This is a genomic window from Bacillus sp. FSL W8-0770, from assembly GCF_038008705.1.
GTDB classification, from domain to species: domain Bacteria; phylum Bacillota; class Bacilli; order Bacillales; family Bacillaceae_G; genus Bacillus_A; species Bacillus_A cereus.
Genome location: NZ_JBBOZR010000002.1, coordinates 288357 through 346027, shown reverse-complemented (window position 1 = coordinate 346027; position 57671 = coordinate 288357). Strand labels below are relative to the sequence as shown.

The following is a 57671-nucleotide window of genomic DNA, read 5'->3' as shown; positions in this document are numbered from 1 at the left end:
TCTAGAATTAGAAGATAATGATCCTGGTAAACCTATTATGGAAAAAGAAGAGATAGATAATTGCTTTAATACAATGAAACAGGCATATAATTTAGTTACAATTTCTGATATAAAGAAATATGGCATAAAAGCATTTGAAAATATAAACAATTCAATGTTGTAACTATATCATTTTTAATATGATTGATATATGAATTTTTTACTGTTAATCAGGCCTCTATAAAGGTATTAAAAGATAGTACTAATTACAAAAGGTTAGGATTGCAGAATATAAACATTATTAACACGATGTAAATATGCATATTAAATAAAAAGTAAAGTGGATTGATACATTATATGGTAAAATGATATATATGAAAACGTCTTATGAAGTAAATTTTACGCTTTGGACCTTTAGCTCAGCTGGTTAGAGCAAACGGCTCATAACCGTTCGGTCGTAGGTTCGAGTCCTACAAGGTCCACTTATAAACAAGGAGAAAGCACTCAAATGAGTGCTTTCTCCTTGTTTATAATAAATAAAGGGGATTGTGACATGAAAATAATTGATTTAGAGACAGAAAGAAAAAAGAAGGGAAAATTAATGGTAACTATTCCAATTATAGAACTAATATATGGAGAAAAAGGGGAAATTGAATTTAAAGTAGTGGGAAAAAAAGTTGTTCCGCAATCCATGTTAGAGATGTATAAAATCTAGAAATTTAGACGAGTTATGTTTTAAGCTGAGTAAAAATAAAGGGATGCCCTAGATATAGTACTAGGACATCTCTTTTTGTTTTAACGACATTTAATTTATTATGATTTATAGGGTACTTATTGCATGTATATACTTATTACTTAATCCTAACCTACATCGTTTTAAAATTAGGTTATCGTATTAATTTGTAAGAAAGGATGAACGTGGTCCAGCAAGACATGCATCTATACGATCTACTTGACCTTTTGTAAACATAACCATAGTATCATCATCAACATAATCCATATAGTTCATAAACATATCGCCATCAGGTCCATTGTTACAAGAAGTATGTGGAAATGTTATTACAGGACGACCAGGTGCACCTTGTGAACTACCAACATTATCTCCTCCTTGATTAGGCGTATCATCAACTCGATCAGAGCCATTGCATGCATTTGCATCATCACCCCAAATATGGAATAAATTGAACCAATGGCCAATTTCATGAGTAGCTGTACGTCCTAGATGGAAAGGTTTTGCAGCAGTACCTGTAGTACCAAATGCAGTGTATGTGATAACAACGCCATCTGTTTTAGGTGGTCCACCAGGGAATTGCGCGTATCCTAAAAGGCCGTCCTCTAATTGACATACCCATAAATTTAAATATTTGTCAGATGGCCATGCATCTGCTCCATCTGTACTTTGTGATTTGACAGAATTATCATCTGCTGAAAAAGCTTGTTTAGTTGTATGGGTACGAGTAATACCATTTGTTTGATTTCCGTCAGGGTCTTTTGTAGCAAGAAAGAATTCAACTCTAGCATCACTTACAGAATCTTTAAATGCAGAAGGTACATTTGCTACATCAGAGTTCGTTGCTCGAAAATCGCGATTTAAAACATCAATTTGACTATTAACTTGTTTCTCAGAGATGTTTTGTTCCTCAGTATTCCATACAACATGAACTACTACAGGAATTTTGACAACTGGTCTTTCTGATGATGCTAAGCGTGCATTATTCAGAAATTCATTCGTTATACTTTCAATTTTAACACGTGCATTTTTATATTCTTCAGATTCATTTAGTAATTTATGATGAAGCTCAATAGTTGCGCATCTACGCACAGTAGGTGTATTTGTTCTTTCTGATGAGTTAGTTTGATTTGGCATTTTAATTTCTCCTTTTTAGTTGATATTGTGTAAGTTTCAGTCATTGTTCCAGGAAATGTTTGATTCGAAAATTATTGTATAAGCGTTTATTGTTTTTTATTTTTAATAAATTCTTCAGTCATTTTCTCAATTTTTTCTCGTTCTTTTCGATATTCTTCAGATTCCTTCAATAATTTTTCATGCATACTCATAGTTCCACAATTACGTCTGGTAGGGGGAGTTTGTTTAGAATCGTTTGTTGAGTTATTGAAACTTTCTTGATGGGTAAAGTTGTTCATGAGAATTCTCTCTTTCATTCTAAATTTGTAACTTGAGAAGCAATAAAAGCTACATTCATTCGTAAAATATCGAGAGCAAGCGGATAATGGATATGTTCAAGAGTATCGTTTGCGGTATGGTCATTAGGATTCAAAGAGTCTTCGCCCTCTATTGTTAAAACAGCAGGGATCCCCTTATTAAGAAAAGATACATGGTCGCTATCAAATGGATTTAGAGATACCTTAACATCGAGATTTGTATATAAAGATGCTACATTTTTTAATCCATTAATGAGCTCTTCAGATAAAGGTGAACCTTCAATTAATACTGCTGGTGTCGAAGTATTTAATTTTCCTATCATGTCCATATTAATAACTGCTCGAATGCGATTTTTATCTGGAGTAATTAGGTTCTCAACATATTGTTTACTACCTAATAATCCTTGTTCTTCTCCTCCAAAAAGGATAAAACGCAGATCATGTTGTACGGGAATATCTTTGAATACACGAGCAATTTCCAAAACTCCTGCACTACCACTGCCATTATCATCGGCTCCAGGAGCATTAGATGAAGGCCCTCCACTATGGTTAACAGAATCAAGATGTGCAGTAATAATAATTAAGTGTTTCTCTTCATCAGGATTTGTGCCCATTTTATTTGCGATAACATTTTGGCTATTTTCATTGTTTACGCGTATTGTTTCGCTACTAGTTGTATATCCCATTTCATTTAATATCTCACGAGTCCATGTTGCGGCTTCTTCATAAAAAGAGCTAGTAGAAAACCTTGTTGGATATGAAACTAAATGGGTTAAATATGATTGGAACTGATTTTCGCTTACTTGATTGACTAGTGATTGTATAGAATTTACAGTTGTAGAATGATTATGAAAACTGCCGGAAACAAGTAATTCATTTTTAAGATCATTAGTACCACCAGGGAAAATAGGTGTTTTCATTCTTATAGTTTCACCACCTTAATTATATTTTTGCTTAGAAAGCAGTATTTCAAATATAACTTGTGAACGAACTCATTTGTTTATACAAGTATTAACTGGAAAATTTGCATTTATAATGGTTAATTATTTTTTGATATATATGAAATTACATGAAGTTATTGGATATAAATACCATTTGGAAGTATTGTTTAAATCTTAGATAATCCTCAAAATTTTCAGGGTTAGAGAAATATAAATATTTTATTTTAAAAGTGTAGATGAAATACCTAGTGAAGTAAAACTGATACATGCTCGGTTAGTATGGGAGAAAAAGAAGAAAGGAAAGGACATAGCTATTGCGGTTTTAGATACGGGTTGCAATATTAATATACAGACGTTATTCTTTCCTATGATTTCTCAGAAAGAATAACGCCTTTTTCATTTTAGAGAGTATTTTGTCTTGTTAGCTTGATAGCGATAGGGTAGCGCCATCAAAACGCAAATTTCGTACACTAAGAGAATTTGGGAAGAGCTAAGGCTCTGATTCCCTTAAAGGACAAAACGAAGGAGAATTCCTAACAATAAAGTTGTATTCACCTAGGAAAATTAATATGCTTTGAACTAAGAGGTAAGATATTTGCCAACCTTCTTCATATTTTTTGTAGCTGGAGTTAAATACAAAATATTACAGAAGTGGAGACAACATTGATAATTAGATTTGGCCCACTGGTGCGTTGTAACTAGTCTAATAGTAATCTTTCTCGAAACTCACTGTATTATCGAAAAGAATTGCGCATGCTAATGCATTCATTGCTTATTCTTTAGTTTATTGATTATAATGATCCTATTTCTAAAATAGAAGGATGATAGGATCAATTACTAGTCATTATAAATTTAATTAAAAAACAATTGTACTAACAGCATGTAGATAATTGTTCCACCTGCTATGGAGAGAAGCATTTGTCTCTTCCATATGTGAAGGATTATTACTACTCCTACTGAAATTAATTCTGGAGCACCATGATTGCCGGATAATAAGTTCAGATCCTTAAAACAGTAAATAACTAAAAGACCTATGACAGCTGAAGGTAGTACCTTACCTAGATACTGGACATATTGCGGAGTAGGTTTATCTGATGGGAACACTAAGAAGGGAAGGAACCTTGTAATCATTGTGCCTAAAACCACTATACCAACTGTTATAACTTGTTGCAGTAAACTCATTGTCACACGGAAACCTCCTCTATGTTCTCTATTGGTTTTTTTAGGATAGTAAGTACTAATAAAATCATAATCATTGCAGGAATTATGAAATTGTTTCCACCAAAAATAATTAGGCTAAATATCGATAATCCCAGTCCTACAAGAGCGCTATAATGCTTTTTCTCCCTCATCCACTGTTCAACAAAAATCACAACGAAAAGTGCTGTCATAACGAAATCTAGTCCTTTTGTATTGAAGTGTACAAGGGAACCAAAAATACCACCAATTGCGGCTCCTATACCCCAATACAAATGATTAAGCAGTGTCACGAAGAACATAAACCAACCCTTATCAACACCTTTTGGAATATCAACAGTAGAATTAATAGAAAAAGATTCATCACATAGTCCAAAAATAAGATAAAACTTTTTCTTACCAGTTCCTTTATACTTATCTAGCATAGAAATACCATAAAATAAATGCCGTGCATTCACCATTAAAGTAAGAAAAAGTGCATGAATTGGATTAAAAGCAACCAGTAATAAATTAGCTGCAATAAATTCCATTGATCCTGCGAATATGATTAAACTCATTAGAATTGGATATATTGCACTGAAACCCAGAGAGTTCATGTAGATTCCATAAGCAATTCCTAAAAATACAAAACCAGCAAAAATAGGTATTGTATAAGGAAAAGCTGCACGGAATGCGATTCTTATTTGATTTCTATTTTTCATATTATTCACATCCTTAATCAAGAGCTTTATTGCATACAAATTTAACACATAAAATCCATACAATGAATAAGAAAATTGTATGGATTACAATTTTCTTTAGAGGAATGTGTTATTCTAACTTTAAAATAATGCTGAGTTTATATCCTTGTAATAATTTTCAAAGTTTATAAATCTTAATTTTAACTTTTAAAATTTATACTATAAAAATTTAATCGTAGAGGTGAAGCATGCCAGTAAATTCATTTGAAAATTACTCTATGTCTTGGAAACCTAATAAGGAACTATTAAAGCGTCCATTTTATTCCTCTATTGCAGCACTACTTGAACATGATATTGTAAATGGTTTTTTAGCTCCAGGAACAAAATTGCCTCCACAACGAGAATTAGCGGATTTTTTAGATTTAAACTTTACAACAATTACCCGAGCTTACAAACTATGTGAAGTTAAAGGCCTAATTTACGCAATCACAGGGAGTGGAACTTTTGTAGCTCCTAATGCAACTCGTTCCATTACTATTTCTACAGAGGAAATCAGAAACTGCATTGATCTTGGATTAGTAGCATCATTTGAGCAAACTAATAGTATTGTCGCAGAGACTATTCAAAAGGTCGTAGATAAAAAGTATTTAGAGCAACTATTAAATTACAATGATCCAACTGGTCTTCCGCATCAAAAAACGGCAGGTCTCAATTGGATGAAGTCTTTTGGCATTAATGTGGATCAAGACCATATAGCAATAGTTTCGGGGTCACAAAATGCTTTAGCGATTACATTGACAGCGTTGTTTAAACCTGGAAACCGAATTGCAACTGATGTATACACCTATTCAAATTTTATCGAATTGGCAAAAATGCTACATATTCAATTAGTACCCATTCAAGGGGATGAATTTGGAATGCTCCCAAGTGAACTCGATAAGCAATGTAGTCAATTAGATATTCATGGTATTTTTTTAATGCCTTCTTGCTCTAATCCTACTACGATTATGATTGCAAATTTTCGAAAGAAAGAGTTAGCAGCAATCATTCGAAAGCATCAAATAATTTTGATTGAGGATGATATTCATGCATTTTTGACAGCAGGGGTTATTTCTGATTATGAGCAACCAATGTTTAATTTACTTCCAGAACAAAGTGTTTATATTAGTGGAACTTCTAAGTGCATTTGTTCAGGATTAAGGGTTGCTTATATGGTATTCGGAGATGCCTTACGTAAGGATATTTTAAAGGCTATATTTAATGTCAATGTTAAAACATCTTCTTTAGACGTAGAGGTGATAACAGAGCTAGTGTTATCAGGAAAAGCTCATGAAATTGTTAAGCAGAAGAAATTTTTAGCAGAGTCTGCAAACGAAATTTATTCAGGATATTTTTCTTCCAACAAGCCTGTAGGGCATCCTTTTAGTTTTTACCGTTGGCTACCTATTCAAAATCATTATGATGCATTTCAATTAGAAACAGATTTGGAGAGGCACGGCATTCGGGTTTTTCATTCCGAGCGCTTTATTACAGCACAAACCATGCCTAATCAGTATTTACGAGTCGCTCTATCCTCTACAAACTCATTAGAAGAGTTGAAAATAGGGCTAGAAATACTAAAACAATATCTCGGCTAGTGTGAACTACCCGCCACTTAACGTCCTAACGGACTGTTTGAAGTGGGGGCTTCTCGGTTAGTCGTTACTTTTGGTAGCTAACGAATTCGTCCTAAGACAGCCGAGCTAACTCCCTTGTTCCAAGGGTTATTTTATTGCTATCTATACTAACGCCAATAGGCGTATTGCTTCATTTTTGATATTGATAGCTGCGTTATAATCTCTATCGAGATTTACACCGCATATACAAGAATAGACTCGCTCAGACAATGACATATTTTTCACATTTCCACAACTGCTACATGTTTTTGTGGAAGGAAACCATTTGTCTATTTTCACAAGTTGTTTGCCTTGTTCATGTAGTTTATAAGCTAAAAAAGAAGTGAACATACCCCAACCATTGTCAGCGACACTTTTTCCAAAATGAAGTGCTTGCGACATTCCTTTCATATTTAGATCTTCAATAGCTACAACATCAAAATGAGTAGCTAACTCTTTAGACTTATGATGAAGGAAGTTCTTACGTTGGTTTGCTACTTTTTCATGCAGCTTAGCTACACGGATACGTTGTTTATTCCAACGCCCTGAACCTTTTGTACGTCTTGATAATACTCGTTGAGCCTTTGCTAATCGGTCTAACATTTCACGATAGAACTTAGGATAATTGGCTCTCTCATCCTCAGAACTGACGTATAATTGATCCATCGCAAAGTCTAATCCAACAACTGTTTCTACTTCTTTTTGTACGATCTCTTTTTCGTATTCAGTCAAAATGGACACATAGTATTTACCAGTAGGTGTCATAGAAATCGTACATGACTTGATTATATGGCCTTGTGGTATTTCTCTATGCTGTTTGATACGTACCATTTTCAGTTTTGGCAATTTGATATGACCGTTAAGCAATATAATATTTCCGTTCACTACATTCGTTGTATAAGACTTTCTGTCTTTTTTGCTTTTGAATGTTGGGAAGTCATTTTGACCACGAAAGAAATTTTTATAGGCAGTTTGCAAGTTTAGTTGAGCATTTGCCAAAGCTAATGAATCCACTTCTTTTAACCACTCAAATTCTGCTTTGTATTTTGCAGGAGTGGGAAGCTTTTGTTTCTTTAGTTGATCCTTATCATCTTTATGTTTTTCATACGCTTCTTTCCGTTCAGCTAACATTCTGTTATACACGAAACGTACACAACCGAAGGTTTTACGCATAAGATGTGCTTGGTCTTTTGTTGGATACAAACGGAATTTATATGCTTTATTCTGCTTTGTCATATCATTTCACCTCACTTTTCACTTTGATTTTCAATATATGTTTTTACTACGTCTATTGGCGAACCACCAATAGTTAGCAAGCAAAAACTTCTTGACCAAAACATCTCTTTCCAAAGTTTCTTTTTCACTTGTGGAAAGTCTCTTTTAATAAGTCGAGAATTTGCACTTTTATAAGCATTGATGAATTTTGTCATTTCTGTATTAGGGTGTGCCTTGAACAAAATATGAACGTGGTCTACATCATGATTCCATTCAACTAACGTGATGTTATAGTTTTCAGATAGTCGAACAAACATCTCTTTTGCATAGTCTGACATATCATCATCAAACACATTTCTTCTGTATTTCACGACCAACACAAGGTGATAATATAACAAGAATACTGAATGGTTATTACTATCTAATTTCATTTATATACCAGCCCTTATAATTTATAAGACTGATTATATCAGAGGTGAAATAAAAAGGAAAACCTTTTGGCTACGCCAAACCGAAATTCATCTCCCACCTATCGTTGGGCTACGCCCTTCACACGCTTGAGGAAGGAGAATTCTTTCGGGAAGTTCGTTAAAATAAAGGAAAATGCTATTTAACAGTAAAAATGTAGTAAAAACTCTTCTATAGGCAAGAAGAGTTTTTTTAGTCTATAGTGTTCTGTAGGGATTAGTATTTTTATCATTAAAAACAATAAATAAATATATATAAATATAATGTATATGTGTTATTATGATTACGTTGGAAAATAAAGTATATTTTGATTCGTAAAAATAATTAGGAGAAGAAGGGGAAATAGCATGAAAATGAAAAAAATGATTTTAACAGGTGTAGTACTTGCAGCAACAACTTTAACATCTTTATCAAATGTACAGGCAGATACAACATTTAAAGATGTTCCAGCAAATCACTGGTCTACAAAAGCAATTTATGATTTAACAAATCGTAAAGTAGTGCAAGGGTACGGAAATAATATCTTTGGCTTTGGTGACAATGTAACTCGTGGGCAAGTTGCTCGAATGATTTATATGTACCTAAAACCAGCAGATGCAGATGCTAGCTTCAAAAATCCGTTTACTGATATTAAAGGACATTTGTTTGAAAAAGAAATCTTAGCACTTGCTAAAGCAGGATTTGTAAATGGATTTGGTGATGGAAAGTATGGTCCAGATGATATTTTAACTCGTGAACAAATGGCACAAGCACTTACAAATGCTTTTAAATTTAAGGCAACGAAAACAACAAAATTTGCAGATGTTGATAAAAATTCTTGGTCTTACGGTGCAATTAGTGCATTAGAGGAAAATGGGGTTACAATTGGTACTGGAGGTAATATGTATTCTCCAAAAATGTTTGTAACACGTGAAGCGTATAGTCAGTTCTTATATAACTCTATTAATGCAGTTGAAAAAGAAACAAAACCAGAGCCAAAGCCAGAGACAAAACCAGGGGTAACGCCAATAGGTATTCCCAATGCGTTAGTGACAGATGATTTTTTCTTTGATAGATATTCAATTGAAATTTCATCTGTAAGAGAGCGATCTATTTCTAAACAAGGTCAAAATCTTGTTACTGAAGTAAATAAGAAGTATAATGCGAATTTCAGATATAGATATGTAGCATCAGAAATTGATCTATATACTCCTAATTTACCAAGAATGATTGACTCTCATGGTTCATTTTCGTTTGTTGGGAAGGATGAAGATAACTTCTATTTCATGTTTGTCGTTGACAAATCAACTGTTGAGCTAGCGAAAAACTGGATGCATATGATAAATCCGAATTTCACTCTTGATAAAGAGATTGATAGATTAGTAAATCCAAATCCAGAATTAAAAAAAGAAATTGATAGTTTTGTAAAAAATGATAAGGATTATATCAATCGTTTTGAAAAAGATAATCATAGCGTAGAATTAAATGTAAGTCCTCTACAGTGGGTAAAACCTGGGGAGTCTGTAGTTACTCTACATCCAGATTACTATGTATTAGGAATTTCTGTACAAGGAAAGTAATATTTAAGTAGTGTATTGATTTTCGTACAGTGAAGGATAGACAATATTAGGGCTTATTGATTTTTTGAAAAAGACCTACTGTTATTGAAGTGCACCCCAATTGTTAGACACATAATTAACAATTAGAGGTGCATTTTTTTTATATGCTTTAACTGTATAGATTTTTTAAACAATAGATACTATTTCATTTCTTTTGCTTTAAAGATGGAGCACTCTCTTTTTCTCGTCAGCGTTTGAACCAACAATTAAAACCTCTTAATTCCTTTCGCAAGGCTTGTAAAATTCCAAAAGCTCAATAGGAATATTATTTTTGTATGCTATACATGCTTTTGTATCACCACGCTGAATGGTCTTTTGGTCAATTAACAAAAGCGCAGCAAACGTATTTGCTTCTATCTCTAATTTATCAACGGAAAAGAATGTATTCTTACGCAGAAAAGGTGTATTTGCATGAGTATGTAGAACCGCGTGTCCTAATTCATGGGCACAAACAGTTCTCTGCATAGATGGAGATAAATTAGTATTAATAACAATAAAACGATTTCTTTTTTCATATTTATAAAAACCATTTATTTCTTCATGTAAATCCCATGTTAGTACATGTATTTTTAAGTAATCTGCAAGCTCATAGGGGTTTTTCGTGTTGTATTTGGTGCAAAGTTGTTGGACTAGATCTCTAATGACGAATTTCAATGTTTTCCCTCCTAAGCTTGCATCAGTTATCGTCTGGATTACGATATTTCTTAGGCACGTATTTTTTATTGATTACTTTTGTTTGTTTTACAATGTACTCCATCGCATCTAATAATGACTCTACCGCTTCTTGACTCATAGGTTCACCAGAGAACATTAAACCATCTTCCCCTTGTAGATCTTTCTTTATTTCTTCCATTCTTTTTGCTATATCTTTCTCATCTTTTGGCGCTACTTGTTCGTTTGGTTCGCCTGTAACAGATCGACCAAGTAAATAGTCAGCTGAAACTGAAAAGCAATCAGCTAATTTAGTTAAAACATCATGTGGAGGGAACCTCTCTTCTGATTCGTAGTAACCTATCATTCTTTGGGATACGCCGATTTTTTCTGCCAGTTGTTTTTGAGTTAAATTCTCTTTTTTTCGTAAGGATTTTATTCTAAGTCCTATCACATCGTTCACCTCTCTAATTGAACTAATTGTTCTCTTCGAATTCATTTTAGCACAAAAAGTTCTTTTATGCATTGACAAAGAACAATTAGTTCTTTAATCTGTATTTAGAACTAATTGTTCTTATGGAGGTGTGATAATGGGAAATAAAATGTACGATCCGAAAAAAAACTTATATAAAGAAATGGCTAGCTATTGCGGAGTAACTGAACGCTATATTCGAATGATTGATCAAAAAGAAAGAACGCCATCAATGGAGACAGCTAGGAAGGTTGCACAGTTTTTTGATAAGAGTGTAGATGATATTTTTTTTAGTAATAAATCGAACTTTAAGTTCTTTTTGGTCTCGCTTTGGTTTAATAAGTCTGGAAAGTAGATTTTTTCATGAGGAAGTTAAAGGTTGCAATAAGTAAGTAAAAAAGGTTTGAAAATATGAGAGGTAGATAATATGGGGATTTTTCGAGTAAAAAAAGATAATAATTATTCCGTTATTAATAATACCGGTCTAAAGGATAAGAGGCTTTCTTGGAAGGCAAAAGGAATATTAGCTTACATACTCACACTTCCAGATGATTGGGTGTTTTATAGAGAAGAGTTATCGCAACATGCAAAAGACGGTATTAATAGCTTAAGAGCTGGAATGCAGGAATTAAAAGAGTACGGATATATTAGAAGATTTCCTGTTAGAGATGAAAAAAACAAAATTGTTAGGTGGGAGACAATTATTTACGAAATCCCAGTGGATGATTATCCACCAGTGGAAAATCCACCTGCTGGAAAACCTGTTGCTGGTAACCTACCGGTGGAAAATCACAAGCTACTAAATACTAATATACAAAGTACGAAAGAACTAAATACTGATATACAAAATATAAATCATCGTCATGATAATAAACAAAAATTAATCTCACAAAGGTTAATAAATGATGATTTTAAAATAAGTCATCAATTTTTAATGAAGAATAGAATTTCATTAAGTGAAATAGCGATTAGGGAGCTTGGTGTATTTTGTGAATCATTAGGTAGTGAACTAATTGGGGAAGCAGTAAATAGATCAATTGATGAAAATGTACCAAAGTGGAGATATGTACGTGGGATTCTTAAAAAATGGGAAACCAAAAAGGTAAAAACACTCAAGGATGTAGCTATGCTAGATGCACAGTTTGATCTTGGTAAGAATAAAAAACAATTTGGATCAGGGAATACTAATCGAAGTGAAATGGTACCAGAATGGTTACATGAAAAAGAAGATGTTCCAGAAGATCAGCCTATAAAAAATAATGAGTTAACTATTGAAGAAGAGCGTGAGAGATTAAAAACTTTATTAAAAAAATATAAATCATAATTAATATTTATAAATTTTATTAAATTGATAATAAAGGTTAGTTTATCTTTGGTGATCAAAATAAAAGCAGGATTTAAATAAAGAAAAGTAGGGGGATTATTATATGTTTGACTGGCTCAAAGATTATCAGAAACTAGAAGAAGAAATTGTATATTTAGAATATAACTTAGACAAATCAAAAGCAGAATTAAAGCGCTGGACTAGTGGGGACTTACAAAATGTACGATTAACTGCTGAATCCGAAGGGGCTAAAGTAGAAGATCGGATTGAAGCGATTGAATATGAATTAGGACATAAGATCAATGAAGTATTTGATTTAAAGATTTTAATTAATAAGTTTACAGGATTAGATCATCAAATTCTCAAAATGAAGTATGTTGATGGAATGACTTTAGAACAAATAGCGTTTGAATTACATTATAGTACAGGCTATATTCGCCGAAAACATGCTGAAATAAGAAAGATTGTCAAGTTTGTAGATGGGTTTTAATGTTACCTTTTTGTAGGATACATGCAGTGTACAGAAAGTATTGAAAAAGTGATTTATAGTAGTAATATAAGATTTCGACGAAAGGGCAACTATTTTTATGGTTGCTCTTTTTGTTGTGAAAGAAGGTGGGCAACATGAAGTAATTTTAAAAAATTTTTTCATTTAAGTGTTAGATGTACTTAGTAGATTAAGAGTTTTATAGAAAAAAATAATAGGAAAATAAGGAGAGATTTAGTAATGAGTATATTAGCTGCTTCAGTTAAAACAAAAAATTTGCCACAGCAAGTGTTACGTTGGCAATCAATGGTAGAAAGCGAATGTTCTGCACAAGGTGTACCTGAGTTAGTTCCTTACGTGCTTGGAATTATTATGGTGGAGAGTGGAGGAAACTCTGAGACAACACCTGATATTATGCAGTCTAGTGAATCACAAGGTTGGGCGATGAATACAATTAAAAATCCTAAAGATTCAATTTATTATGGAGTAAAGCATCTAAAAGGAGCTTTTGATGATGCAAAGAAAAATGGTATTACAGATTTAAGTGCCATTGTTCAATCGTATAATTTTGGACGAGCTTACCTTCGCTGGTTAGCTTCTAACAATAAACAGCATTCATTACCGGTGGCAGATCTGTATTCTAAAACAGTTGTTGCTCCATCACTTGGAAATACGACTGGTGTTATGGTGAAATATAGTCAACCTATTGCTGTTGCATATAATGGTGGCTATCGATATAAAAATGGAGGGAATTTCTTCTACTCTGAAATTGTTAAACAATATGTAGATTTTGATGAAGCTGGTAATAACAATAAACCAATACAACCGGTGGGCTTGGGGATTGCTGTAAATAAATATCCGAATAACGGTGGTATTAATCTATATAGCCAACCACAAGGTGGACATTTTACGAGAGTAATTTATGATAAAACACCGTACCTTATTATAGATGCAGCATGGTTTGAAAATCCTATGATTTGTCTCGGAAACGAGGCATGGGCTGCTCTGGAACATTTCGATGTGCAATGGTTCAGTGCTTATTCAAAATATCCACCAGGTGGCGGTATTAACACGTATGATGGTCCTAACGGAAATTATACAGGTTTTGTAGATGGGTCTGTTCCATATAGACTTTTAGGACGAAAAGATGGTTATTTGGCGATTGGAAATAATGCATGGGTAAAAGAAGAACATTTTGATGTTAGATAATAACGGGGAGCTTTTCGTTCGGTTAATCTTAAGATTTGAAAAGCTAAAATACATCCAAAAAATAATAAATATAGACAGTGAACGAAGGTGCTCATTCAAGCACCTTTTTTATATTGTGTAAAAATAGAAAGGAAGACTAATATGGCAAAATTTATTTATCCTACAGATACAACAAGAGTAACAAGTGGTTTTAGAGGAAGTAGACCAGATCATCATGGGGTAGACCTTGCTGAAGCGGGCTATCATCCGATTTATGCAGCAGCTAGCGGGCAGGTTAGCCGTTCTTATCTTTCATCTAGTTATGGTGAATGTATTATGATTGTGCATACTATTGATGGAGTTACATGGGAAACTGTATACGCTCATATGCGTAGTGGTTCTCGAACAGTAAAAGTAGGCGATTATGTTACACAAGGACAAACTATTGGGGTTATGGGGAACACAGGGGAGTCTAGTGGCCAACACTTACATTTTGAATTGCATAAAGGGCGCTGGGATGCTAGTAAGAGTAATGCTGTGAATCCACTAGATTATTTGGGGAAAGGTGACAGTGGCAACAATACTGATAAACCGATACAACCAGTAGGTCTTGGAATTGCTGTAAATAAATATCCAAATAATGGGGGTGTTAATCTATATAGCCAACCACAAGGTGGACATTTTACGAGAGTAATTTATGATAAAACACCGTACCTTATCATAGATGCAGCATGGTTTGAAAATCCTATGATTTGTCTCGGAAACGAGGCATGGGCTGCTCTGGAACATTTCGATGTGCAATGGTTCAGTGCTTATTCAAAATATCCACCAGGTGGCGGTATTAATACGTATGATGGTCCTAACGGAAATTATACAGGTTTTGTAGATGGGTCTGTTCCGTATAGACTTTTAGGACGAAAAGATGGTTACCTGGGTATTGGAAATAATGCATGGGTAAAAGAAGAACATTTTAATGTGAGATAGTATTTTGAAATCTATAAATATCAAATTAAATGGAAGAAGCAGTGTGATACTTTTCTATGAATTCGTTTAAAACGATTATGTAGGAGTGTAGAGAGGAATTAAAGGAAGAGCAACTGATAAACAGTTGCTCTTTTTCTTTTTTAGCAGGTGAAGACAAGGAATTTATTAGAGAAAATGCTGGCCGTATGGAGATTAGGTTACTAGATGTACTAAATAATGCAGTGAGAATTTTAAGTAATAAAAACGAGAGAATAAAAAGGAGATGTTCAGTAATGGAGATTAGAAAAAAATTAGTGGATTCAAGTAAATATGCTATAAAATGTCCTAATGCAATGAAGCCAGAATTCATCACAGTACATAATACGTACAATGATGCATCAGCTGAAAATGAAATTTCTTATATGATTGGAAATAATAATGCAGTTTCGTTCCATGTTGCAGTAGATGACAAAGAAGCAGTACAAGGTATTCCGTTTGATCGTAATGCTTGGCATGCTGGTGATGGTAACGGAAATGGTAATCGTAAATCCATCGGAGTGGAAATTTGCTATTCTTTAAGTGGTGGGGATAGATATTATAAGGCGGAAGATAATGCAGCAATTGTTATAGCTCAGTTAATGAAACAATTCAACATTCCAATTAGTAATGTACGTACACATAAATCTTGGAGTGGGAAACATTGTCCACACCGTATGCTTGACGAGGGAAGATTGGATCAATTCATTGAGAAGGTAAATAAAGCATTTAACAACAATAATAATAAACCAATACAGCCAGTAGGTCTGGGGATTGCTGTAAATAAATATCCGAATAATGGAGGGATTAATCTATATAGCCAACCGCAAGGAGGATATTTTACGAGGGTAATTTATGATAAAACACCGTATCTTATTATAGATGCAGCGTGGTATGAAAATCCTATGATTTGTCTAGGAAACGAGGCATGGGCTGCTCTGGAACATTTCGAAGTACAATGGTTCAGTGCTTATTCAAAATATCCACCAGGCGGTGGTATTAACACATATGATGGTCCTAACGGGAATTATACAGGTTTTGTAGATGGATCTATTCCATATAGAGTTTTTGGACGACACAATGGTTATATTGATATTGGAAATAATACATGGGTAAAAGAAGAACATTTTGATGTGAGATAAGATTAAAGAATTAGAGTCACCAAAGAAATGATCATTCAAGATTTTAGATTAGTAATTTATATATTGGTTTGCCAAAGGTGATATGATTTAAATAAAAATCAGCAATGGTGAGCTTGTCTTATTAACGCCATGGAATGGTACATGTAAGTAGCTTTTTATTCCTGAAGTATAAGCAGTAAATAAACGATTGATCAAGTTAATAAAGACATTGTATTAACAAAAAAGAATAAAATTATAGAGTAGAAGGTATAAAAAGACGATTTCTAAAGTGCAATTAACAACTGAAGAATTAACAAAAATAACAACTGAGAAGAAAGAGAAAACATAGGCTGGTTTATTTTCGGTTGTTTACAAGGAGAAATAACAAAATAACAAATCAAACTCCAATCCAAACACAGAATACAAATTCAGGAAACAATCAATTACAGAACCAAATTATTAATTAAATTAAACCATACCAGCCCTAGAGAAGTTAGTTATGCAATTCATTCAAAATCCGGCTCCAAATAAAGATATGACACCAGGTAATGATATATAATTTATGAAAGTTAATAACTTTGTAAATATTTTATTGAATGCAGGAAATTTTATTGAAGTATATGTATACAGCTGATAAACAAAAAATAATGAGATGTAAAGCAAAGCGTATGTAATGTAGGCTTTTTTATGTTGAATTAAATAAGAAGTGGGAAAGAGGTGGCAAAATGGATAGTTTACAAGAGGTGAAAGGTGATATTCAGGAAATAAGGCAAGATATTAAGGATATACGATTAGAGATTAGAAGTTTAGAAATGCGGACGACAGGTAATGAAAAGGACATTATTAATATTAATAAGCAATTAGACAAAATCAGTGCTAATACAACTTGGATCCTACGCCTTATTATTGGTGGACTAATTGGAGCTGCTCTTACCTTCTTTTTGAAAGGAGGAGGTATGTAATGATTGAAATTACGGCAATGATTGGAGTTGTTGTAGGAATTTCTCAAATTGTAAAAACAACGGGACTGCAAACAAAATATATTCCGTTATTTAATTTAACACTTGGCATTACGCTAGGTGTTTTATTTTTGTCTCAAGATATTAAAGTGAATTTATTTCAAGGAATGATTATTGGATTGTCAGCTAGTGGATTATTTGACCATACAAAGATTGTAAAAAAGGATGCCGATAGAAAATGAAAAAGAAATACAAGCATATTTTATCCATAGTTGTTGCAATGATTTTAGTAGTATCAATTGAAACAAATGTATTTGCTGATAGAATTCTATTTATTCCTGATTTACCAAAACAACCATACCGTTATGGTGTTGGAGCTTATGAAGGTGTTGTGGCACATTCTACAGCTACCCCAGAGGCGCCAGCAATTAATATTCAAAAATATGAGTCTCGTACATGGCGTTCAGCGTTTGTTCACTACGCAGTAGATTGGGATGAAAAGGTTCAAATTGCATCTACAAAACATCAGGCATGGGGGGCAGGTCCAGCAGCAAATGCTAGATTTGTTCATGTTGAATTGTGTGAGACAAGTGATCCATTGAAATTTAAACGTTCATATGAAAAATATATAGAATTAATTGGGGAAATCTTGCGAGAACGAAATATTCATCCCTCTAAAGGATTATGGACACATAGGGATATTACGTATAAATTAGGTGGGACAGACCATGAAGATCCACTTGATTATCTTCGTAGTCATGGTGTATCTGAGGCTAAGTACCGAGCAGACGTGTTAAAGGTTTATAACGGGAGCACGATTACAGTGGATACCAAACCACAAAAAACAAATGAAATATCTGGTACAGTAGAGTCGAATGGTATTGCATATATTGAAGGATACAATGTAAATCTCCGCTCTGGACCATCAACAGAAAATAGTGTTATTCGTAAGCTACAAAAAGGTGAGGCTTATAAAGTATGGGGTAAATTAGGAAACTGGTTACTTCTTGGTGGTAACCAATGGATTTATTATGATTCCTCATATATTCGTTGCCAAGGCAATGAACCTGCTACAGTAATTGGTAAAAAAGTTATTTCAAAAGTAAATAATTTACGTTTCTATGATTCTCCATCTTGGCAGGATAAAGATGTTGCTGGTACTGTAGATATGGGTTTAGGATTTATTATTGATACAAAGGTAATTGTAAATAATTTATCACAATATAGAGTGCACAATAGTAAAGGTAAAACATATTATGTAACAGCAAACGAAGCCTATGTGTATGTGAAGTGAAAGAGAGGATCTGCTCTACTATGGGGCGATCCTCTTTTTTTATTATGTATAAATTAGGTTTAATGGTGAAAAGAGGAGTCTATGAATGATTTTTAGTTTGGAAAAATATTCTTGATAGAAAAATAATATAGTGTTATATTTTAATTTAATAATGTATCTTTCAAAATGGGTTTTTGACATGCTATAGATTTACTTCAAGATGCCGATTCTGTGAAAACAGAAGGTAAGGTATTAGATAAAGAGACATAGTGTTTATAATGGGTGTTAATCCTGTATTATAATTTAGGAGAAATATATCAAGTAAGGAGTTTTTTTATGCCGAAATGGGCAAAGCGGATTGCCATGTTTATGATTTTTATCTGTAGTATTTTAACTATCGACGCTCTTGTTGGTAGCAAAAAAGGTATAAAAGCCATTACAGCAGCAGTTGAGGAATTAACCGCAGATGAAAAAAATATAGGAAATCAAAAAGAAGTAAAGCAAGGAGCCGAAACAAGTGATTATAAACATTTAGACAAGCAGCATTATGCATGGGTAATGGATGATTATTTAAAGGACCTATCTGATGTGGCGAACCGATTTAGCATTTTAGAGGCTGATGCAGAAATTAAGGGTACTATAAACAAATCATGGGTTTCAGATGTAGGCGATGTTTTCTATAAAATGTCTTATCTTATCTCTAGTATACGATATGTAGAACCCCCAACAGAATTAAAGGGTCTACATTCATCTATTTTAAAGGCGATGGATAACTTGCAATTTGTTATAGACAACTATGGAGATGCTGCGAGCCAAACAGATTTAGCGAAATTAGGTAAATGTTTAAAATCATTAAGAATTGCTAGGGATACAATAGACGAGGCGCGTAGTGAATTATCAACTTATGAATAATTATCATAAAAAACCAATTAGTATTACAGACAGAACATCCTAAAAAGTATATATGAAGTTTAGCGTTTTCTTTGCGGTTAAGGAAACATTAGTCTCAAAGGTTTCAATTCTAATGCTTGGTATATGAAAGAGGATAACAAGTGAGGAATGGAAGGTTGGAAAGATCAAAGCTGTTGAGTTCATGGACAAGGATGGCATGAAGAAAGCGACATTTTATAAGAAAATACGAGGAAATTAAATCTCTAAAACAGTATAAATGGATGTTAAAATTTTTGTATTTGACAATGCAACCACAGTCATTAGAGAGGATATAGTGGTCTGTGTAGCAACGGAATCAAAACTTACGTTAAGTATTAGCGTGATTTGGTTCTATTGCTATACAAAGGCCATCATCACCATACTGAATAAAGTGAACAAAATATAGATTTGATTCATAAGTCGGAGGAAGGCACCTCAGGGTGTCTTTTCTTTTGGCCATTACAGCCATTGTTTACTCATTGATTTTTTATGTTCATTTGTTATAATTATTACTACAGTAGTATTACAGTAATACCTTGGGTATATAATAAAAGAAGAGATACTCGATACATCTCTTCTGGTAACTGTTGCCGTAAGGCGGGTAGTTACTAAATAAAGTTAGTTTCTTTTTCTAGAACTTCCCTTTTGCTTCCGACGGCGTAGGGAGGTTCTTTTACGTTTTTTGCTAATATTATTCACCAGTTTGTTTCCATAACCGGTAACAAGAATTGTCAAAAATACTTTCAACAAATCCTGTAGCAAAGAAAGTAAATATTCCATCATAGGAGTCACCTCCTTTCCCTCTACATAAAAAAAGAGAAAGGATAGCAACCAACCACCCTACGTCATACAGTTAAATCTATTTTATCATAATAGTACAATCTTACCAATATAAACAAGACCACCATTATTGATAGTCTTTTTAGGTAGATTTAGAACAATTAATTACAACATGTTTATAGTGTGATTAATATATAATAATTTCGCCTTATGACCTTTCTCATAAACTAAACTATTACATGGGATATATTTTTTGTACCACGCTTTGTTAATGCATTTAACCTTCGTAGGTGTTGAAGGTTTAGAATTATTGTTTAGTATAGTCATATCATTAGAACATCCTGCGGTATTTAGACAGAATGTAACTAATAAACACGATAGTAATAATTTATTCATATAATCACTTCTAATTCTTTATTAGTTAACATTTTTTCATGAAATACGTTCTTTACTAATTTTACATTACATTAAAGTTCAGGAAATATTCTTATACTCATAAATTGTTACATTTGCTCTAGGGGAACTTTGTTAATAATAAAAGTCATTCTAGTCGAAGAAAGGCATCTTATTACTGATAAAGGTAAAACTGTTAGTTATCTAATTCTCCCAGTAATTATGTATTTGAAGTATGTAACACAGGAACTAATAGCAGAAAATGAACTGAAAGGTACATAAATAGGGATAATATGGAAATTGATCTTTTGATTATTTATTGTACTATAGTTTTTCTGCAAAAAAAAGTATGTGCAGAGACTAGATTATTAAAATTACAATGTAGGGAGCTGGGGAGGGAGTTAAAACAGGGTGATAAAAAAGTTTTAGAAAATATACATGTGACAATTTTGAGTGTCATAGGTGTATTAATGTTGTTTTGTATATTAAGTTAAAATACTATAATAAACTTTCTTTAATTTATAAAGAAATTTCACCTTCATTAGCTAATAATGTAGGGCCGATCCATATGGAAAATATGTTCAAACCTTTACTTGAACATGGCCATGTTTAGAAGATTAATATAAACATGGAAAAAAACGTCTTGAATTGGGCGTTTTTTTAAGTTTATACTTTTAAATTCAAGAAGTCTAAACTTAGTGTGATCAAACTGAAAACATCCTCATAAAACCTAGTTTTAGTCAGTGGTTTAATATGAATTATATTTATAATAATATAAAATGTTAGCAGGTAATAAATGAATTTTCTACAATCAGTATCAAACGTCAAATTCTTGTAGTAGAGTTAACGTCTTATGCTCATCAAGTTAACAAAATAAAATTCTATCTTAAAATGAAATAATGCATATGTAGATACAGTTTAATTTAACTGCAATAAATATTATAATAAATAAATATAAAATATAACACTATGTGATAAAGAATATGAAATGTGTATACGTTTGTAATAGCTAGTTTTGACAAATTTATATTAAATTTATCAAAAAGAAAGAGGAAAATGAGCGATGAAAATCAGTTCAAGCATAAATAACAGGCTTTATCCTTTAAATACTAGAGTTTTAAAGGAAACAGGTTCAAGTACTACAGCTTCACATTTGGTGAACAATAATCAAAAATATATTCCTGAAAATAAGACTGGGGATAATCAACTTTCTGAAAAAAATATAGAACAATATATTAATAACAAATATAATTCAATCAACTCACAAGGTCTCTCTATATTTGAATTTCTTAAAATGTTATTGGATAAAGGTGTACCTATGTCGATAATAACAGAAATATTAGTGGGATTTGTAGAGGGGCACAGTAAGAAGAATGAAGAAACGGAGAAAGAGGTAGAAAAAGGATTAGAGAAAGAATTAGTAAAAGAATCAGATAAAGGATTAGAAGAAGGAATAGTGAATGCTCGAAAATAATAAAATTTGTTAGCATTGAGCCGTTCAATGCTAACATAGAAGATAGATTTCACGGGCTTGTTTCAAGTATATATTTTTTTTGCATGTTAGTAATAAATATATTAATTTCTGTTTATCGATTCCTTACTTTAATAATATAACTAGATGGATAGCGTTCCATCTAGTTATATTATTCCTTTTAAATTAATTATAGCTATCAGCTATTACCATAAACTCTTTTAATAATACACCGCCTTCATACACTTTAACTTTTATTTTTCCAGCACTTAAATTAGTTAATCTCCCTTTATGAGAATCAACTTCCCAATGTCCGGTTTCACCAGATAATTTATAGTAATATTCGTTACTACCTGTATTTTTATTATATTTTACAGGTAAATTATAATACTGAAATTCCTTTATTCGATAACAAACGGTATTATTTGGACATGCTTCTTTTTTAGCTAATTTACTTGTGGGTAATTGTTGGCTATTATCTGCTGCAAATACTCCAACTGATCCAGAGAATAAAATGCCTGTAGTTAATACACCGCCTACTATTTTTTTGAACATATTTACATCTCCTTTGATTTTAAAAAATTTTTAAATTAACTTGTTTTTTTCTCTAAATAAAACCGAAAACTAACATATTAAATTGTTAACTACTCTTAAAAACGCCTTTTTAATTTTGTGAAAGCTTCCTTGCATCATTTAAAAGCTGTAATATACCAAATAGCAACAACATTTCCATTTTTATCGAGTACTCTGCCTTCAGCTGCTCCTTCTTCATATGCTGTTACTACACCAGTTTTAGGGTTTACATAAATTTTGTTTTCACTAAATAAGACATATTTGTATTGTTTTCCGCTTGGCGTCATTGACCAAGGTTTCCCCACTTTAATATGCATAAATTCACCTTGCACGTCAGATACTTGATAAACCGATTTTGTTGATTCTTGATTGTTTACTGCAGCGTGAGTCTTAGTAGTAGCAAAAGTTCCTAAACCTCCAATTCCTATGGTAGCTGCTAACGCAATTCCAACAAATTTTTTCATTTGATAATGCCTCCTTCTTTAATTCATATCTGTATATTAAACGGTTAGTCTTTCATGTCACTTTCATTTACCTTACAATAACCTTAAATGGATTTTTTGAAAATTCTGACCGATGCGAGGGAGAGTATGAAAAAAAATATATTAATTGTTGATGATGACAAAGATATTATTGATCTTTTAAAGCTTTTTTTAGAAATGGAAAATTTTTTTGTTGTAGAGGCTTCAAATGGCGAAGTTGCCTTAAAGTGTCTAGAAGAAAATCATATTGATTTAGCTATTGTTGATATTATGATGCCTAAAATGGATGGTTATCAATTAATTAAAAAGATTCGTGAGACATTACAATTTCCGATACTTATTTTGTCAGCCAAATCTCAAGAAGTAGATAAAATTATCGGTTTAGGGATTGGAGCAGATGACTTCATTACAAAGCCATTTAGTGCTTTAGAAATTATAGCTAGAGTTCAAGCTCACCTTAGAAGGTCCTATGAATTTAATGATAAGGCTGTAGAAGGTACGGAAAAGCAAATTCATATGGGTGATTTAGTATTAGATCATCATTCTTGTACACTCTATAAATCAAGCGAATCCATTACTCTTAGTGCTACGGAATATAAAATCTTAACACTTTTTATGAAGGAACCAGGGAGAATATTTACTAAAAAACAAATTTTTGAAAATGTATGGTCTGATTATTACTGTGCAGATGATAATACAATTATGGTTCATATTAGTAGACTACGAGAGAAATTAGAGGATTCTCCTAAGAATCCAGTTTATATAAAAACAATCCGGGGACTTGGGTATAGATTTGCTAGGAAGGAAGAACTTTATGAAAAATAAAGTTTTATATATCTTAATTAAAAATTACGTTATATTTGCACTAGCAATAGGTTTCACGGTGATAATCTTATTTATATTTTTGATGTACCAAACAGAAAAGCAACTAGGAGAGCTAAATAATTTAAAAGCAAGTGAAGTAGTGCGTGAAAACTTTGAAACTATTAATTCAGAATCAATAGAATCATTTGGTGGTTGGGTAGAAATTCTTAATGAAAATTTACAAGTTATCTATACCAAAGGGGAAAAAAAGGATAAGCTTTTATCATATTCACAAAGAGAATTTATTACTTTATTTTTTGATAATGATCAACTTCCTTATTATTCATCTGTAGCAACATTTGTAACGAAAAAAGGTGAAACATTATATTGCCTTGTTAAGGTTCCTAAAAAAGCAATAAAGTATGAATATACGTTTTCTGATAAAAATGAGGAATACGTATATGTTTTTTATAAGATATTACTTTCTACAATCGTTTTATTTTTTGTATTTTTCTCTATGAATGTATATATATTTAGTAGGCAAATTGCTAGAAAAATAACCAGACCATTGGATAAACTAGCAACTGGATTTGAGGAAATTGCTAGTGGGAAATATGATAAAAGGTTAAACTATGAAACATATTTTGAGTTAATGCAAATACAGCATTTGTTTAATGTTATGTCGGAAAAACTCGATAAAATAGAGAAAGAGAAGAAGAGGTTGGAAGAAACCAAGCAGAAGATGCTTGTAGATTTGTCTCATGATTTAAGGACACCAATTACAACCGTTCAAGGTTATGTTGAAGCATTACAACTAGGGATCATTACAGAAAAAGGTGAAAGAGAAAGAACTTTGAATGTAATATATAATAAGATTCGAATCATTGCGGTATTAACTGAAGATATTTTTGAACTGTCTAAATTAGAGCATTCTGATTACCCTTTTGAAGTACATCCAACTGATGTATCTGAGTTTATTCGTGAATTGCTTGTAGAATATTATGATTTATTCCAAGCGAAGCGCTTAATCCTTCAATATCAAATACCCTCTAAAGAAGTGATTGCTCCAATTAACAACAGGTTACTATACCGTGCTATCTCTAATATAATATCTAATGCTCTACAGTATAATACGGCAGGTACGACCGTGTTTGTATCGTTAATTGAGGATAAAAGCAAAGTATATATAAACATTATAGATAATGGAATTGGAATACCTGAGGATATGAAACAAAGTATTTTTGATGCATTTGTTCGAGTAGATGATTCTCGAGAAAATAATGGGGGATCAGGTCTTGGATTAACTATCGCTAAGCATATAGTAGAAAAACATGGAGGGAGCATAAATTTAGATAGTACAAAGAAAAAAACACATTTCTGTATTTCTTTACCTAAATGCAGTGTGTAAATATCTTATGAAAAGTGTTAGTAAGTTAAATGGTTGAATAAAGAGAAAACGCACGATTTAGTTCCTTTAAACTTAACTCTGGTTCATATAAAATTGTATAAACATAGCAACTTAAAACTGCTCTTCTTTTTGTTAAACTTCGTGACTTTATCGGAAATCTATATTAGCATTTATGTATATGAAGTAAGCATAAAAGGAGATACCATATGAAAATAACAAAAATAACATGTAGTATGATGTTTAGTTTAATACTATTAACATCATGTGATATATCGGATAAAGAAATTAAACAAAAAGCTCAAAGTTATACAAAATCGCAGTATGGTTTTTCTGTTAAACTAAATGAAGTTGAAATACCGGGGAATTATAAAGATTTACTGGGGCCAGATGTACGGATAGCTCATGTACAGCAAGTAAATGAACCGTATTTGCAGTTTCAGCTAGCTTTGGATGGACGAATCTCTCCAAAAGTAGATAGTGATAATTATAAAATCAAAAAAGAAGCGAATGATTTAAAGGAAAAGTTCAATACATATTATGCTGGAAAAGAGAATAACGATATATTCACGTTTGAACAAATGTATACGGGAAATATTGTTTTTGATAAAAAGGAAGAAGCAGAAAAAGAAAAGAAAAATGTAAAGAAATATGTTACGGCAGTTTTTAGAAGTAATATATTTTTGGATGTAAACAATCCTGTGCATATGGAAAAATTAGCAGAGCTGGCAAGAAGTATTCAAGAATTTAATAAGATAAATGGAAATAATAAGAGTAGTGTGGAAGATATAACGATTCAGTTGCCAAATGCGGATAAGGAGCTACTACAGAGCATTACAGTAGATTATATATTAACAGCTGATGATGCAAAAAAAGCTCTTGAGAGAAAAGAGCATTATATGGAAGCTTTACTGCTTATAAAATAAAAAAGGGGCTCATTTTGATTTCTTGTTTTATCATTTTAGTCAAGGTGATTCTTTTAAAACCTCGTATAGGTAATCAGTACGATAAAATGGGAGACATTAGTCATATTTAAAAATTAAAAAAGTCCCTTAGTCATGTTAAAGGGAACTTGCTCACGCAAATGATCTGTAAATCAATTCATTTTTGATATACAGATCATTTGTATGATAATTTTTATAAATAATTGCTAAATAGTGAATTTACATAAATGCTTTTAGAAGTTCTTGAATTAATGGGATTGCTCCACCTATAAATTTTAAAACTGCCATTGCGATTTCCATATTATTCGCTCCTCTTTTTTCTTATTAAGATGTGGTGAATCTTTATAGTCTTATTATAGTAAGCGTTTACAATTATAACAATAAATTTATTTATGCAATATTGCATATTTATACATTAGGCCTCTATTAGCCATTTTTTAATGTTACCATAGCAAGGTGAGAGTCTATAAGGGTTCTCCTTAATAGGAGGAAATATGGAAAGAGTGCAAGCGATTTACAGTAATCAAAAATTTAAGAATTGGGTTAAACAGGTATTAGCTGTAGGAGGAGTAATAGGGTGCTGCTATTTGGTGTTATATGTTTTCTGTTTCTTAGTTATTACGTAAATATTATACAACTAAACTAGTAGAGTCTTGCCTAGAGAGGTAAGGCTCTTTTATTGTAGTACCTGGAGATGAGCAAACTACATACAATACCTCTCAGGTTTTTCAGATCACTTTGTATAGTTCCTTGTTTAGAACACTAATTCCTAGCATTGAAAACAGAATTCTATTGATAAAAAATATGTTTGTACTAGATACATATTAAAAAGACAAGCATAAATTATATTAGATTTTGGAAAAATCTTATTGACTTGGAAAAGGATTTAAATCTTACTTATAGATTTGATTCCTTTTCATATACCATAATCCTTATATTGCTACGTAAACATAATACGGTAATAATGATTTAAAAGCAAGAATTTTAGTAGCGGTACGTTACACATCCATCAATTTAAGAGATTTCTTCAGGTAAGCTAATAAGAAGTTATTACAGAACATTGCAGTAGATTTTGCTTGCATTAACCGCTGAGGATACAAAAAAGGCTCTTGAAAGAAAAGGGGAATATATGAAAGCTCTACAGCTTACAAGGTGAAAAAGAGACTCATTTTAAAACTGTTTTAACATTTTATTCTTATTAAGGAATAAAATAGAAAGTGAAGGGTAGTAGTTTACAATTAATGAGGGATAAGCAAAAATAATTGTTAACAATATTAAGTGCAGCATCTTAATTGTAAAATCTTTTATTTTTCTGCAAGTACAATCCCTGTTAAATAAAAAATACATCTCTATAGAGATGTATTTTTTATTGTTTTTCTATTTTAGGGTGTTAAAAAATTTTTAAGTTAATGGATGTGGAGTCTCGCCACATAATAAAAAGGTAGGAATATATTTAATATATTTCTACCCTTGATTTTATTGAGTTTAGCATCTATGATCTAAATATCACAGAAGGTAGTTTTCTTTTATACTTCTATATCTTTCCCTTCTGCTACCACTGTATCTCGCCACAACACAAGTAGTTTTCTAAATTCAGAGGTCTCAATTTTACATTGGTTATTTGGAGCACTCATAAATAAGTTAATAGCACTGGTGTAATTAGGTTCAATGTAGACTGCTGCTACGTTCCCTTCTATTTCATATTGCGGAACTTTTTGGTCTACTACATTATCTAAAATTTGTATATACTCATCTGCTTCATCATCTAAAATATCTTCCAAGAAATGAGAAATTATAGAAATTTCTTTTGGCAAACGTATTCTTAATCCGCCAAGTCCATCACGATAAAATTCGTATGTATATTTCATTTTTTACCTCCTAGTATAAACAGGATATGCTGTTATTATCTCATTATTTTGTATAATCATTTCTACTTTAAATCCGTGGGATGTTTGTCCTACATATCTAACTGTATCGACTTGAATCTTATTATCGTATGCTTCTTTGATAGAATCAAGTACCTGTACTCTATCCCAATCCTTAGGGAAAAATGAAGAAAGCGCGTTTTTTGTTTCACCGTCTACTTTTACTTTTGCTCTATATACTCCCGCAGAATTTGGTGCATGGGTAATTCTAACTATTTCTCCTCCACCCATCATACTTTCATGGTGATATCCAACAGCTTTTAGTCCCCACCATTTTTGTTTTAGTTCCCCATGAAAAAGGTGCTCCATAAGTGATGAATCAAAACTATACGGAACATTGCCACCATTAGTTCTGCTACTATTAATTCTTCCACTACTAGCAAATTGATAGGTAGAGAGTTTTTCTTCAGCTTGTTTAAAGTCTGGTGTGTCAAATCTAGATCGCAAACCATCTCCACCAGCAAAAGCAAATCGATCTTTTAATGGTAAGTGGCTTGAAATATAAGGTGTATCACCTGAAAATTTCGTTAACTTTACAGAGTCTCCAAGGGAAGTTACTTTTCCAATTTGGCCTGCTCCTTTATCTCCAAGCCATCCTAAACCAAACTCCATAAAAATATTTGTTCCCCATTGTGTACGACTTTCAGCATCGCCATGCCAAAATTCATTCATAAAAGTGTCTGAAAAAGTATTTATCATGGTATATGCGGTTTCTATAGGATGACCTGCAGCATACTTTAGGTTCTCCTTTGTCACTGTATCGTCTAACGAATTGTATGTCTCTACTAAACCACCAATAAATTCTCCAGATCCATTCCAAACCCCTTTAATAAACTTTTCTAGTATATTCTTTTCCGAAGAACTACCTAATAGTATACCAGATTCAATTAGATTATTTGTTTTTATACTATTATCTAATCGAATATTATTATCTAGATATTCATGAATAGAATCTGCCCATTCCATATTTATTCTTTGTGTACTAAATGTACCACTTGCAGGGCTAAAGCCTTTTCCACTTTGAACTTCAGCTAGGCCTGCAGCGATACTAGCCGCTAATTGAATCGCGGTAGCATAGTTATTACTAGATGTTTGATTAAATTCATATAGATGTTCTAACTTTTCCTGGATTTTACGGCGCATCTCAATAAATAGGTTAACCATTGCATCCATATCCGGTAGTGGCATAATTTGTTTTGTAACTTCAATACTTGCTATTATTCGGTCAATCTCTCGGATTTGTTCTAATAGTTCTTGTTCAACTATATCTGTTGAGGCGACTCTTGATTGAAACTCAGCAGGAAAAGATTCATTTTGATGGAGTAATTCTTCACATAGGTAAATAATCCCCTGTGCTAAAGGAAGAAACGTTTCTGCAAAATACATTTTCGCACTATCATAAGTCTGACCCTGTAGGACAGAATCACCAACAAAACTGTCGATAGACTGGATTACTTGCTCCATACTTTGTATAGTAGCAGTACAAAAAGCATACATAGTGTTTGTTTGGGATTGTACCTCTCCAAGATACATATTTAAACTCATAAATTGGCCTCCCTAGCAAGTTTTTGTTTTTGATGAGTGAGGTCATTTTCTAGAGTGTATAATTTTTGTTTCTCTTGAATTAATGTTTCCTTTTGTTCTTCTAATTTATAAGAAAGGCTTCTTTCAATTTGTTGAGTTTCTAATTGTATATTGGTAAAAAAGCGAAAGAGTTCTTTATCACCATGCCATGTTTCTAAAATACGATGAAAAAAGCGATGGCTGCGTATTTTTAATTCTTGAAAGTCTGCTTCTGCTTGTTCTTGTGTTTGTATTGCGCGTTGATTTTGGTATTGTTCCTCGGATAGATTCATTAGATTTTGACTCAAGACCTTCATTTTTTGTTCTATTTCTTGATTCATTTTTTCCGCCTACCTTTTTGCTTATATATAAGTTAACAGAAGGGATAAAGGAAAAATTCTTAAAAAAGCTAAAAATTCTTCTGTAATTCGTTGTCCATTCGTTCAAACTCTGTTGCTACAGACTGTATATTGTCAATGGATTGCTGAAAGGCAGAAAGAAATTGTCTAGTTAATTCTAATGCTTGCTGGTTTGCTTCCTGCGCTTTGGAATTCACGATTAAAGTTGTACGTGTTGCGTGCGTTATTGATTTACCTGTTGCATTTTGAATTGCGTCAGAAGCTGCTCTCATTTGAGTAGCAATTTGTTCAGCTTTTTGAACATTACTTTGAAAGATTGCCATTATAATATAACTCCTTACTTCAATATGTTTTTTAATAGTAAAAAGAAAGGGCTATGTATTTTATTATGTTTAATATTAAATTAGCAGTATTTTCATATGTTATAAAACATAGCCTTATATTAATTGATTGATCCATAAAATGGAATGAAATATTAATTATACCAATAAATCACTAGGTTTACTTAGGCGAATTTTGGCTTTAATACAAAATCATCTATGATACTTAATAATTAAATTCTGAAGGAGTAAAAAGGTATGAAAATTTGGCAATTAAAAAGCTTATTTGATAACTATCAATCTTTTCAGTTACTAAATTTAAAAGAAGACCGTAAAAAATATTTTGATGGGAAAATTGATTTGGCAATAAAACTGTCTGATTCGTGGGGAAAAATTTTTATTGAATGTGTAGAAGGTGATAAAAAAAGTGACTGTCCTATGTTCTGGGGAGAACTTGGTACACCAATGATTAGCAGAAAAGCAAAAGAAATATTAGAGCCTCTAATCTGTAATAATGTTGAGTTCCTTCCATTAATTCATGATGTTACAAGTGAAGTTTATTACCTAATAAACGTTCTAAATACAGTTGATGCAATTAACTACAATAAAGCAGTTTTGGAAAAACTAAGTACAGGGTTAATAATAGGGTTCGAAAAATACGCATTTTTAGCCAATAAAGTTGAGGGGCAGATAATATTTAAAACATTTTTAAATCAAAGATTACATTCTTCTACTGTCTTAGTATCTGATGAATTTAGAAATACAGTTTTAGAAAACAATTTAAAAGGTTTCGAATTTGTTGAGGTATGGGATTCAAAAGATCGTGCGTAAAGAGATCTAATAAAATTAGTTTACTGATGTAAATTTATACCCAAGAGAGTAATAAATGTAATATAAGAAGCTTATGTATTTGCATAAGCTTCTTCTTAGAATTAAGCGCGGAAAGGTATAGTACTTAATATTTACTATATATTTTGGCTTCACAAAATAAGTTATTATCCTGCTTCAGGAAATAAAAATATGTCAGCTGATAATTAAATACAATTGGCATCATTCTATACAACAAAATGAATGGACTGTAAAGGATGATGAGAGTGTTGTAACGAAAAGAAAGCTCAAACGAAACCTTTACTATCAAGTTCTGGTTTACCTCATGCGAAAATTTCTGCTATGCAAAGAAAGCGAAGAAGGCTTGAAGGATATGATACTGATATAAATTGTGAATTTAATGTAAGCTATAGAGAAATGATTGAGGCAGGAGTTGATCAGAAAACTGCAAGAAAAGTATTGGTAGATGCTTATAAATATTTTGATAGTTTGGGAGGTTTTGTGAAAAAATGATAAATTTATCTAATGTTTCTGGTTTAATAAAAAATAAGCCAGCAAATGATATTGAAATTCAAGAAATAGAAGATGTAATGAAAGTTGAATTACCAAATGTATATAAAGATTTATTGAAATATGCAAATGGTTGTTCTATAGGTGGAGGATTAATAATTTATGGTACTGATGATATTATAGAACGAAATGAGACTTGGGAAGTAACAGAATATGCAAATGGTTATGTTGCTATTGGTGATGATGGTAGTGGCAATGTTTTTTTAATGTCGCAAGGTGCAGATGTACGAGAAGTAAGAGCTGTTGATTCTGGTGATATGAATCCCAATCATGATATTGTAGTTACATTAGATTTTATTGAGTGGGTAAATACGGGGTGTTTGAATCAAAAAATACAGAAAATAAAAGAAGAACTCCCTGATACGTGTAATATAGTGTTAATAGAAATTCCTAATGGAGGACTAAAAGATTTAGTAAAGATAAAAAGTGTACTAGCACTTAATATTTCAACAGGGGAACTATTAAAAAGATCGAAAAACCTTCCTTTTACATTAGTAAAAGGAGCTCCATATGGTAAAGCAAAAAAAATAATTGTAAAATTAGGATCTATTGGTTTAGCACTAAATACAATACCAATGGATAAAAAATAATTAATGTTAAATATAATTTGAAATTCATTTTTAACTTATTTCCCGAAAGAAGTCTCCTTCCTCAAGCGTGTGAAGGGCGTGGCCCGACGATAGGTGGGAGACGAATTTCGGTTTGGCGGAGCCAAAAGGCTTTGCTTTTTATTTTTCCTCTGATAGAATCAGTCTTATAAAGAATAAAGGTTGGTATATCAATGAAATTAGATAATAATAATCATTCGGTGTTCTTGCTATATTATCACCTTGTATTGGTTGTGAAATACAGAAGAAATGTGTTCAATGATGATATATCAGACTATGCAAAAGACATGTTTGTCAGGTTATCTGAGAATTACAACATAACATTGATAGAGTGGAATCATGATGTAGACCATGTTCATATTTTATTCAAGGCTCATCCGAATACAGAAATGACGAAATTTATTAATGCTTATAAAAGTGCAAGTTCTCGACTCATCAAGAGAGACTTTCCACGAGTGAAAACGAAACTTTGGAAAGAGATGTTTTGGTCAAGAAGTTTTTGCTTATTAACTACTGGGGATTCTCCAATAGACGTAGTAAAGAAATATATTGAAAATCAAGGCGAAAAGTGAGGTGAAATGATATGCCAAAGCACAATAAAGTATATAAATTCCGTTTGTATCCAACAGAAGAACAAGCATATCTTATGCATAAAACCTTCGGTTGTGTCCGTTTTGTATATAATAGAATGTTAGCTGAGCGAAAAGAAGCGTACGAAAAATACAAAGATGATAGGGAGCAACTAAAGAAACAAAAGCCTCCAACTCCCGCGAAATATAAAGCAGAATTTGAGTGGTTAAAAGAAGTGGATTCATTAGCTTTGGCAAATGCTCAACTAAACTTGCAAACTGCCTATAAGAATTTCTTTAGTGGTCAAAATGACTTCCCAACATTCAAAAGTAAAAAAGACAGAAAGTCTTATACAACGAATGTAGTAAACGGAAATATTTTGTTGCTGAATGGTCATATCAAATTGCCAAAACTCAAAATGGTACGTATCAAACAACATAGAGAGATACCACAAGATTATAGAATCAAGTCATGTACGATTTCTATGACTCCTACGGGTAAATACTATGTGTCCATCTTGACTGAATATGAAAAAGAAATTGTACAAAAAGAAGTAGAAACAGTTGTGGGGTTAGACTTTGCGATGGATGGATTATACGTTAGTTCTGAGGATGAGAAAGCCAATTATCCTAATTTCTATCGTAACATGTTAGACCAGTTAGCAAAGGCACAACGAGTATTATCAAGGCGTAATAAAGGTTCTGAGCGTTGGCATAAACAACGTATTCGTGTAGCTAAGTTACATGAGAAAGTAGCTAACCAACGTAAGAATTTCCTTCATCATGAGTCTAAAAAGTTAGCTACTCATTTTGATGTCGTAGCTATTGAAAATATTAACATGAAAGGAATGTCGCAAGCACTTCATTTTGGAAAAAGTGTCACTGATAATGGATGGGGTATGTTCACTTCTTTCTTAGCTTATAAACTAAACGAACAAGGAAAACAACTTTTGAAAATAGACAAATGGTTTCCTTCCACCAAAACATGTAGCAATTGTGGAAATATAAAAAATATGACTTTGTCTGAACGAATTTATTCTTGTATATGCGGTGTAAATCTCGATAGAGATTATAACGCAGCTATTAATATCAAAAATGAAGCAATACGCCTATTAGCGTTAGGATAAATTGCAATAACAAAACCTTTGGAACAAGGGAGTTAGCTCGGCTGTCTAAGGACAAATTCGTTAGCTATCAAAAGTAATGATTAACCGAGAAGCGCCACTTCAAACAGTCCGTTAGGACGTTAAGTGGCGGGTAGTTCACTTGCCTGATATTAATTTAATGATTTATTAAAAACGAACTAACATTTTAAAGGTTAGTTTGTTTTTTATTTTTTTACAAGAATTAAATAAGGAATGTGAACTCAGAGAGTGTTACATGGATAAGAAGAGATTTATTAGAAGACAATTTACGATTAAATGAACCCAAGAAATAACTATATAAATGGTAATAATAAAGGGGAATATATATGAAGATTTGGCAATTAAAAAGCTCGACTGATGATTATGAAAGCTTTCAATTATTGAACTATGAAGAGGATAAAAAATATTTTAAAACTAGTTTTAATTCTATGGTGAGTTTGTCAGATTCATGGACGCCTAAGTTTATTGAGGTAAAAGATGAAGGGAAATTAAGCGATTCCCCTATTTTTTGGGGAAAGTCTGGTGTACAAATAATTAGTGAAAAAGCCAAGAATGTTTTAGAACCTATAGTAGGAGATAATATTGAATTTTTACCATTAATTCATAAACAAACAAATAAAAGATACTATGCTATGCATGTTTTAAGGGTGTTGGAAGCACTTGATACTAATAAAACAATCTTTGATAAGTTAAGTTCAGGTTTAATAATAGGATGTGAAAAATTTGTATTTATTCCTTATGTTGTCCAGCACGAACCGATTTTTAAATTGAATATAAATGGGAAGGTACATCCTAACTATCTTTTAGTATCAGATCAATTCAAAAATGCAATTTTAGAGAGTGAATTAAAAGGTTTTCAATTTACTGAAGTGTGGGATTCAGAAGAGGGTGCGTAAAGAAATCTAATTTAATTAGATTAGTAATGTGAACCCATATCTAATAGGGTAAAAAATAAAAAGCTTAAGCACATTGAAATGAACTCGAATATTAGTACATGATAAAAACATCACCTGAATTCGCATTCTAATCTTTCTCGTTTTATTTTTTTGCAACGATGAATGAGGAAGAATGCTTATCATGTTTTAAATTAAAATTATATTGGCTAACGTGAAGAATACCAATCATTTACTTCTCCCATCAGTACAAGTAAATGATTGGTACTTCTTTTTAATATCGCTAAGTATTAACTACGAGCAGAATACTTTATTTCATTCTTTTTTCCCTTACAGTTTGATCTTGTAATCGCTGTTGTTCGTTGAATAGTCGATGAACAATCACGCGGGTTGGGATTTTATCAGTCATTCCTACATAAGCGTTAGATATTTTGCAGGTTTGTCCAGACTGAAAAGAGCTTATGAAACCATCCATTATTCACGTTCTTCTTCATATAATTGCACCGCACTTATTTTTTGTATGTGGTTAAAACTAGTTTTTAAGAAGCATATGTTTTAGCAACTGCAGAAATTCTGTATCACTTTTATCATTTTTTATATAATCCTGTTCGTAGTTAAAAATCATTCGTACTAACATAAAAGCTGTAAGCGGTAATGGTACCTTATGCAAAGCTCCTTGCTGATAACCTTTTTCGAGTAAATCACTTATCATGTTAATTGCTTCTTCTTCAGATTGTTTAAAACAAGTTGTAATTTCAGGTGAATGGTACTCTTTATATTCTTGAAAGAGTGTAGAAACAAACGGATCTTGATGATATTCTAGGCTGATATAATGAAGAATTTTTTGTATTCGAAGTAAAACATCTTTTTCTTCTTTATATAAATTAAATAATTGTGAGCGTTTGAGCTGAATATGACGCATATAGCAGTCACATAATATTTCAGTTTTATCTGTATAGTAATAATAAATAGTACCTTTACCAACTTTAGCTTTCTTTGCAATTTCATCAACCGTCGTGTTACGGACACCACGCGTAGAGAACAGTATTGTGGCAGATTGAATGATTTTCATCTTTTTATTCTCTTTTTCTAATTTGATCATTGTCTACACCCTATCCTTGATATATTTAGCGAAGTTTTCGGTCTTTACATACTGTATCAGTTCATTTGTAATTTTGTAACTCCTAATAGAAATTCCTCTATTTGTTTCTTATAGAATAACATACACCATTCTTATTTCTAGTATATAACTATAATAGAATGCAACTTTATAACCTAGGGATAAAGTTGAAAGTTTGAGGTAATAATTTTTATAATCGGACGATGGGAATTCAAGTGAAAGGGGACAGTGATTTCTTTCTTGAGTGAATTATTTGATTTTTTATTCAATTCATTTTATTATATAAACATGACTAAAAGATGTTTTTAGTCGGATTTTTTTACGGAAAACCGACTGATATTGAATTTTAGTCGGTTTCTATACTATTTGAGAGAAGGTAGACACTATGTGTGGAATTGCAGGGTGGATAGACTGGTCTAAAGACCTGTCTCATGAACAAGAAACGTTAAAAAAAATGACAGATGCTATCATTCACCGAGGGCCTGATGCAGAGGGGCATTGGTTTTCAAAACGAGCGGCATTAGGTCATCGACGTCTCATCGTCATTGATCCTGAAGGTGGCCTTCAACCTATGCTGTATAAAGATGGAAATGATACGATTGGCCTTACGTTCAATGGAGAAATTTATAACTATCAAGAATTACGTAAAGAACTTGAGGAGAAAGGTCATGAATTTCAGACCAAGTCAGATACAGAGGTATTATTACATGCTTACTTAGAGTGGCAAGAAGATTGTGTTCAACACTTAAATGGGATTTTTGCTTTTGGTATTTGGGATGAAAGATTTGGGAAATTGATGCTTGGTCGTGATCATCTAGGTGTGAAGCCTTTATTTTTCGCTCAAAGGGGAAGCGCAATTCTCTTTGGTTCAGAGTTAAAAGTTTTACTTTCGCATCCGCTTGTAGATGCAGAGGTAGATAAAGAAGGACTTTCTGAAATATTTTGTCTTGGACCAACACGTACTCCTGGTCATGCTATTTTCAAGGATATACATGAAGTGCGTGCTGGGCATTACATGACGTTTACCCCTAATGGCTCGACTACGACACAGTATTGGAAACTTGAAAGTAAAGAACATGTAGATGATATTGATACAACAGTTGAGACAATCCGTTCCATTTTACAAGATACGGTAAAACGTCAGTTAATTGCTGATAAACCAGTGGTATCTATGCTTTCCGGAGGTTTAGATTCCAGTGGTTTAACAGGTTTAGCAGGAAAAGAATTTGGGAATAAAGGGGAACGTCTTTATACATATTCCCTGAATTTCATCAATGATGAAAAAGACTTTGAGCAAGACTTCCTTCGTTTTGATCGTGATGAACCTTGGGTGAAACGTGTGGCTGAATATGTAGGAACAAAGCATCATTCTATAGAGTTAGGATCAGATAGTTTAATAGAGTATTTATTAACTCCAATGCGAGCGCGTGATCTACCTGGAGTTGGAGAACTAGAAACGTCTCTTTATTTGTTATTTAAGGAAATGAAGAAAGACGCAACAGTTGCACTTTCAGGCGAATCCGCAGATGAAGTATTCTCAGGATATCCATGGTTCCATCAAGAGAAGTTTCTAGATGCAGAGATATTCCCTTGGAGTGTTAATTTATGGTATAGTACAGAAATTCTATCAGAGGATTTTAAAGCGAAGATTAGTCCTGAAAAATATCAAAAACAAAAATTTGAAGATGCAGTTGCTGAGGTTCCCTTTTTAGAAGGTGAAAGTGATCTGCAAATGAAGCAACGTCAAATGTCTTACATGTTTATTACACGTTTCTTGCCTTTTATGCTGGAACGAAAAGATCGCACAAGTATGATGAATGGCTTTGAAGTACGAGTTCCATTTTGCGATTACCGGCTTGTAGAATACTTATGGAATGTCCCATTCGAAATGAAAAGTATAGACAATATTGAAAAAGGTATTTTACGTCGAGCTTTTGAAAATGTACTTCCAGAAGATGTACGTTATCGCAAAAAAAGTGCATATCCAAGCACAAAGGATGCCTCTTATCTACAAGGTATTAGTGATTGGATGTTACATGTGTTGAATAATCCTGAATCACCTATTTTGCCATTAATTAATGTAGAAAGAGTTCGTGCTATTGCAGAAGGAAAAGACGAAGTAATTTCAGGTAATGATGCACGAGGTATAATAGATTATTTACTTCAAGTTAATAGTTGGCTTCAGGAATATAATATTAAATTAGTATGGTAGATGTAATTTTCAAATAAAGAGAATAGCTGAAACATCAATGACCTAAGTGAACCGCACCTCCAATGTATTAGATAGTTATCTAATAATTGGAGATGCGGTTTTATTATCTTGATTTGCAATAACGCTAACCCTTTAAGGTTGCCTTTCTATTTTTTAGAATTGTTTTAGTAAATCAAAATTAAAATTCTGTATACATCTTTTGTACTAGTAGAACTAAGTCTAAAAGTATGTACAATTACACCATTTGACTAATGGGTAAACTTTACAAACTGTTATATACTAGTATTGTGTCTTGCCTTTATAGGTGCAGTACACAGCCGGTGATTGGCTAGTGGATGTCTTTCCATTTTGCCAGTGCCGGTTTTTTGTTGGATAATAGAGAAAATGAAGTTTTTATAAGGAAAGAAGGGGTTGTTTTGAAAGATGTAAATTCTATCTTTATGAGAGAAAAGATTGCTAGTTCTTATCTTTATTTTATTTCTTTTCTTGGTTTGGTTACTATAACTATATCTTTACTTGAAATTAAAATCCCTTCTCATCCAACAATACTAATATTGTTGTTACTATTTATGGGGATTGCAGAGTATTTTCCTGTAAGATTTTGGAGAGGAACTAGCTCGCTTACCTTTCCGATAATTTACGCTATGAGTTGGCAGTTTGGAATCCATATAACTATTGTTGCTATTGTACTCGTCACGCTAATTATTCACCTGCATCGTCGTTCACCGATACAAAGAATGTTATTTAATAGTACTCAGCATGCACTTAGTTTGTTCTTGGCCGAATGGTTTTCAGACAAATGTATGTCCTTAATAGTTAATAAGATAGGTATGTCAGTTCTGTATGAGAATTTAATATCTTTGTTATTATTTTGCGTGATTTTTTGTTTTTTCAACAATCGCTTTTACGATTTGTTAATGATACTCCTTCCGCAGCCATATTCAATCTATCAGTGGTATAAAAAAACTGTAACGGTATTTCTTTGCGAAACTTTTGGTTTCTCTTATGCGGCACTAATGCACGTATTAATTAGTACATATAGTGTGGAAGTAAACGAGATTACAGTACTGTTTTTCTTTTTTCCACTTGTAGCAACTTCCATTATTAGTTCTTTTTCTGTACGGATAAGGATGGAGAAGGAACGATTATATGAGTTATTTCTTATTACGACCGAAATTAGTCGAGGATTAACCGGAGGAAACTTGAAGCATATTAAACAAGCACTTAAAGGTTTTTTTGGTATACAAGCATATGTAATATGGACAAAAGATGATGGGAACTGGAATATTCTATTAAAAGATGGAAAAGTCCAATCTGGTATTTCTGATCATTTAGAAAATTTTCGAGCATTTGAGGAACTTTCTAAGAATATTGTATTTAATGATTGGAAAATTGGTACGGCTCCTGGAGATGAAATATTTGATAGTGTCATACGCTCACTTGTATATTTTCCTCTTATTGTAAATGATGAACTAGTCGGGATGTTTGTTGCAGGGAAGAGTAGAAATGCGGGTTTCTTCCCAGAGGATGTACAGTCGTTGGCTACATTTTCTAACCAATTAGCTAATGTAGTTAAAACAAGGATATTGATTTCTGAACAGGAAAAAAGAATGATTCTAGAAGAAAGAAATAGAATCGCCCGAGAAATTCACGATGGTATTGCGCAAACATTAGCCGGGGTGATATTCCAACTAGAATCCGCGCAGAAAAAATACCGTAATAAACCAATAGATATGCAGCAAGTAGTGGAGAAAAGCATAAAAGATTTAAGAGGAAGCCTAGGAGAAGTTCGCTATTCTATTTATGCTTTAAAACCATATCCGACACAACAATTAGGCCTTAAGCAGGCGATAGCAAGTAAAATAAAATCTTTAAAACAAGAATATGAACTAGATATTACATATCATGAAAGAGGTCATGCACGTGCGCTTAGCTTTTCGAAAGAAAGAGTTATTTTTGATACATTGCAAGAGAGTTTGCAAAACATTGTAAAACATGCACAAGCAAAAAAGGCTGATGTTTTACTCAGTTATCAAAGTGAGCACGTGCTTTTAAGAGTTAAGGATAATGGAGTTGGTTTTTCACTGTTTGAGTCTATGGTGAAAACAAAGAATGAGCCACATTATGGTATATTACATATGAATGAGCAAGCTGAACAATTAGGGGCTACTTTACAGATTGATAGTTCCGTAGGGAAAGGGACAGAAATTACACTGTTAATTCCAGATTCACAAACAAGGGGTGCGTAAAATGATTAAAATATTAGTAGTAGATGATCATGCTTTTTTACGGGATGCAATTCGGAGCATACTAGAGGATGAATCTGATATGAAAGTGGTTGGAGAAGCTAGCTCGGGGGATGGGGTATTGGGAAAAGTAGAAGAATGCGGACCAGATTGTATTTTGATGGATATTAATCTTCCAGGGAAAAATGGGATTGAAGCTACAGAGTTAGTGAAAAAAAAATATCCGAATTGCCGAGTACTTGTGTTTACAATGTATGAGCATGATGAGTATTTAATGGATGCACTCCAGGCCGGTGCTGATGGTTATTTATTAAAGGATTCATCCTCAGAGCAGGTAGTAGCAGCGATTCGAATGTTATATCGAGGGGATTCCGTTATTCATCCGCGTATGACTAAAAAGTTAATTACATATCATCAGCAAAAAATGAAAGTAGAATCAAATGAAAATGAACTGACGGAACGTGAAAAGGAAATTCTCTTTGAACTAGTAAAAGGACTTAGTAATAAAGAAATTGCTGAAGTTCTATATATTAGTGATAAAACAGTTAAAATTCACATCAATAAAATTTTTAAAAAACTAAATGTGAAAAGTCGATCGCAAGCAGTGATTTATGCAGTTCGAAATCAATTGGTTCCGTTGGATTAAATAAGAGATTTTCAAAGAACTATCATGTTGCTTTATTCTGTATTACACAGAATAAAGGACAAGATAGTTCTTTTGTACTATGTAGGCATAGAATCCTTAAAGAAAAGATACTCCTTTTGTTTAATTTTCAGAATAATCAAAATGTGAAATAATGAAAATAGAATTACATTTTAACTTTGTTAATAATTCATTTCGTGAAAATCCTTTATTGGAAATAAATGATGGAGGGCTCTTATAGAATGAGAAACGTGAGTAATTAGCTATATGAGGTATGGGGATGGTAGTAGCGTTGGAAACCTTTCGTGATACAAAAGATTAAGTTTAATAGAGTTTTCAATGCTAAATGGGAAGTTAAGAATCAATTTGTTTCAAAAAATAATATTAATAATGGGGAGATGCAATATGAAACGAGGGAAATTTGGAAAGATTTTTATTGGAACGTTAACAGCTGGGATGTTATTGTCTCAAGGAATTCCATATAACGTCTTAGCTGAAGAGGTAAATACATCTACTTTAACTGGAATTGATGATGCAAATGCTATCTTGAAAGGTCTTACAAAGGAACAACGTAAAGCCTTAAAAACGTTAGATACAAAACCAGGTTTTGTTATTTCACCAGGTATCAATACAGCAAGTCCTAATAATGTGAATGTGATTATAGAGTTTAAGCAAGCACCTAGCAAAATTGAGGTATTAAAACAAGCGGCTAAAGGGAAAAAGGTGGCTCTTTCAAATGCGGAACAAAAGGTTGAGGCATCACATAAAGGGTTTAAAGCAGAGCTTGAACAACTTCAAAAGAATAAAGAGAAAGGGACAAATGTAAAATCTGCAAAAATAACAAGAGAATATAAGAATGCTTTTAATGGTGTAGCGATTTCTTTACCTGCGAACATGATCGAAGACTTAGTTCGTACTGGTTTGGTTAAGCGTGTATGGGAAGATCATGAGGTTAAAATTGATTTGCCGAAAGAAACAGCTAAGACTGCTGTTGAACCAAAAATGGCAGATAGTGTACCGCAAATTGGTGTGGACAAGCTGCATGATGAAAAAATAACAGGTAAAGGAATTAAGGTAGGTGTACTAGACACAGGTATTGATTACAACCACCCAGATTTGAAAGATGCATATAAAGGATATCGTGCAAAACAAGGTGAAGATCCAAGCAAAATAGATCCGAACTCCATAAAAGGATGGGACTTTGTTAATAATGATGCTGATCCAATGGAGACAACGTATAAGGATTGGCAAAATTCTGGAGGATATCCTGAGATTTATGAGGGAAGTGCATATTATACATCCCATGGTACGCATGTGGCTGGGACAATTGCTGCAGACAAACAGAATAGTGTGGATTATGCAGTGAAGGGCGTTGCTCCAGATGTAGATTTATATTCCTATCGCGTATTAGGTCCATATGGAAGTGGACAAACAAGTGGTATTCTTGCTGCGATTGATAAAGCAGTGAAAGACGATATGGATGTTATCAATTTATCACTAGGAGCGTCTATTAATGATCCTTTATATCCTACTTCTGTGGCAGTGAACAATGCGATGTTAGCTGGTGTTGTTACTGTAGTAGCAGCAGGTAATAGTGGTCCGGAAGAAGGTACCATTGGATCACCTAGTGCAGCGGCACTTCCAATTACAGTGGGAGCCAGTGACGCTGCAATGACAATCCCAACGTTTTCTGCAGATGCAGGTGATTTACATGTGGATAAGATGATGCTACTTGGAAAAAGCTTTACTGATAAGATTGAAGATTTGAAAGGTCAATCCGTATCAGTTGTATATGCAGGGCTTGGGAAATCAGGTGATTTTACAGGGAAAGATGTAAAAGGGAAGTTAGCTCTTATCCAACGCGGTGAGATTACATTTGATGAAAAAATTAAAAATGCTAAGGAAGCAGGCGCAAAGGCGGTAATCGTATATAACAATGTAGATGGTGAAATTACAAGTTACCTTGGGGAAAATACTTCATCTATTCCATCGTTCCGCTTAACAAAAGTAGATGGTGAGAAATTACAAGCAAAAGCTGTACAAGGAGATGTGTCGTTAGTATTTGGGGAACTAAGTAATATAAAAACAGAGGGAGATCGCTTAGCTGATTTCAGCTCCCGTGGTCCTGCAACTAAAACAGATGATATTAAGCCAGATATTGTAGCACCAGGTGTGTCTATTTTCTCAACAGTTCCTGAATATATTAATGATCCAAAGGATGGAGAAAATTATCCGGTTGCGTATGGACGTATGTCAGGTACTTCTATGGCAACTCCTCATACTGCAGGGGTAGCGGCACTCATTTTACAAGAACATCCAAACTATAGTCCATTTGAAGTAAAAGAAGCACTTATGAATACCGCAGTTGACTTAAAAGAGGAGCGTTCTGTATTTGAGGTGGGCTCAGGACGAATTGATGCATATCGTGCAGTTCATGCAGATACATCTATCGAGGTTATCGATAAAACATCAAACGTTGTAGATGATGAAGAAGTAGAAATTGAAGAAAAAACAGGTTCTATTGCATTTGGATATAAAAATCAACTAGAAACTGGGCCTATTAAAGATAGTCGAAAAGTCTTAATTAAGAACAGCAGTAAAACAGATGGGAAAGAGTTTAAATTAGAAGTAGAGTTTTCACCTACAAGTGTAGGTGTGCAAGATGCAGCGAAGAATGGTGTGAAGCTAAACGTACCAGAGTCTATTAAAGTAGCTCCTGGTGCATCAGAGGAAATTAGCTCTGAAATTATCATTCCAGGAAACGCTGAATTTGGTAGATATGAGGGATATATTCATATTACAAATAAAAACAATGAAAAAGAAGTATATCAAGTACCATTTGCAGTTAAATTCACCGAAAAAGGGATTGCGTCTGTAGATTTACTGAGGGATGCAATGGCAACAGATGCTTCTAAATTCCATCCGTTTATGGAAAGACCAAGTTCACCGTTGACATTTAAATTGAATAGTCCTCTTGAAACCATTGATGCAGTTGTGAAGGACCGAAAGACTGGGAAGGCATTAGGAGTCGTTGGTACACTTAATGCAAGTAGTCTAATACCGAATGTTGAATATATGATGTTTTCTGGTATGGGAGGGTATGTACTTCCATTTACAGGAGATCCAGCTCATCCAATTGCGGATAAACCTGTTATGTTGCCTGATGGAGATTACGAATTGAACTTTGTTGGATATGATAAACAAGGAAAATCTTATACAAAAGGCGATAGCATTATCATTGATAATATAATACCTGAAATGAAATTTAAGGATGTACAACCTGGTATACACGAAGTCAATGATTCTATGTTTAAAGAAGAAGACGGCCAGCGGGCTTTATGGGTGCATGGTAATATTTATGATTCTACAGTAGATGCATTAAAGGCAAAAGGCTTGCAGTATGATCAAAAAGCGAATCAAATTGTATATTATCAAAACTCAGCCTTTCCATCAGGTTGGCTGAATACAATTCAAGCAAATGGTGATTTTAAATTTGGAGTACTTCCAGAGGAAATAAACGAGCCGTTAAATCTAAAATTATTTGGATATGATCTTGCAACTGCAGGGAATATGGCAACTGGATATAAAGATTACGTCTTTGTAAAGGAAGGGACAGAATACGCTGTTCCAAGTTATGACAAAGAGAAAATCAAATTAGGAGAAAAAATTACGTTAACTTTGAATCTCAATAATGTAAAACAGCTTATGTCAGGTACATTTGAAATTCCTTATTACAAGCAGCTATTTAAATTTACAGATGTGAAACCAAATCCAGCACTTACGGAATATGTAAAACAACATGGACTGAATCTTAAATTAGAAGATCCAAAGGTAAATGAAGAAGGAGCTTGGGAAAACAAGGTGAAAGTTGGCGCGTCATTGGAAGGAAAAGAATTTAAAGGATTAGATGGTGATACACCATTTTTAGATGTTACATTCGAGATGACGAACGATGAATACTTTAATGATTTAACTGCATTTGGAGTAGATAAGTTCTCTTATACAAAAGCTGGTGCATCAGAAGGCATTGAGATTCCTGCGTTTAAAGATAAATCTTTTGCTATTGTTTCGAAACATTCAACGGTTACAGGATATATTGGCCCGGAAGCTTTCTTGAATGAAGAGGGGTATTTAGGTAAGAAAGACTATACAAAACTAGGAGCAAAAGTGTACGCAGTTGGCAAGGATGGAAAGAAATATACAGGAACGATTGGTGATAACGGGCAATTTGAAATTCATAGTGTCCCAGTAAGCGATAAAGAATATGATATTTTCGTAGAAATGCCAGGTCATTTAAATAGTAAATTAACAACAAAAATAGGGAAAATGCAAGACGGAGAATTAGTGGGACAAAACTTTAGAGCTGACATGGATGATAATCTTGCAGGTGATGTAAACGGCGATAAAATGGTAGATATTCAAGATGCTAGAATAGCAGCTCTGTCATATGAAAAAGGAAAAGTGTCTGTTAAAGATGGTGACGTGAATCAAGATGGTGTTGTAAACGAAACTGATATTCGTTTTATTGAGAAAAACTTCTTGAAAAAGGGTCCAGATGCTAAAGAAAATCAGAAACCGAAAGAAAATGTAGGGCCAGTGACGTTAGAGAAAATTTTACGCTCTATTGGTTTAGAACCAAAAAAATAAGTAGGAAAACTTCTAGAGTAAATAAAGTAATCAGACAATGAATAGTAAATGAAATGGGATTGGGTAACAAATGACCGGTAATGATTTACAGTAACATTACCGGTCATTTTAAAAGTAATAATTGTTTGGGTGCATGAAATAGCTAGTTTAAAGTGAGTTCGCTTTCATTATGTGACAAGGTGGTTGCTTAATTAGTATTGTTTGTGGGATGGAAATAAGTTTTGTAATTTGACCTTTAAAAATAGGGGGACTTGTGAAATGAGTATGAAGAAAAAACTTGGTATGGGTGTTATAACTGCAGCGCTTGGCTTATCCTTAATTGGCGGGGGAACATATGCATATTTTAGTGATAAGGAAGTATCACAAAATACGTTTGCAGCGGGTACTTTAGATTTGAGTGTGAATCCTGAAGTTGTTATTAATGTCGACAATTTGAAACCAGGCGATGAAATGGAGCGCGGTTTTCAATTAGTTAACAAAGGAACCTTAGCAATAGGAGATGTGAAACTCCTGACAGATTACAGTGTAATCGATGCGAAAGGGGATAATGGAAATGCTGATTTTGGTGATCATATCCGTGTTGATTTCTTGTGGAATTTGGATAAAAATGAGGTTCCAATTTGGTCTACTACATTATCTGAATTAAAGGTAGCTACGCAAAATGGAAGTATTCCGGATCTTGTACAAAAAGGTGTGGTAGACCGAGAAGGAAATGGACTTGCTCCTGGTGATGATGATACATTTTATGTAATGTTTACATTCGTAGATAGCGGTGAAGACCAAAATGTATTTCAGGGAGATGCATTGAAATTAAATTGGACGTTTAATTCCATGCAAGCAAGCGGTGAAGAAAAGTAAGCGTAGTAATTTGCATACTATATGTTTGAGACGTATAGTATACGAATGATGAGACTTTTTTATCCATAAAGAAAAGACACCCTAAGTTGCCATCCTCTCACTTGAACCATCTTAATTTTAATATGGTTCAAGTGAAAAGAAGTATAAAGTATTAATAGGGATGCAGATTTCAAAATAAAAAATACGTTAAGTAAACTTTTATTCAAAAATTCACATTAAGCAATAATGTTTAAAAATTAGGTTTATAAAAAATAATAATATGTTTATAAATGTAAAGCCTACGGGAACTTTTCCTGTGGGCTTTTTAAGTAGTTTTTACGAAATTATGAGTGTTTTTTATTTTGTATTTCAATAAGTTTATCTGATATCATTCTTGTATAATATTCTTTTTCTGTTAGTTCAAATATAAATAATGCTTTTTTCCAGTTATAAACAACATCTTCTACATTGTGTTGTTTAATCTTTAATAAAAACCGACCTTTTAAATAGAATAGTTCACCTAATAGGTATAAAGTATTTAGATTAATTGCTAATTTGATGCCCTTATCAATGTATTTTATTGCCTCTTCATGTTGATATGTGAAGGCCAAAGATTTTGCTAAATTTAAAATGATTTTTAGTTTAATTTCTTTATCTCTAGGAAAATTTAACTTATTAAAATTAGATAAACATCTTCTTAATATAGTAATACTTTTTTCATATTCTTTATTTTCTCCATGAAATATAGCCATTGTCTGCATAATATCTATTTCTCTTTCTGATAAAAAATCAGAATTGGTTAAAGTTAGTTTTAATGCATGATTTAAAAGAGTTAAAGCAGTTTTGGTTGATCTATTTACCTCAAATATAGCAATTGCTTCATGCCATATTAGAAATTGTTTCTCTTCATTTGTTTGAAAGTTATTTAAGTTTTTCTCCTTTTTTACTATTTCATAAAGTTCTTTATATTGTTTTTGCTTTAAGCAATCTTTTATTACATATTTTACATTTTCTGTATATTTTAATCTTTTGTTTTGAGTTAGTGCAAATATATGATTCGGATCAATGCCAAGTCTTTCTGATAATTGATATAACAATATGCTAGATGGATAAATCACACCTTTTTCAATCTTGCTAATTTGACTTTGTGAACATATTCCATGACACAATTCGGATTGTGATATGTTTTTTTTTATTCTAAGTTCTTTAATGGTAATACCCAAATCGTTAAATTCCATTTTTTCACCTACTATTTAGCACTGTATTAGTATAAGAGTTTTTTCTAACTTTTAATGTAATGTAAAATTACTATAGTTGCAATTGTTATTTGTTTTAAAGGACTTACCGTTTCCATAGGATGGTGAGGCTTTTATTATGTACAAAAAAAGACACCCTAAGATGCCTTCTTCCCACTTGAACCACGTTCATTTAGTATAAACTTATCATATTATCCCTTTGTTATACGTGTAAACACACCCTATAAAACAGAATCGTCTATATACACCAGATTGTTAGTTTACAAAGTACAAGAGATTTGAGATCAGTATTAGAGTGACGCGACACCTTCCATAATGATTGGTATGTTACGCCTTTCAAAAGAATCTGCTTTATAGAATGTATCCACGTTTATTATTTTACTATATATAAAATTCATTCGGTGTATTTTTTTCAGATATGTATAATTGCATAAAGTTGATGGGAAAATCAGAGTATAATTTGGATTGTGTAATAAAGATAAGGCCCACCTACGGAAATAGGTGGGTTTTTGTTGGGTATTACTATCTCATTGCACACAAGGGAATTTCTATTAAAATCATAGCATATTTTTATAGCTCTTATATTGAGAAATAAAGAAAAGACACCCAAATAAGAGTGTCTTTTCCCTTAGTATTTTAGCAGAAGCAACTGCATCCAATAATTATTAAAAGTATAAAGAGTACAACGAGTAAAGCAAAAACGTACTATTCTACATTATCTGAATTAAAGGTAGCTACGCAAAATGGAAGTATTCCTGACCTTGTAAAGAAAGGTATTGTAGATCGAGAAGGAAATGGATTTACTCCAGGTGATGATGATACATTTTATGTAATGTTCACATTCGTAGATAGCGGTGAAGACCAAAATGTATTTCAGGGGAGATGCGTTGAAATTACATTGGGCGTTTAATTCCATGCAAGCAAGCGGTGAAGAAAAGTAAGTGTAATAATTTGTATACTCTATGTTTAAAACTGTAACAAGAAGCATAAGATGGCCGTTTTGATCAACTTATTCCTTTTTAGTTTGCGGCCAACGTATGCTTCTAATATGTATACAACAAAAATAACAACTAGCGCCTCGTAAGAGGTGCTAGTTGACGTGAAATTCGTTATTGATACTGAAAAAGGATCTTTTTTTTTAAAAATCTGGCCCATTTCTATATTAAGTGTAGTTTTTTCTATACTTAATTAATTTTATATACTGAAATAAATTATTTGTTAAATTTTTTTATCTACGACCAAATCCAGGTTGCATAGGGGCAACTTGGGGGAACATGACCCCACCACCAGGTGAAAGTTGAGAAGCTGCAACTGGCGCTAATCCAAGACTAACATTCCACCGACTACATTAGGGAATACAATTGTAACCACTTCGTTCCCCATTTGATTAAAAGCTACTCTAAAAATAAAAACACGCGTTCCTGCTTGAAGTTGTTGACCATTAGGTAAAATAACAGACTGAGGAAGAATATGAAACTGACCTACTAAATTTACAAATGATTGTTGTCTAGGATTATTTGTATAATCATATGAGTATTCATCATAATTTTGTTGATACATAAACTTTCAGCTTCTTTCTATTTTAAATTTTAACGAATTTTCCGAAAGAATTCTCCTTCCTCAAGCGTGTGAAGGGCGTAGCCCAACGGTAGGTGGGAGATGAATTTCGGTTTGGCGTAGCCAAAAGGTTTTCCTTTTTATTTTGCCTCTGATATAATCAGTCTTATAAATTATAAAGGCTGGTATATAAATGAAATTAGATAGTAATAACCATTCAGTATTCTTGTTGTATTATCACCTTGTGTTGGTCGTGAAATACAGAAGAAATGTGTTTGATGATGATATGTCAGACTATGCAAAAGATATGTTTGTTCGACTATCTGAAAACTATAACATTACATTAGTTGAATGGAATCATGATGTAGACCATGTTCATATTTTGTTCAAAGCACACCCTAATACAGAAATGACAAAATTCATCAATGCTTATAAAAGTGCAAGTTCTCGACTTATTAAAAGAGACTTTCCACAAGTGAAAAAGAAACTTTGGAAAGAGATGTTTTGGTCAAGAAGCTTTTGCTTGCTAACTACTGGTGGTTCGCCAATAGACGTAATAAAAACATATATTGAAAATCAAAGTGAAAAGTGAGGTGAAATGATATGACAAAGCAGAATAAAGCATATAAATTCCGTTTGTATCCAACAGAAGACCAAGCACATCTTATGCGTAAAACATTCGGTTGTGTACGTTTCGTGTATAACAGAATGTTAGCTGAACGGAAAGAAGCGTATGAAAAACATAAAGATGATAAGGATCAACTAAAGAAACAAAAGCTTCCCACTCCTGCGAAATACAAAGCAGAATTTGAGTGGTTAAAAGAAGTGGATTCATTAGCTTTGGCAAATGCTCAACTAAACTTGCAAACTGCCTATAAAAATTTCTTTCGTGGTCAAAATGACTTCCCAACATTCAAAAGCAAAAAAGACAGAAAGTCTTATACAACGAATGTAGTGAACGGAAATATTATGTTGCTTAACGGTCATATCAAATTGCCAAAACTGAAAATGGTACGTATCAAACAGCATAGAGAAATACCACAAGACCATATAATCAAGTCATGTACGATTTCTATGACACCTACTGGTAAATACTATGTGTCCATTTTGACTGAATACGAAAAAGAGATCGTACAAAAAGAAGTAGAAACAGTTGTTGGATTAGACTTTGCGATGGAACAATTATACGTCAGTTCTGAGGATGAGAGAGCCAATTATCCTAAGTTCTATCGTGAAATGTTAGACCGATTAGCAAAGGCGCAACGAGTATTATCAAGAAGAACAAAAGGTTCTATTCGTTGGAATAAACAACGTATCCGTGTAGCTAAGTTACATGAAAAAGTAACGAATCAACGTAAGAACTTCCTTCATCATAAGTCTAAAGAGTTAGCTACTCATTTTGATGTTGTAGCTATTGAAGATCTAAATATGAAAGGAATGTCGCAAGCACTTCATTTTGGAAAAAGTGTCGCTGACAATGGGTGGGGTATGTTCACTTCTTTTTTAGCTTATAAACTACATGAACAAGGCAAACAACTTGTGAAAATAGACAAATGGTTTCCTTCCACAAAAACATGTAGCAGTTGTGGAAATGTGAAAAATATGTCATTGTCTGAGCGAGTCTATTCTTGTATATGCGGTGTAAATCTTGATAGAGATTATAACGCAGCTATCAATATCAAAAATGAAGCAATACGCCTATTAGCGTTAGCATAGATAGCAATAAAATAACCCTTGGAACAAGGGAGTTAGCTCGGCTGTCTTAGGACGAATTCGTTAGCTACCAAAAGTAACGACTAACCGAGAAGCCCCCACTTCAAACAGTCCGTTAGGACGTTAAGTGGCGGGTAGTTCACGAGTTCAACTATTTGTACTAGCTATTCTATAGGAGTGAGGTTTAAAGCAGGAAAATAAATTTTGGTATTATGTGTAATGAGTTCTTCTTTTTTATGAACAGATAAACCACTTTGTAGGATAGCTGTAATAATAAAACTACTATTTTATAGGAATACATTTCCGAATGATCTATTACCATCAATTTAATATTTTTCAAGTTTCCCAAAAACTGAAGTAATTACTAAAGTCTTTATAAGGAAATAGAAAGCTTTTTAAATCTTGACTAATATCTTCTAGATTCCCATATATATTATCTGCTGCTAAATTAATGTCCTCATTAAAATTATATAGCTGTTCATCTACATAACTGAATCCCTCACAGCAATTATTATGTATCAAATTAGATATAAATGGTTTTATTTTCAATACATTTTCTTCATTTAGGATAAATTTATCCCATAACAGCCCCAGTATTATTTTTACGGGTAATTTTTTATCATACGTTCCTTTTACGTTTTTTAATTTAGGTACGATGTCAACCAACTTATCATTACTAGATAGAGAAACTTCTATAATTTCAATAGAAGGGCTATCTAATGCTTCAATTGTCTGATCAGCCCAATCAATTATTTCAGTTTTTGAAAATAAACCAATTTGTAACCCTATACTCAGAACCTCAGCTATTATTTTCATATTATCCATATATAAAACTCCTTAGATTTTATGGTAATTATACATCGCAGTAACTAAAGGGATTTTTAAACCTAGGATATCTCCACATTGTTAGCAAGATAAAAAACAAAATCTCTCCTAAAACGAAAAAAAGATGAACAAAATAATAAAAAAGGCTCATTTCTATTTCTTTTTTAGATTCCATTCCTTAGTAAAAGAACTTAATAGATGAAAAGGTTAGATTGCACAATTAATTGGGAGATACGTACAAGTAACTTTGAATCTCTTGAACAAATAGTTCTAATTTATCATATACAGAAACAGACATAAAAAAAACATCCTTTCCTATGATTCTACAGAAAGAATGGCCTGTTTTAATATTTGTAGGATAGTTTTAAATACAAAAATATAGAATTGTGCAACTTATACATGACTTAATGTAAAATATATATTGCATTTATGTTATTAATAATTTAATATATAAAATATAAGATTTATGGTATGAAGTTATGTTTACAAGTGAGGTGTATTTAATGTCCGTAAGTAAAGTGAAGTTTGCAAGGGTTGAAAAAGGTCTGACCCAACAAGGGTTGGTCGATATTGTAAATGTTACACGACATAACATTAGTATTATTGAAAGTAATAATTATAACCCTTCTTTAAACCTTTGCATTCATACAGCTAAAACACTAGATAAAAGTTTAGATAAATTATTTTGGGAGGAATTTTAAAATGGAAAAACTAAAAAAATGGTTTTCACTCAGTACACACCCAGATGAAAGAATTCAACAAGTCGAAATGAAAATTTGGGCTCAATCTGGAATTATTGTCCTACTTATAGCTTTTGTTGATTTTGTAATAAGAGGAGCATATCTACACCGTCCATTTTTAGAATGGGCTGCTTCATTAGCCATTATAATTTGTTATATGATATTCGTTTTTATTAAGTCTATTCTAACTGGTGTCTATGAAACGGATATTAATAATAAAGAACAATTAAAAGAAAAATTAAAAGAAAAAATGAACAATACCTTTATTTTTTGTTTTGTCGCAATAGGTGCTACCACATACAAATATAACTTACCTGAAGATTTCGTTGGATGGTTATCAGTAATAGCAAGATTTATTATACTTTTCGCTTTCTTATTTGGTATTCAATATCTTATTACAGTATTAGCATGGAAGAAATCAAATAAAATTTAATAAGTATAGACAAAAAAGCTTATCTTTTAGCACTTAATGATAAGCTTTTTATTATTTTTTTCATCTTTTTTCGTTTTGGTGTACAATGAATTTCTTAGCTTGATAGCGATGTGGTGCTACCCCATTCCTATCAAGTTAAGAAATTATAACACTCCCAGAACGATAATTTTGTGCGTGTTGTTCGTATTTATTGTTTGGGGATAAATCTGTTCTTGTTAGCTTGATAGTGATGGAGTACAGCCAGCAATCTAGGTTTAAAATAACATGATGCTGTTTATAAAAAAGCTGTAGGAATGGTGTGTCAAACCATTCCACTAGTTAAAGAGAATGTATATATGGCGGACCTTTTAAAATAGATGTAATTACGTGAAAATTATAGTAAGAAGGGCCAGGAAATGTTTAATGATTTTAAGTTTGTAGCAAATCATTCGATTTATGCCCAATTTCATAATCATTTGAAAAAATGATTATGAAATACCAACTATTGTAGCATCTATTGAAAAGGAGAATAGTTTATGAAATTAGTAAATGATAGAGCCATGTTACGATTAATGCAAGTAAATGATATCGAAAGCTTATTTAACATTGTGGAAGGAAATAAAGAAGTATGGACGTATTTAATAGCTAAAATGGATAGCTATCAAGATATGGAGGATTATGTTCAAGTAGCAATAAAAGGTTTTGAAGGGGAAACGGATTTACCATTTGTTGTTGTAGATCAAAAAACGAATGAAATTGTAGGTAGTACACGTTTGTACAGTATTTCAAATGATAACAAAACGGTTGAACTTGGGCAAACGTGGTATCATCCAAGTGTACATCGTACAAGTATAAATACTGAGTGTAAGTATATGTTATTGCAATATGCTTTTGAAGAGTTACACATGTTACGTGTGCAAATAAAAACGGATTTACGAAATGAAAAAGCACAGCGCGCAATTGAAAGGCTAGGTGCTGTAAAAGAAGGTGTATTGCGAAACGAAAGACAATTGCCAAATGGTTATGTACGGGATGCAGTTGTATATAGTATTATTGCAAGCGAATGGCCGGTTATAAAAGAACAACTTTTACAAAAACTAGCTGTATATAAATAAAGAAAATATATAATGCTTCTATATTTGCGAAAAATAAAAAGGGAAAGAAAGCTCACTGGTTTCGAACTTAAAATGTTCTTCATAACACAAGTTGGTTACATTCTTTTGGGGATCTCTTTTATATATAGAGACTTTGCAAGATATGTCCTTAGAATAAAACAAAAAGGATATTGAAAAGATCTTGATATTCATATCAAGATCTTTTCAATATGTAAAATTATTTCACTGCCTCTTTTAATTCTTTTCCAGCCTTAAAAGCAGGTGCTTTTGAAGCTGCGATTTGCATTTCTTCACCTGTTTGTGGGTTACGTCCTGTACGTGCAGATCTTTCACGTACTTCAAATGTACCAAAACCAAGAATCTGTACTTTCTCTCCAGTTGCTAGCGCATTTGTTATTGTATCTAATAATGCTTGTGTTGCTGCTGCAGCATCTTTTTGTGTAAGTTCAGCTTTTTCTGCTACTACTTTTGTTAATTCTGTTTTATTCATTTTCTGCACCTCATTATATGTAATTAGGTGACTATTATAACGTGTGTGTATTCATGATGCAATTATACTGTACATAGAGTTATAGCAAGAGCAAGATGACAATGTCTGTGTAAAAGGCATAAGGAGGATATTAATTATCGCTTTAAACTCTGTTCATATTTCTTTACATCTTCCATGGTTTTAAATATTAACACATCAAAAATTCCTTTTTCATTCCCACATACGACAACAAAACCATCTGTTGCTTCCAGAACTCTACCGACGCCACCATCTGTAAGTGAAATATTGGTGAGATGTTTTACGTTCAGTTTTTCTTCTTTTTGAATGTAAGTAGTTATGGGTGTTCCTACAGGAAATGCGTCTGTGATTTCTTTTGTTGTATATGTGCCATCATCTAATGATTGAGTTTTAGCAGTAATAGAATCAGTTTGAGTTGCACATCCTGTTGAACATATTAAAAGAATACCAGTAATCATACTTACACAAGCTGTTTTTACCATTCACAAAATCCTCCTATAACTGTTCGTATCGTCAACCTATTTAAGGTAACAAATTATATATACGAAGTTTGTTGGTTTATGTGAGTCGTAAATCAACAAAGATACAGGTATTTTGCCAGAATGTGTTTCAAACAAAAGAAAAGACACCCAAAGGTGCCTTCCTGCGACTGGCACCAGCGTAATATGGTATTGGGTGCCAACCCGAGTATTATTTTGCCACATTAAGTAATTTTGGTTGTTGAGAAATATAATTCAAATCTATATGTTGTTTACTTTTGCTTCGTTAGATTTTTTGTAGTGGATTCTTCAATCTGTTCAGGTTTAATTTTAATTTCAGGGGTTATTGCTATTTTGCTATCCGGTTGCACATAATAACGGTATTTTTTGCACCAGAACAAAAAAAGTAATTAAATGTAAAAAAGTTAAAAGTCGAAACGTATGTTATTATTATATTGAGAATTATAAATTAAAGGTGGCATCTGGAAGGGAATAGTTAAAAATGAAAACAATAAAGGGGAAGTTATCTTTTAGCATTGATATTATAGGTTGTATCCTTTGCATTATAATGCTTATTATAAGTCTTGTTAATTTTAGAACATGGGTGCATCCTTTTCTATTCTTTATCTGCGGACTAATTTTCTTCATTAATATAGTAAATACCCGTAAGGGAAAAGTGCGTAATTCAAATTAAAACAAAATTGTATCCGTATAACCAAAAAACGCTATTCTTTTTGTAGAAATATAAAGAGAGTATGGAATTTTTTGTGAATTTTTTGTTTCAAGATGAATTCCAATGATTTGCTAAGGGATTATATCAATATTTTCCTCCTTCACTTTTAGAACAGCTTGCTAGAGGGGGAGATTTTGTTTAAAGAAAGGGAGCTTTTGCGATGTTACCTAATTATATAAAAATAGCTCATGAGATAGCCCAAAAAGCCCATGCTGGACAAGTAGATAAAGCAGGTATGGATTATATCAAACACCCTGAGGCAGTTGCTAACTTTGTAAATACGACCGAAGAGAAGGCTACTGCTTATTTGCATGATGTTCTGGAAGATACTGAGATAACTGCTAATGATCTGTTAAGTGCTGGTATACCTCATAACGTAGTTGAGGCAGTGCAGGTACTGACAAAAGAGAAATACACACCTTATTTTGAGTATCTGAGCAGAGTGAAAGAAAATTCTCTTGCTCGTACAGTTAAACTTGCAGACTTAAAACATAATTCTGATCGCTCAAGACTTGCTAGGATAACAGATAAAGACCTAAAACGATTGGAGAAGTACCGCAAAGCGATTCAGTTTTTAGGGAAATAAAAGAAACAGCAACTTCTTAAGTGACAATTTCTTATAATACTAGTTGTTTAAAGAAACTCCTTCTTGCAATGTTTTAAGGCATGTAAGAACAATTCTCTGGTTGTTATAAAATAACAAATAAGAGACGATATTCTAAAGGAGTCTAGAATATCGTCTCTTATTATAAGCCTTAAAACGTTAATTCAGGAATATGTAAATGGTTTTTTAATAAGTTCCAAGTCTCATCTAGAATGGGTTTTGGTGGTATGTAAATAATTGTTCCATCCCGACCTCTTGTTAAAATAACTCTATATGCATTGAGTTTAATTTGGAATGGATCTTCAACACCCCATTGATAGTGTTGCCCCTTCCAAGTCCCATTTTGTAGATATAGATCATCATCCCAATGAACAAGCGTCATATCTAGTTCAAGACCCTGTGTTTGGAATTCAGTTGAGCTGTAGTTGAGCGCTCTACAATAGTATTGGGATTCGGCATAGTTAAAGTATTGAGCGATCTTACTAGGGCGTTCATATCGTTCATCTCTTGGTAGAACAGGGACTTCTTTTTGATGATCAGCGCCACCAGCACAGACAACGCCAACTGTTTTTGTATCATCCTGATAAAGCTGATGTAAAGTGTGTTTGGCTTTGGCTAAATCACGCGTAATAAAAAGTTGATAATGTTCTTTTGGTAGCTTATGAATAAGCTGTTTTGTTTGTTCAAAATTAGCATCTAATAAGGTATTAATAATTTTATAGTATTTTAAAGCTGCATGAGCACGGAAAGATGAGTTTAAATGTAGATGAGAATGTGTTCTATAATGTGCTGCATTTGTGAATATAGAATTAGAATGTTTAGAGTGAACAGTCACGTTTTTTCCAGCGATCGCATGATTCCACAGGGCGAGACCGCCTTCTTCTCCAGAATAGATCTCCTGTCCGTCTCCGATTAAGCCAATTGTTACACTCCACGGTTTATTGTTTGTTGTAACATTCATTATAATATCCGGTTCACTTAAGTTTTGAACTTCTCGATTTCTTCGAGTGAGTGATTGATCGACTTTTTTTGTATCCCATGCTCGTTGGGCCTCATCAAAAATGATTATTTGTTCTTTTGGAATCATTCTCT

The 57671-nt window shown here is 32.7% G+C and carries 58 protein-coding genes, 1 tRNA gene and 5 pseudogenes (2 of these 64 cut by a window edge); 38 read left to right on the top strand and 26 right to left on the bottom strand.

The genetic code is table 11. The features are described 5' to 3' along the window. The 3 genes from NST27_RS28360 to NST27_RS28350 form a co-directional block, all read left to right on the top strand. Nucleotides 1-163 carry the 3' portion of a type II toxin-antitoxin system antitoxin SocA domain-containing protein gene (locus NST27_RS28360; protein WP_061661869.1) on the top strand. It extends 842 nt beyond the left edge of the window, so 163 of the gene's 1005 nt are visible here — the last part of the coding sequence; its start codon lies off the left edge, out of view; it ends in the stop codon at nt 161-163. 224 nt (nt 164-387) lie between these two features. Continuing rightward, nucleotides 388-461 (top strand) — tRNA-Ile (locus NST27_RS28355). Between the two features lie 71 nt (nt 462-532). After that, a complete protein-coding gene (locus NST27_RS28350; RefSeq protein ID WP_161508230.1) occupies nt 533-694 on the top strand; it encodes a hypothetical protein in 162 nt (53 codons plus the stop codon). Between the two features lie 180 nt (nt 695-874). Here the strand turns inward: NST27_RS28350 and NST27_RS28345 are convergent, their stop codons facing one another. The 3 genes from NST27_RS28345 to NST27_RS28335 all read right to left on the bottom strand — a co-directional run bounded on the left by NST27_RS28345 (nt 875) and on the right by NST27_RS28335 (nt 3062). After that, nucleotides 875-1846: a zinc metalloprotease gene (locus NST27_RS28345; RefSeq protein WP_061661924.1), complete on the bottom strand. Its 972-nt coding sequence runs from the start codon at nt 1844-1846 to the stop codon at nt 875-877. 86 nt (nt 1847-1932) lie between these two features. Next, nucleotides 1933-2124, bottom strand: a complete 192-nt coding sequence (locus NST27_RS28340) for a hypothetical protein (RefSeq protein WP_025687278.1) — start codon at nt 2122-2124, stop codon at nt 1933-1935. A 14-nt stretch (nt 2125-2138) separates the two neighbouring features. Next, nucleotides 2139-3062, bottom strand: a complete 924-nt coding sequence (locus NST27_RS28335) for a M28 family metallopeptidase (RefSeq protein WP_061661925.1) — start codon at nt 3060-3062, stop codon at nt 2139-2141. Nucleotides 3063-3297: 235 nt separating this feature from the next. Here NST27_RS28335 and NST27_RS28330 point away from each other — a divergent pair. Further along, a pseudogene (locus NST27_RS28330) lies at nt 3298-3429 on the top strand (serine protease); the annotation flags it as partial. Between the two features lie 506 nt (nt 3430-3935). On the opposite strand, the gene NST27_RS28325 reads toward NST27_RS28330, so the two are convergent. Both NST27_RS28325 and azlC read right to left on the bottom strand, forming a co-directional pair. After that, nucleotides 3936-4271: a branched-chain amino acid transporter permease gene (locus NST27_RS28325; RefSeq protein WP_061661983.1), complete on the bottom strand. Its 336-nt coding sequence runs from the start codon at nt 4269-4271 to the stop codon at nt 3936-3938. Beyond that, the gene (azlC, locus tag NST27_RS28320; protein WP_000797393.1) at nt 4268-4981 is read right to left on the bottom strand and encodes an azaleucine resistance protein AzlC; all 714 of its coding nucleotides are present in this window, start codon (nt 4979-4981) and stop codon (nt 4268-4270) included. Before azlC ends, NST27_RS28325 begins: the two co-directional genes overlap by 4 nt. 227 nt (nt 4982-5208) lie before the next feature. Between azlC and NST27_RS28315 the strand changes: the two genes are divergently transcribed. After that, a complete protein-coding gene (locus NST27_RS28315) occupies nt 5209-6597 on the top strand; it encodes an aminotransferase-like domain-containing protein (protein ID WP_001145016.1) in 1389 nt (462 codons plus the stop codon). Nucleotides 6598-6738: 141 nt separating this feature from the next. On the opposite strand, the gene NST27_RS28310 is transcribed toward NST27_RS28315, so the two are convergent. Continuing rightward, nucleotides 6739-7851, bottom strand: coding sequence for an RNA-guided endonuclease TnpB family protein (locus NST27_RS28310; protein WP_000166247.1), 1113 nt, complete (start codon nt 7849-7851; stop codon nt 6739-6741). An 11-nt stretch (nt 7852-7862) separates the two neighbouring features. Then, on the bottom strand, nt 7863-8261 hold the full coding sequence (gene tnpA, locus NST27_RS28305; RefSeq protein WP_341035300.1) for an IS200/IS605-like element ISBth16 family transposase: 399 nt from the start codon (nt 8259-8261) through the stop codon (nt 7863-7865). Nucleotides 8262-8645: 384 nt separating this feature from the next. Between tnpA (NST27_RS28305) and NST27_RS28300 the strand changes: the two genes are divergently transcribed. After that, the gene (locus tag NST27_RS28300) at nt 8646-9857 is read left to right on the top strand and encodes an S-layer homology domain-containing protein (RefSeq protein WP_016090274.1); all 1212 of its coding nucleotides are present in this window, start codon (nt 8646-8648) and stop codon (nt 9855-9857) included. Between the two features lie 255 nt (nt 9858-10112). Here the strand turns inward: NST27_RS28300 and NST27_RS28295 are convergent, their stop codons facing one another. Further along, nucleotides 10113-10550, bottom strand: coding sequence for an ImmA/IrrE family metallo-endopeptidase (locus NST27_RS28295; protein WP_061661877.1), 438 nt, complete (start codon nt 10548-10550; stop codon nt 10113-10115). Between the two features lie 22 nt (nt 10551-10572). Further along, entirely contained in the window at nt 10573-11001 is a 429-nt protein-coding gene (locus NST27_RS28290) for a helix-turn-helix domain-containing protein (protein WP_061661878.1), read from the bottom strand. A gap of 136 nt (nt 11002-11137) precedes the next feature. On the opposite strand from NST27_RS28290, the gene NST27_RS28285 reads away from it, so the two are divergent. The 10 genes from NST27_RS28285 (at nt 11138) to NST27_RS28240 (ending at nt 19282) form a co-directional block, all read left to right on the top strand. After that, complete coding sequence (locus NST27_RS28285) at nt 11138-11374, top strand: helix-turn-helix transcriptional regulator (protein WP_061661879.1); 237 nt, start codon at nt 11138-11140, stop codon at nt 11372-11374. 72 nt (nt 11375-11446) lie between these two features. Further along, nucleotides 11447-12343, top strand: a complete 897-nt coding sequence (locus tag NST27_RS28280; RefSeq protein ID WP_070184233.1) for a DnaD domain protein — start codon at nt 11447-11449, stop codon at nt 12341-12343. A gap of 103 nt (nt 12344-12446) precedes the next feature. Next, nucleotides 12447-12833 carry a DUF1492 domain-containing protein gene (locus tag NST27_RS28275; RefSeq protein ID WP_061661937.1) on the top strand — a complete coding sequence of 129 codons (387 nt, stop codon included), beginning with the start codon at nt 12447-12449 and terminating at the stop codon, nt 12831-12833. Between the two features lie 237 nt (nt 12834-13070). Then, nucleotides 13071-14039 carry a lysozyme family protein gene (locus NST27_RS28270; protein WP_000025077.1) on the top strand — a complete coding sequence of 323 codons (969 nt, stop codon included), beginning with the start codon at nt 13071-13073 and terminating at the stop codon, nt 14037-14039. Between the two features lie 141 nt (nt 14040-14180). Next, nucleotides 14181-15002 carry a M23 family metallopeptidase gene (locus NST27_RS28265; protein ID WP_001051379.1) on the top strand — a complete coding sequence of 274 codons (822 nt, stop codon included), beginning with the start codon at nt 14181-14183 and terminating at the stop codon, nt 15000-15002. A gap of 272 nt (nt 15003-15274) precedes the next feature. Further along, nucleotides 15275-16159 (top strand): peptidoglycan recognition protein family protein, encoded by an 885-nt coding sequence (locus tag NST27_RS28260; RefSeq protein ID WP_025686993.1) that lies wholly within the window; start codon nt 15275-15277, stop codon nt 16157-16159. 704 nt (nt 16160-16863) lie between these two features. Beyond that, nucleotides 16864-17100, top strand: a complete 237-nt coding sequence (locus tag NST27_RS28255; protein WP_000377824.1) for a hemolysin XhlA family protein — start codon at nt 16864-16866, stop codon at nt 17098-17100. Beyond that, entirely contained in the window at nt 17100-17339 is a 240-nt protein-coding gene (locus NST27_RS28250) for a hypothetical protein (RefSeq protein ID WP_025686992.1), read from the top strand. Before NST27_RS28255 ends, NST27_RS28250 begins: the two co-directional genes overlap by 1 nt. After that, nucleotides 17336-18391 (top strand): N-acetylmuramoyl-L-alanine amidase, encoded by a 1056-nt coding sequence (locus NST27_RS28245; RefSeq protein ID WP_061661828.1) that lies wholly within the window; start codon nt 17336-17338, stop codon nt 18389-18391. The genes NST27_RS28250 and NST27_RS28245 overlap by 4 nt, the downstream gene beginning before the upstream one ends. A gap of 315 nt (nt 18392-18706) precedes the next feature. Further along, the gene (locus NST27_RS28240; RefSeq protein ID WP_061661829.1) at nt 18707-19282 is read left to right on the top strand and encodes a hypothetical protein; all 576 of its coding nucleotides are present in this window, start codon (nt 18707-18709) and stop codon (nt 19280-19282) included. 636 nt (nt 19283-19918) lie between these two features. Here the strand turns inward: NST27_RS28240 and NST27_RS28235 are convergent. Beyond that, complete coding sequence (locus NST27_RS28235; protein WP_164876757.1) at nt 19919-20083, bottom strand: hypothetical protein; 165 nt, start codon at nt 20081-20083, stop codon at nt 19919-19921. A gap of 1453 nt (nt 20084-21536) precedes the next feature. On the opposite strand from NST27_RS28235, the gene NST27_RS28230 reads away from it, so the two are divergent. Then, a complete protein-coding gene (locus tag NST27_RS28230) occupies nt 21537-21947 on the top strand; it encodes a hypothetical protein (RefSeq protein WP_047387927.1) in 411 nt (136 codons plus the stop codon). Nucleotides 21948-22130: 183 nt separating this feature from the next. Here the strand turns inward: NST27_RS28230 and NST27_RS28225 are convergent, their stop codons facing one another. Together NST27_RS28225 and NST27_RS28220 are read right to left on the bottom strand one after the other, a co-directional pair. Beyond that, nucleotides 22131-22499, bottom strand: coding sequence for a hypothetical protein (locus NST27_RS28225; protein ID WP_047387925.1), 369 nt, complete (start codon nt 22497-22499; stop codon nt 22131-22133). A 134-nt stretch (nt 22500-22633) separates the two neighbouring features. Next, on the bottom strand, nt 22634-22981 hold the full coding sequence (locus NST27_RS28220; protein WP_047387924.1) for a hypothetical protein: 348 nt from the start codon (nt 22979-22981) through the stop codon (nt 22634-22636). Nucleotides 22982-23107: 126 nt separating this feature from the next. On the opposite strand from NST27_RS28220, the gene NST27_RS28215 reads away from it, so the two are divergent. The 3 genes from NST27_RS28215 to NST27_RS28205 all read left to right on the top strand — a co-directional run bounded on the left by NST27_RS28215 (nt 23108) and on the right by NST27_RS28205 (nt 26134). Further along, complete coding sequence (locus tag NST27_RS28215) at nt 23108-23824, top strand: response regulator transcription factor (RefSeq protein WP_047387920.1); 717 nt, start codon at nt 23108-23110, stop codon at nt 23822-23824. Beyond that, a complete protein-coding gene (locus tag NST27_RS28210; protein ID WP_047387915.1) occupies nt 23814-25211 on the top strand; it encodes a sensor histidine kinase in 1398 nt (465 codons plus the stop codon). Before NST27_RS28215 ends, NST27_RS28210 begins: the two co-directional genes overlap by 11 nt. 206 nt (nt 25212-25417) lie before the next feature. Then, the gene (locus tag NST27_RS28205) at nt 25418-26134 is read left to right on the top strand and encodes a hypothetical protein (protein WP_000704986.1); all 717 of its coding nucleotides are present in this window, start codon (nt 25418-25420) and stop codon (nt 26132-26134) included. Between the two features lie 237 nt (nt 26135-26371). Here NST27_RS28205 and NST27_RS28200 read toward each other — a convergent pair. The 5 genes and pseudogenes from NST27_RS28200 to NST27_RS28180 all read right to left on the bottom strand — a co-directional run bounded on the left by NST27_RS28200 (nt 26372) and on the right by NST27_RS28180 (nt 30322). Then, nucleotides 26372-26558, bottom strand: a pseudogene (locus NST27_RS28200) (hypothetical protein). Between the two features lie 1120 nt (nt 26559-27678). After that, a complete protein-coding gene (locus NST27_RS28195; RefSeq protein ID WP_000878117.1) occupies nt 27679-28020 on the bottom strand; it encodes a hypothetical protein in 342 nt (113 codons plus the stop codon). A gap of 3 nt (nt 28021-28023) precedes the next feature. Then, a complete protein-coding gene (locus NST27_RS28190) occupies nt 28024-29622 on the bottom strand; it encodes an EndoU domain-containing protein (protein WP_047387914.1) in 1599 nt (532 codons plus the stop codon). Continuing rightward, nucleotides 29619-29981 (bottom strand): DUF3958 family protein, encoded by a 363-nt coding sequence (locus NST27_RS28185; RefSeq protein WP_047387913.1) that lies wholly within the window; start codon nt 29979-29981, stop codon nt 29619-29621. The genes NST27_RS28190 and NST27_RS28185 overlap by 4 nt, the downstream gene beginning before the upstream one ends. A 68-nt stretch (nt 29982-30049) precedes the next feature. Further along, nucleotides 30050-30322, bottom strand: coding sequence for a TIGR04197 family type VII secretion effector (locus NST27_RS28180; RefSeq protein ID WP_025689740.1), 273 nt, complete (start codon nt 30320-30322; stop codon nt 30050-30052). 255 nt (nt 30323-30577) lie between these two features. Here NST27_RS28180 and NST27_RS28175 point away from each other — a divergent pair, with 255 nt between their 5' ends. The 6 genes from NST27_RS28175 to NST27_RS28150 all read left to right on the top strand — a co-directional run bounded on the left by NST27_RS28175 (nt 30578) and on the right by NST27_RS28150 (nt 34935). Further along, nucleotides 30578-31150, top strand: a complete 573-nt coding sequence (locus NST27_RS28175) for an imm11 family protein (protein ID WP_000708203.1) — start codon at nt 30578-30580, stop codon at nt 31148-31150. 330 nt (nt 31151-31480) lie between these two features. Further along, entirely contained in the window at nt 31481-31660 is a 180-nt protein-coding gene (locus NST27_RS28170; RefSeq protein ID WP_423734469.1) for a hypothetical protein, read from the top strand. After that, nucleotides 31657-32307 carry an SMI1/KNR4 family protein gene (locus NST27_RS28165; RefSeq protein WP_047387910.1) on the top strand — a complete coding sequence of 217 codons (651 nt, stop codon included), beginning with the start codon at nt 31657-31659 and terminating at the stop codon, nt 32305-32307. Before NST27_RS28170 ends, NST27_RS28165 begins: the two co-directional genes overlap by 4 nt. Before the next feature lie 191 nt (nt 32308-32498). After that, a complete protein-coding gene (gene tnpA, locus NST27_RS28160) occupies nt 32499-32897 on the top strand; it encodes an IS200/IS605 family transposase (protein WP_000762720.1) in 399 nt (132 codons plus the stop codon). Between the two features lie 11 nt (nt 32898-32908). Then, on the top strand, nt 32909-34021 hold the full coding sequence (locus NST27_RS28155) for an RNA-guided endonuclease TnpB family protein (protein ID WP_047387908.1): 1113 nt from the start codon (nt 32909-32911) through the stop codon (nt 34019-34021). Nucleotides 34022-34365: 344 nt separating this feature from the next. Further along, nucleotides 34366-34935 (top strand): imm11 family protein, encoded by a 570-nt coding sequence (locus NST27_RS28150; protein ID WP_047387905.1) that lies wholly within the window; start codon nt 34366-34368, stop codon nt 34933-34935. 122 nt (nt 34936-35057) lie between these two features. Here the strand turns inward: NST27_RS28150 and NST27_RS28145 are convergent. Together NST27_RS28145 and NST27_RS28140 are read right to left on the bottom strand one after the other, a co-directional pair. After that, nucleotides 35058-35407 (bottom strand): annotated as a pseudogene (locus NST27_RS28145) (IS4 family transposase); the annotation flags it as partial. A gap of 57 nt (nt 35408-35464) precedes the next feature. Continuing rightward, a complete protein-coding gene (locus NST27_RS28140; protein WP_047387902.1) occupies nt 35465-36034 on the bottom strand; it encodes a TetR/AcrR family transcriptional regulator in 570 nt (189 codons plus the stop codon). 403 nt (nt 36035-36437) lie between these two features. Between NST27_RS28140 and asnB the strand changes: the two genes are divergently transcribed. From asnB to NST27_RS28115, 5 genes are all read left to right on the top strand, one after another. Then, nucleotides 36438-38264 (top strand): asparagine synthase (glutamine-hydrolyzing), encoded by a 1827-nt coding sequence (asnB, locus tag NST27_RS28135; protein WP_047387892.1) that lies wholly within the window; start codon nt 36438-36440, stop codon nt 38262-38264. Nucleotides 38265-38680: 416 nt separating this feature from the next. Then, nucleotides 38681-40513: a GAF domain-containing sensor histidine kinase gene (locus NST27_RS28130; RefSeq protein ID WP_047387946.1), complete on the top strand. Its 1833-nt coding sequence runs from the start codon at nt 38681-38683 to the stop codon at nt 40511-40513. Nucleotide 40514: 1 nt separating this feature from the next. Next, nucleotides 40515-41156 carry a response regulator gene (locus NST27_RS28125; protein ID WP_000590673.1) on the top strand — a complete coding sequence of 214 codons (642 nt, stop codon included), beginning with the start codon at nt 40515-40517 and terminating at the stop codon, nt 41154-41156. Between the two features lie 402 nt (nt 41157-41558). Then, nucleotides 41559-45800, top strand: coding sequence for a S8 family serine peptidase (locus tag NST27_RS28120; protein ID WP_047387891.1), 4242 nt, complete (start codon nt 41559-41561; stop codon nt 45798-45800). 258 nt (nt 45801-46058) lie between these two features. Further along, nucleotides 46059-46658: a TasA family protein gene (locus tag NST27_RS28115; protein ID WP_000061951.1), complete on the top strand. Its 600-nt coding sequence runs from the start codon at nt 46059-46061 to the stop codon at nt 46656-46658. Nucleotides 46659-46981: 323 nt separating this feature from the next. Here NST27_RS28115 and NST27_RS28110 read toward each other — a convergent pair whose 3' ends face one another. Both NST27_RS28110 and NST27_RS28105 read right to left on the bottom strand, forming a co-directional pair. After that, nucleotides 46982-47875, bottom strand: a complete 894-nt coding sequence (locus tag NST27_RS28110; protein WP_000395478.1) for a helix-turn-helix domain-containing protein — start codon at nt 47873-47875, stop codon at nt 46982-46984. 654 nt (nt 47876-48529) lie between these two features. Continuing rightward, nucleotides 48530-48592: pseudogene (locus NST27_RS28105) on the bottom strand (YjcZ family sporulation protein); the annotation flags it as partial. Nucleotides 48593-48602: 10 nt separating this feature from the next. Between NST27_RS28105 and NST27_RS28100 the strand changes: the two are divergent. Next, nucleotides 48603-48834: pseudogene (locus tag NST27_RS28100) on the top strand (TasA family protein); the annotation flags it as partial. A 376-nt stretch (nt 48835-49210) separates the two neighbouring features. Here the strand turns inward: NST27_RS28100 and NST27_RS28095 are convergent. Further along, on the bottom strand, nt 49211-49453 hold the full coding sequence (locus NST27_RS28095) for a hypothetical protein (protein ID WP_233276730.1): 243 nt from the start codon (nt 49451-49453) through the stop codon (nt 49211-49213). Nucleotides 49454-49643: 190 nt separating this feature from the next. Between NST27_RS28095 and tnpA (NST27_RS28090) the strand changes: the two genes are divergently transcribed. Both tnpA (NST27_RS28090) and NST27_RS28085 read left to right on the top strand, forming a co-directional pair. Then, a complete protein-coding gene (gene tnpA, locus NST27_RS28090; RefSeq protein WP_000762749.1) occupies nt 49644-50042 on the top strand; it encodes an IS200/IS605 family transposase in 399 nt (132 codons plus the stop codon). Nucleotides 50043-50053: 11 nt separating this feature from the next. Next, entirely contained in the window at nt 50054-51166 is a 1113-nt protein-coding gene (locus NST27_RS28085; protein ID WP_000166224.1) for an RNA-guided endonuclease TnpB family protein, read from the top strand. A gap of 333 nt (nt 51167-51499) precedes the next feature. Here the strand turns inward: NST27_RS28085 and NST27_RS28080 are convergent, their stop codons facing one another. Further along, the gene (locus NST27_RS28080) at nt 51500-51988 is read right to left on the bottom strand and encodes a hypothetical protein (protein ID WP_000369592.1); all 489 of its coding nucleotides are present in this window, start codon (nt 51986-51988) and stop codon (nt 51500-51502) included. Between the two features lie 503 nt (nt 51989-52491). Here NST27_RS28080 and NST27_RS28075 point away from each other — a divergent pair. The 3 genes from NST27_RS28075 to NST27_RS28065 all read left to right on the top strand — a co-directional run bounded on the left by NST27_RS28075 (nt 52492) and on the right by NST27_RS28065 (nt 54255). After that, nucleotides 52492-52689, top strand: a complete 198-nt coding sequence (locus NST27_RS28075) for a helix-turn-helix transcriptional regulator (RefSeq protein ID WP_000116660.1) — start codon at nt 52492-52494, stop codon at nt 52687-52689. Between the two features lies 1 nt (nt 52690). Then, the gene (locus tag NST27_RS28070) at nt 52691-53161 is read left to right on the top strand and encodes a DUF6773 family protein (RefSeq protein ID WP_000413130.1); all 471 of its coding nucleotides are present in this window, start codon (nt 52691-52693) and stop codon (nt 53159-53161) included. A 515-nt stretch (nt 53162-53676) separates the two neighbouring features. Beyond that, nucleotides 53677-54255: a GNAT family N-acetyltransferase gene (locus NST27_RS28065; RefSeq protein ID WP_047387863.1), complete on the top strand. Its 579-nt coding sequence runs from the start codon at nt 53677-53679 to the stop codon at nt 54253-54255. A 217-nt stretch (nt 54256-54472) separates the two neighbouring features. On the opposite strand, the gene NST27_RS28060 is transcribed toward NST27_RS28065, so the two are convergent. Further along, nucleotides 54473-54745, bottom strand: coding sequence for an HU family DNA-binding protein (locus NST27_RS28060; protein WP_001043943.1), 273 nt, complete (start codon nt 54743-54745; stop codon nt 54473-54475). Between the two features lie 134 nt (nt 54746-54879). Then, complete coding sequence (locus NST27_RS28055) at nt 54880-55245, bottom strand: hypothetical protein (RefSeq protein ID WP_047387860.1); 366 nt, start codon at nt 55243-55245, stop codon at nt 54880-54882. A gap of 890 nt (nt 55246-56135) precedes the next feature. On the opposite strand from NST27_RS28055, the gene NST27_RS28050 reads away from it, so the two are divergent. Then, nucleotides 56136-56561 (top strand): HD domain-containing protein, encoded by a 426-nt coding sequence (locus NST27_RS28050; RefSeq protein ID WP_000937352.1) that lies wholly within the window; start codon nt 56136-56138, stop codon nt 56559-56561. Nucleotides 56562-56730: 169 nt separating this feature from the next. On the opposite strand, the gene NST27_RS28045 is transcribed toward NST27_RS28050, so the two are convergent. Then, nucleotides 56731-57671, bottom strand: the 3' portion of a protein-coding gene (locus NST27_RS28045; RefSeq protein ID WP_061661750.1) for a DNA/RNA helicase domain-containing protein. Its footprint extends 895 nt past the window's final position; the window shows 941 of its 1836 coding nt (coding positions 896-1836); the start codon falls outside the window, past its right edge — the gene reads right to left on this strand; it ends in the stop codon at nt 56731-56733.

Excerpts from the sequence above, each read along its gene's own strand:
- NST27_RS28350 (WP_161508230.1), top strand. The coding sequence starts at position 533 with ATGAAAATAATTGATTTAGAGACAGAAAGAAAAAAGAAGGGAAAATTA.
- NST27_RS28345 (WP_061661924.1), bottom strand. The coding sequence starts at position 1,846 with ATGCCAAATCAAACTAACTCATCAGAAAGAACAAATACACCTACTGTG.
- NST27_RS28340 (WP_025687278.1), bottom strand. The coding sequence starts at position 2,124 with ATGAACAACTTTACCCATCAAGAAAGTTTCAATAACTCAACAAACGAT.
- NST27_RS28335 (WP_061661925.1), bottom strand. The coding sequence starts at position 3,062 with ATGAAAACACCTATTTTCCCTGGTGGTACTAATGATCTTAAAAATGAA.
- azlC (WP_000797393.1), bottom strand. The coding sequence starts at position 4,981 with ATGAAAAATAGAAATCAAATAAGAATCGCATTCCGTGCAGCTTTTCCT.
- NST27_RS28315 (WP_001145016.1), top strand. The coding sequence starts at position 5,209 with ATGCCAGTAAATTCATTTGAAAATTACTCTATGTCTTGGAAACCTAAT.
- NST27_RS28310 (WP_000166247.1), bottom strand. The coding sequence starts at position 7,851 with ATGACAAAGCAGAATAAAGCATATAAATTCCGTTTGTATCCAACAAAA.
- tnpA (WP_341035300.1), bottom strand. The coding sequence starts at position 8,261 with ATGAAATTAGATAGTAATAACCATTCAGTATTCTTGTTATATTATCAC.
- NST27_RS28300 (WP_016090274.1), top strand. The coding sequence starts at position 8,646 with ATGAAAATGAAAAAAATGATTTTAACAGGTGTAGTACTTGCAGCAACA.
- NST27_RS28285 (WP_061661879.1), top strand. The coding sequence starts at position 11,138 with ATGGGAAATAAAATGTACGATCCGAAAAAAAACTTATATAAAGAAATG.
- NST27_RS28280 (WP_070184233.1), top strand. The coding sequence starts at position 11,447 with ATGGGGATTTTTCGAGTAAAAAAAGATAATAATTATTCCGTTATTAAT.
- NST27_RS28275 (WP_061661937.1), top strand. The coding sequence starts at position 12,447 with ATGTTTGACTGGCTCAAAGATTATCAGAAACTAGAAGAAGAAATTGTA.
- NST27_RS28270 (WP_000025077.1), top strand. The coding sequence starts at position 13,071 with ATGAGTATATTAGCTGCTTCAGTTAAAACAAAAAATTTGCCACAGCAA.
- NST27_RS28265 (WP_001051379.1), top strand. The coding sequence starts at position 14,181 with ATGGCAAAATTTATTTATCCTACAGATACAACAAGAGTAACAAGTGGT.
- NST27_RS28260 (WP_025686993.1), top strand. The coding sequence starts at position 15,275 with ATGGAGATTAGAAAAAAATTAGTGGATTCAAGTAAATATGCTATAAAA.
- NST27_RS28255 (WP_000377824.1), top strand. The coding sequence starts at position 16,864 with ATGGATAGTTTACAAGAGGTGAAAGGTGATATTCAGGAAATAAGGCAA.
- NST27_RS28250 (WP_025686992.1), top strand. The coding sequence starts at position 17,100 with ATGATTGAAATTACGGCAATGATTGGAGTTGTTGTAGGAATTTCTCAA.
- NST27_RS28245 (WP_061661828.1), top strand. The coding sequence starts at position 17,336 with ATGAAAAAGAAATACAAGCATATTTTATCCATAGTTGTTGCAATGATT.
- NST27_RS28240 (WP_061661829.1), top strand. The coding sequence starts at position 18,707 with ATGCCGAAATGGGCAAAGCGGATTGCCATGTTTATGATTTTTATCTGT.
- NST27_RS28235 (WP_164876757.1), bottom strand. The coding sequence starts at position 20,083 with ATGATGGAATATTTACTTTCTTTGCTACAGGATTTGTTGAAAGTATTT.
- NST27_RS28230 (WP_047387927.1), top strand. The coding sequence starts at position 21,537 with ATGAAAATCAGTTCAAGCATAAATAACAGGCTTTATCCTTTAAATACT.
- NST27_RS28225 (WP_047387925.1), bottom strand. The coding sequence starts at position 22,499 with ATGTTCAAAAAAATAGTAGGCGGTGTATTAACTACAGGCATTTTATTC.
- NST27_RS28220 (WP_047387924.1), bottom strand. The coding sequence starts at position 22,981 with ATGAAAAAATTTGTTGGAATTGCGTTAGCAGCTACCATAGGAATTGGA.
- NST27_RS28215 (WP_047387920.1), top strand. The coding sequence starts at position 23,108 with ATGAAAAAAAATATATTAATTGTTGATGATGACAAAGATATTATTGAT.
- NST27_RS28210 (WP_047387915.1), top strand. The coding sequence starts at position 23,814 with ATGAAAAATAAAGTTTTATATATCTTAATTAAAAATTACGTTATATTT.
- NST27_RS28205 (WP_000704986.1), top strand. The coding sequence starts at position 25,418 with ATGAAAATAACAAAAATAACATGTAGTATGATGTTTAGTTTAATACTA.
- NST27_RS28195 (WP_000878117.1), bottom strand. The coding sequence starts at position 28,020 with ATGAAATATACATACGAATTTTATCGTGATGGACTTGGCGGATTAAGA.
- NST27_RS28190 (WP_047387914.1), bottom strand. The coding sequence starts at position 29,622 with ATGAGTTTAAATATGTATCTTGGAGAGGTACAATCCCAAACAAACACT.
- NST27_RS28185 (WP_047387913.1), bottom strand. The coding sequence starts at position 29,981 with ATGAATCAAGAAATAGAACAAAAAATGAAGGTCTTGAGTCAAAATCTA.
- NST27_RS28180 (WP_025689740.1), bottom strand. The coding sequence starts at position 30,322 with ATGGCAATCTTTCAAAGTAATGTTCAAAAAGCTGAACAAATTGCTACT.
- NST27_RS28175 (WP_000708203.1), top strand. The coding sequence starts at position 30,578 with ATGAAAATTTGGCAATTAAAAAGCTTATTTGATAACTATCAATCTTTT.
- NST27_RS28165 (WP_047387910.1), top strand. The coding sequence starts at position 31,657 with ATGATAAATTTATCTAATGTTTCTGGTTTAATAAAAAATAAGCCAGCA.
- tnpA (WP_000762720.1), top strand. The coding sequence starts at position 32,499 with ATGAAATTAGATAATAATAATCATTCGGTGTTCTTGCTATATTATCAC.
- NST27_RS28155 (WP_047387908.1), top strand. The coding sequence starts at position 32,909 with ATGCCAAAGCACAATAAAGTATATAAATTCCGTTTGTATCCAACAGAA.
- NST27_RS28150 (WP_047387905.1), top strand. The coding sequence starts at position 34,366 with ATGAAGATTTGGCAATTAAAAAGCTCGACTGATGATTATGAAAGCTTT.
- NST27_RS28140 (WP_047387902.1), bottom strand. The coding sequence starts at position 36,034 with ATGATCAAATTAGAAAAAGAGAATAAAAAGATGAAAATCATTCAATCT.
- asnB (WP_047387892.1), top strand. The coding sequence starts at position 36,438 with ATGTGTGGAATTGCAGGGTGGATAGACTGGTCTAAAGACCTGTCTCAT.
- NST27_RS28125 (WP_000590673.1), top strand. The coding sequence starts at position 40,515 with ATGATTAAAATATTAGTAGTAGATGATCATGCTTTTTTACGGGATGCA.
- NST27_RS28120 (WP_047387891.1), top strand. The coding sequence starts at position 41,559 with ATGAAACGAGGGAAATTTGGAAAGATTTTTATTGGAACGTTAACAGCT.
- NST27_RS28115 (WP_000061951.1), top strand. The coding sequence starts at position 46,059 with ATGAGTATGAAGAAAAAACTTGGTATGGGTGTTATAACTGCAGCGCTT.
- NST27_RS28110 (WP_000395478.1), bottom strand. The coding sequence starts at position 47,875 with ATGGAATTTAACGATTTGGGTATTACCATTAAAGAACTTAGAATAAAA.
- NST27_RS28095 (WP_233276730.1), bottom strand. The coding sequence starts at position 49,453 with ATGTATCAACAAAATTATGATGAATACTCATATGATTATACAAATAAT.
- tnpA (WP_000762749.1), top strand. The coding sequence starts at position 49,644 with ATGAAATTAGATAGTAATAACCATTCAGTATTCTTGTTGTATTATCAC.
- NST27_RS28085 (WP_000166224.1), top strand. The coding sequence starts at position 50,054 with ATGACAAAGCAGAATAAAGCATATAAATTCCGTTTGTATCCAACAGAA.
- NST27_RS28080 (WP_000369592.1), bottom strand. The coding sequence starts at position 51,988 with ATGGATAATATGAAAATAATAGCTGAGGTTCTGAGTATAGGGTTACAA.
- NST27_RS28075 (WP_000116660.1), top strand. The coding sequence starts at position 52,492 with ATGTCCGTAAGTAAAGTGAAGTTTGCAAGGGTTGAAAAAGGTCTGACC.
- NST27_RS28070 (WP_000413130.1), top strand. The coding sequence starts at position 52,691 with ATGGAAAAACTAAAAAAATGGTTTTCACTCAGTACACACCCAGATGAA.
- NST27_RS28065 (WP_047387863.1), top strand. The coding sequence starts at position 53,677 with ATGAAATTAGTAAATGATAGAGCCATGTTACGATTAATGCAAGTAAAT.
- NST27_RS28060 (WP_001043943.1), bottom strand. The coding sequence starts at position 54,745 with ATGAATAAAACAGAATTAACAAAAGTAGTAGCAGAAAAAGCTGAACTT.
- NST27_RS28055 (WP_047387860.1), bottom strand. The coding sequence starts at position 55,245 with ATGGTAAAAACAGCTTGTGTAAGTATGATTACTGGTATTCTTTTAATA.
- NST27_RS28050 (WP_000937352.1), top strand. The coding sequence starts at position 56,136 with ATGTTACCTAATTATATAAAAATAGCTCATGAGATAGCCCAAAAAGCC.